Annotated in this window: 42 protein-coding genes and 1 riboswitch; of the genes, 22 read left to right on the top strand and 20 right to left on the bottom strand. The window is 69.6% G+C overall.

The window, feature by feature from the left end; translation table 11 throughout:
- Positions 1–13: 13 nt before the first annotated feature.
- From Q0C12_RS05515 to Q0C12_RS05505, 3 genes are all read right to left on the bottom strand, one after another.
- On the bottom strand, positions 14–676 hold the full coding sequence (locus Q0C12_RS05515) for a BON domain-containing protein (RefSeq protein WP_290887331.1): 663 nt from the start codon (positions 674–676) through the stop codon (positions 14–16).
- Between the two features lie 282 nt (positions 677–958).
- Positions 959–1,834 (bottom strand): hypothetical protein, encoded by an 876-nt coding sequence (locus tag Q0C12_RS05510; protein WP_290887328.1) that lies wholly within the window; start codon positions 1,832–1,834, stop codon positions 959–961.
- A 14-nt stretch (positions 1,835–1,848) separates the two neighbouring features.
- A complete protein-coding gene (locus Q0C12_RS05505) occupies positions 1,849–3,429 on the bottom strand; it encodes an MASE1 domain-containing protein (RefSeq protein ID WP_290887325.1) in 1,581 nt (526 codons plus the stop codon).
- Between the two features lie 161 nt (positions 3,430–3,590).
- Between Q0C12_RS05505 and Q0C12_RS05500 the strand changes: the two genes are divergently transcribed.
- The 19 genes from Q0C12_RS05500 to Q0C12_RS05410 all read left to right on the top strand — a co-directional run bounded on the left by Q0C12_RS05500 (position 3,591) and on the right by Q0C12_RS05410 (position 28,993).
- Entirely contained in the window at positions 3,591–4,106 is a 516-nt protein-coding gene (locus Q0C12_RS05500) for a c-type cytochrome (protein WP_290887322.1), read from the top strand.
- 79 nt (positions 4,107–4,185) lie between these two features.
- Positions 4,186–5,946 carry an ExeM/NucH family extracellular endonuclease gene (locus Q0C12_RS05495; protein ID WP_290887319.1) on the top strand — a complete coding sequence of 587 codons (1,761 nt, stop codon included), beginning with the start codon at positions 4,186–4,188 and terminating at the stop codon, positions 5,944–5,946.
- Between the two features lie 17 nt (positions 5,947–5,963).
- Positions 5,964–6,635 carry an alpha/beta fold hydrolase gene (locus Q0C12_RS05490; RefSeq protein WP_290887315.1) on the top strand — a complete coding sequence of 224 codons (672 nt, stop codon included), beginning with the start codon at positions 5,964–5,966 and terminating at the stop codon, positions 6,633–6,635.
- Positions 6,628–7,734, top strand: a complete 1,107-nt coding sequence (gene zapE, locus Q0C12_RS05485; RefSeq protein ID WP_290887311.1) for a cell division protein ZapE — start codon at positions 6,628–6,630, stop codon at positions 7,732–7,734. The genes Q0C12_RS05490 and zapE overlap by 8 nt, the downstream gene beginning before the upstream one ends.
- Positions 7,731–9,089, top strand: a complete 1,359-nt coding sequence (locus tag Q0C12_RS05480; RefSeq protein ID WP_290887308.1) for a hypothetical protein — start codon at positions 7,731–7,733, stop codon at positions 9,087–9,089. Before zapE ends, Q0C12_RS05480 begins: the two co-directional genes overlap by 4 nt.
- 66 nt (positions 9,090–9,155) lie before the next feature.
- A complete protein-coding gene (locus Q0C12_RS05475) occupies positions 9,156–10,457 on the top strand; it encodes an amidohydrolase (RefSeq protein WP_290887306.1) in 1,302 nt (433 codons plus the stop codon).
- Positions 10,458–10,546: 89 nt separating this feature from the next.
- Positions 10,547–11,248 carry a hypothetical protein gene (locus Q0C12_RS05470; protein WP_290887303.1) on the top strand — a complete coding sequence of 234 codons (702 nt, stop codon included), beginning with the start codon at positions 10,547–10,549 and terminating at the stop codon, positions 11,246–11,248.
- 34 nt (positions 11,249–11,282) lie between these two features.
- Positions 11,283–11,564: riboswitch (cobalamin riboswitch) on the top strand.
- 221 nt (positions 11,565–11,785) lie between these two features.
- Positions 11,786–14,185, top strand: a complete 2,400-nt coding sequence (locus Q0C12_RS05465; protein WP_290887301.1) for a ribonucleoside-diphosphate reductase subunit alpha — start codon at positions 11,786–11,788, stop codon at positions 14,183–14,185.
- A 485-nt stretch (positions 14,186–14,670) separates the two neighbouring features.
- Positions 14,671–15,726 (top strand): ribonucleotide-diphosphate reductase subunit beta, encoded by a 1,056-nt coding sequence (locus Q0C12_RS05460; protein WP_290887298.1) that lies wholly within the window; start codon positions 14,671–14,673, stop codon positions 15,724–15,726.
- A gap of 65 nt (positions 15,727–15,791) precedes the next feature.
- Positions 15,792–16,619: an NADPH-dependent 7-cyano-7-deazaguanine reductase QueF gene (gene queF / locus Q0C12_RS05455; RefSeq protein ID WP_290887294.1), complete on the top strand. Its 828-nt coding sequence runs from the start codon at positions 15,792–15,794 to the stop codon at positions 16,617–16,619.
- Positions 16,620–16,648: 29 nt separating this feature from the next.
- Positions 16,649–17,140 carry a hypothetical protein gene (locus Q0C12_RS05450; RefSeq protein WP_290887291.1) on the top strand — a complete coding sequence of 164 codons (492 nt, stop codon included), beginning with the start codon at positions 16,649–16,651 and terminating at the stop codon, positions 17,138–17,140.
- Between the two features lie 41 nt (positions 17,141–17,181).
- Positions 17,182–17,550 carry a YkgJ family cysteine cluster protein gene (locus tag Q0C12_RS05445; RefSeq protein ID WP_290887289.1) on the top strand — a complete coding sequence of 123 codons (369 nt, stop codon included), beginning with the start codon at positions 17,182–17,184 and terminating at the stop codon, positions 17,548–17,550.
- A gap of 146 nt (positions 17,551–17,696) precedes the next feature.
- The gene (locus tag Q0C12_RS05440) at positions 17,697–19,922 is read left to right on the top strand and encodes an NADP-dependent isocitrate dehydrogenase (RefSeq protein WP_290887285.1); all 2,226 of its coding nucleotides are present in this window, start codon (positions 17,697–17,699) and stop codon (positions 19,920–19,922) included.
- A gap of 284 nt (positions 19,923–20,206) precedes the next feature.
- Positions 20,207–22,405, top strand: coding sequence for a catalase/peroxidase HPI (katG, locus tag Q0C12_RS05435; protein WP_290887282.1), 2,199 nt, complete (start codon positions 20,207–20,209; stop codon positions 22,403–22,405).
- 149 nt (positions 22,406–22,554) lie between these two features.
- Complete coding sequence (locus Q0C12_RS05430) at positions 22,555–23,508, top strand: methyltransferase (RefSeq protein WP_290887278.1); 954 nt, start codon at positions 22,555–22,557, stop codon at positions 23,506–23,508.
- A 180-nt stretch (positions 23,509–23,688) separates the two neighbouring features.
- The gene (locus Q0C12_RS05425; protein WP_290887275.1) at positions 23,689–24,099 is read left to right on the top strand and encodes a GntR family transcriptional regulator; all 411 of its coding nucleotides are present in this window, start codon (positions 23,689–23,691) and stop codon (positions 24,097–24,099) included.
- A 15-nt stretch (positions 24,100–24,114) separates the two neighbouring features.
- Positions 24,115–25,020 carry an ATP-binding cassette domain-containing protein gene (locus Q0C12_RS05420; protein ID WP_290887272.1) on the top strand — a complete coding sequence of 302 codons (906 nt, stop codon included), beginning with the start codon at positions 24,115–24,117 and terminating at the stop codon, positions 25,018–25,020.
- A 14-nt stretch (positions 25,021–25,034) separates the two neighbouring features.
- Entirely contained in the window at positions 25,035–26,849 is a 1,815-nt protein-coding gene (locus Q0C12_RS05415; RefSeq protein WP_290887270.1) for a hypothetical protein, read from the top strand.
- 98 nt (positions 26,850–26,947) lie between these two features.
- Positions 26,948–28,993, top strand: a complete 2,046-nt coding sequence (locus tag Q0C12_RS05410) for a prolyl oligopeptidase family serine peptidase (protein WP_290887268.1) — start codon at positions 26,948–26,950, stop codon at positions 28,991–28,993.
- An 84-nt stretch (positions 28,994–29,077) separates the two neighbouring features.
- On the opposite strand, the gene Q0C12_RS05405 is transcribed toward Q0C12_RS05410, so the two are convergent.
- The 10 genes from Q0C12_RS05405 to Q0C12_RS05360 all read right to left on the bottom strand — a co-directional run bounded on the left by Q0C12_RS05405 (position 29,078) and on the right by Q0C12_RS05360 (position 37,768).
- Positions 29,078–30,358, bottom strand: coding sequence for an amidohydrolase family protein (locus tag Q0C12_RS05405; RefSeq protein ID WP_290887266.1), 1,281 nt, complete (start codon positions 30,356–30,358; stop codon positions 29,078–29,080).
- A gap of 83 nt (positions 30,359–30,441) precedes the next feature.
- The gene (locus Q0C12_RS05400; RefSeq protein WP_290887264.1) at positions 30,442–30,801 is read right to left on the bottom strand and encodes a DUF6404 family protein; all 360 of its coding nucleotides are present in this window, start codon (positions 30,799–30,801) and stop codon (positions 30,442–30,444) included.
- A complete protein-coding gene (locus Q0C12_RS05395) occupies positions 30,798–31,259 on the bottom strand; it encodes a DUF4262 domain-containing protein (RefSeq protein ID WP_290887261.1) in 462 nt (153 codons plus the stop codon). Before Q0C12_RS05395 ends, Q0C12_RS05400 begins: the two co-directional genes overlap by 4 nt.
- Positions 31,256–32,149, bottom strand: a complete 894-nt coding sequence (locus Q0C12_RS05390) for a GNAT family N-acetyltransferase (RefSeq protein ID WP_290887257.1) — start codon at positions 32,147–32,149, stop codon at positions 31,256–31,258. The genes Q0C12_RS05395 and Q0C12_RS05390 overlap by 4 nt, the downstream gene beginning before the upstream one ends.
- A gap of 383 nt (positions 32,150–32,532) precedes the next feature.
- Complete coding sequence (locus tag Q0C12_RS05385; RefSeq protein WP_290887254.1) at positions 32,533–32,970, bottom strand: hypothetical protein; 438 nt, start codon at positions 32,968–32,970, stop codon at positions 32,533–32,535.
- Positions 32,971–33,568: 598 nt separating this feature from the next.
- On the bottom strand, positions 33,569–33,922 hold the full coding sequence (locus Q0C12_RS05380; protein WP_290887251.1) for a hypothetical protein: 354 nt from the start codon (positions 33,920–33,922) through the stop codon (positions 33,569–33,571).
- 494 nt (positions 33,923–34,416) lie between these two features.
- Positions 34,417–34,818, bottom strand: coding sequence for a hypothetical protein (locus Q0C12_RS05375; protein WP_290887248.1), 402 nt, complete (start codon positions 34,816–34,818; stop codon positions 34,417–34,419).
- A gap of 382 nt (positions 34,819–35,200) precedes the next feature.
- Positions 35,201–35,737 carry a hypothetical protein gene (locus Q0C12_RS05370; protein WP_290887246.1) on the bottom strand — a complete coding sequence of 179 codons (537 nt, stop codon included), beginning with the start codon at positions 35,735–35,737 and terminating at the stop codon, positions 35,201–35,203.
- 59 nt (positions 35,738–35,796) lie between these two features.
- The gene (locus tag Q0C12_RS05365) at positions 35,797–36,000 is read right to left on the bottom strand and encodes a hypothetical protein (protein WP_290887242.1); all 204 of its coding nucleotides are present in this window, start codon (positions 35,998–36,000) and stop codon (positions 35,797–35,799) included.
- Positions 35,987–37,768 (bottom strand): ABC transporter ATP-binding protein, encoded by a 1,782-nt coding sequence (locus Q0C12_RS05360; protein WP_290887239.1) that lies wholly within the window; start codon positions 37,766–37,768, stop codon positions 35,987–35,989. Before Q0C12_RS05360 ends, Q0C12_RS05365 begins: the two co-directional genes overlap by 14 nt.
- A 63-nt stretch (positions 37,769–37,831) precedes the next feature.
- Between Q0C12_RS05360 and Q0C12_RS05355 the strand changes: the two genes are divergently transcribed.
- Together Q0C12_RS05355 and Q0C12_RS05350 are read left to right on the top strand one after the other, a co-directional pair.
- On the top strand, positions 37,832–38,377 hold the full coding sequence (locus Q0C12_RS05355) for a pseudouridine synthase (protein ID WP_290887236.1): 546 nt from the start codon (positions 37,832–37,834) through the stop codon (positions 38,375–38,377).
- A gap of 14 nt (positions 38,378–38,391) precedes the next feature.
- Entirely contained in the window at positions 38,392–39,147 is a 756-nt protein-coding gene (locus Q0C12_RS05350; RefSeq protein ID WP_290887233.1) for a class I SAM-dependent methyltransferase, read from the top strand.
- 93 nt (positions 39,148–39,240) lie between these two features.
- Here the strand turns inward: Q0C12_RS05350 and Q0C12_RS05345 are convergent, their stop codons facing one another.
- The 3 genes from Q0C12_RS05345 to Q0C12_RS05335 all read right to left on the bottom strand — a co-directional run bounded on the left by Q0C12_RS05345 (position 39,241) and on the right by Q0C12_RS05335 (position 43,396).
- Positions 39,241–39,660, bottom strand: a complete 420-nt coding sequence (locus Q0C12_RS05345) for a hypothetical protein (RefSeq protein WP_290887230.1) — start codon at positions 39,658–39,660, stop codon at positions 39,241–39,243.
- A 91-nt stretch (positions 39,661–39,751) separates the two neighbouring features.
- Positions 39,752–42,253 (bottom strand): ATP-dependent helicase HrpB, encoded by a 2,502-nt coding sequence (hrpB, locus tag Q0C12_RS05340; RefSeq protein ID WP_290887228.1) that lies wholly within the window; start codon positions 42,251–42,253, stop codon positions 39,752–39,754.
- A gap of 9 nt (positions 42,254–42,262) precedes the next feature.
- On the bottom strand, positions 42,263–43,396 hold the full coding sequence (locus Q0C12_RS05335; protein ID WP_290887225.1) for a serine hydrolase domain-containing protein: 1,134 nt from the start codon (positions 43,394–43,396) through the stop codon (positions 42,263–42,265).
- 77 nt (positions 43,397–43,473) lie between these two features.
- Between Q0C12_RS05335 and Q0C12_RS05330 the strand changes: the two genes are divergently transcribed.
- Complete coding sequence (locus tag Q0C12_RS05330) at positions 43,474–44,274, top strand: TatD family hydrolase (protein ID WP_290887222.1); 801 nt, start codon at positions 43,474–43,476, stop codon at positions 44,272–44,274.
- On the opposite strand, the gene Q0C12_RS05325 is transcribed toward Q0C12_RS05330, so the two are convergent.
- The 4 genes from Q0C12_RS05325 to Q0C12_RS05310 form a co-directional block, all read right to left on the bottom strand.
- Positions 44,271–44,762 carry a hypothetical protein gene (locus Q0C12_RS05325; protein WP_290887219.1) on the bottom strand — a complete coding sequence of 164 codons (492 nt, stop codon included), beginning with the start codon at positions 44,760–44,762 and terminating at the stop codon, positions 44,271–44,273. The two genes, Q0C12_RS05330 and Q0C12_RS05325, sit on opposite strands and share 4 nt — an antisense overlap.
- A 24-nt stretch (positions 44,763–44,786) precedes the next feature.
- Positions 44,787–46,085, bottom strand: a complete 1,299-nt coding sequence (locus tag Q0C12_RS05320; RefSeq protein WP_290887216.1) for a hypothetical protein — start codon at positions 46,083–46,085, stop codon at positions 44,787–44,789.
- Complete coding sequence (locus Q0C12_RS05315) at positions 46,082–46,636, bottom strand: hypothetical protein (protein WP_290887215.1); 555 nt, start codon at positions 46,634–46,636, stop codon at positions 46,082–46,084. The genes Q0C12_RS05320 and Q0C12_RS05315 overlap by 4 nt, the downstream gene beginning before the upstream one ends.
- Before the next feature lie 8 nt (positions 46,637–46,644).
- A partial coding sequence (locus Q0C12_RS05310) for an OmpA family protein (protein WP_290887212.1) occupies positions 46,645–47,520 on the bottom strand: 876 nt, incomplete at its 5' end.

Raw genomic sequence — 47,520 nt, 5'->3', positions numbered from 1 at the left:
CTTCAGGCGGTTCTTACTGCTTGACCAGCAGCTGGTCGGCGATCACGTTCTTCACGCCCTTGGTGCCGGCGGCCAGCTTGATGGCCATGTCGCGGGCGGCGGCCGACTCGGCCGTGCCGGTCAGCGTGACCACGTTGGCCTTGGTGTCGACGTTGATCTGGGTGCCCTTCACCGCGGTGTCGGCCAGCAGCTGCGCCTTCACCTTGCTGGTGATCCAGGCGTCGTCGACGCCGTCGCCGGCTTCATCCAGGGCCTCGCGCACTTCGCCCGAGGCGGTGGCGGTGTTGGCATCCTGGCGCATCTCGGTGCCTTCGCCGGCAACCACCAGCTGGTTGTCGACCAGGATCACGCCCTCGGCTTCACCGGCGATCTTGCCGGCGGCGAGCTTGGCCTCGAGGCTGTCGGCGCCACCGGTCAGCTTGACGGTGCCGCGCATCGTGTCGACGTTGATGTCGAAGCCCTTCGTGCGCTCGTCGGCCAGCAGGCGGGACTTCACCGAGGCGGTGATGGTGGCATCGTCGATGGTCTGGCCGACGCTGCGCTCCGTGGCGGCGTCATTGGCCGGGGCCGCGGTGGCACCGTCCGGCATGGCGTCGTTCGGCTGCTGGGCGCAGGCGGACGCGCCCAGCGAGAGGGCGATGGTGGTGGCGAGCAGGGAAGATTTGATGGCGTTCATGGGCTTTGGCTCCTGTTTGAACGGGTCGCTGCGGGGGCAGCGTTCGGCCTTGGGCCTCGTCGCGGGCTAGGGGGAAGCAGCACGTCCCGGACGTGGGGCGAGGTTGGCCCCCGCTTTCACAACCGCGGATGAAGCGCTTGTTTGAAAAGCGTTATCCGGTTTTGGCCGCGTCGCCCCAATGCCGCGCCAGCAAAGGCTTTCCGCTTGGCTGAATCGTTTCCAGCCGTGTGGCACCGACACCCGTGGTGTCCGGACTGATGTCGTCGGAACGACAGGCGAGGCCTACCTGCGCCACATCGCCGGGTCGAAGGCCAAGGGCACGGCGCGCATGCCCTCGGGCACGTTCTCGTCCAGCGTCGCCCGGCAATTCTCCTGCGTGGCCTGGACCGAAGCCTCGATCACGGCGCGCTGGAAGGCGGCCTGGCCTTCGTCGCTGTTGGCATTGGGATCGACGTGGATGACCTGGTCGCTGCATCCGCCCGTGTTCCTCACCTCGATCGCCGGCACCAGTTGTGCCATGGCGTGCTGGCTGAAGCGTTCGAAGTTCTCGCCCGGCATCTCGCGGATGGACGTGGTGATGCGCCCCTTGTAGAGATACAGGCCGCGATAGAACAGGAAAGCGCGCGAATGATGGGGCCGGCCATCGATCGAAAGCCTGACATCCATCAGCCGACCGGTGTCGGCGTCGGCGTCGGCGGCGTACTCGAGCAGGAACCCTTGGATCCAGGACTCCGATTCAGCGGCGTCGACTTCGACTTCGCCTTCGCCTTCAGGCTCGAGCGAGCCATCCGTGGCCACCTGCCGCAGGTCGAAGTCGCGGATCGGGTCGAACGCGAGGTCGGTGTAGCGGCCCTTGGCCGCCTGCCCCTCGATCTCGCGCGTCACCCCGGCCATGCCTTGCTCCAGCAATGCGTCCTGGTCGACGCGTCCCGCCGGATACACGAACAGGTCGAGCCGCACGCCCATGAACTCGGGATGCTGGTAGCGGATGCCCACGCCCGCCGCCGGGTTGCCGGGGTAATCCTGCATCGCGACGAGCGCCAGGTCGCCAACGCGCTCCGGTGCCAGGACGAGGCTGCGCTCAATGAAGGGGCGCGCGGGCGCCGCCGGGGCATCGGACGCCATCGCGGCTGGCGACAGCATCGCGAGCAAGAGCATCAAGGTCGTCATTCTCATCCCGCGTCGAAGGTCACGCGGTGGCGCTGGCCGTGCACCAGCGGCTCGAGCTGGTAGCGGCCCTTTTCGGCCAGGACGCGATCGAAGATCGCCGGCAGCGGCTGCAGCGACGGCAGTGCGCGGGCGTAGGGCGAGAACTCGATGTCGAGGTCCAGCGACACCGCCTGTCCGCCGCCCTCGCGCGGCTTGACCGCCAGGTCCAGCGCGAAGCGGCGCACCGTGTCGAGCCGCACCGCCTCGCGCACCGCGGCCTGGCAGATGCGGTAGGCGGCGGTTCGGGCATCGTCGTCGAGCTGGTCCACCGGCCCGGTGAAGCGCGGCTCGAACACGATGTTGCCGTCCTCCAGCATCTCGCGCAGCGGCCCGTTGTCGATCGCGTGGCGCAGTCCGTGGCTGTCGAGCATAGGCGGCCGCAGCTGGCGCAGCGCGCGCCGCAGGCTGTCCTGGATCTCGCGCACCTGCTCGCGCAGCGACTCCAGGAAACGCGTGCCCTGCTCGTCGCGCACGTCGCGGAAGGCCAGGCTGATGCGCGTACCCAGCGCGTGGATGGCGTGGCCGAGCTCGTAGTCGAGCTCGCTGGCCAGTTCGCGCTGGCCCTGTTCCTCGATGCGCACCAGGCGCTGGGTGACGTGGCGCAACTCCTCGGCCAGCGCACCCAGCTCGTCGTTCTTGGTGGCCAGCTCCTTGTGCCGCTGCGCCAGCACCTCGTGGCTGTGCCGCAGCGCGGTGCTGGCCCCGCCGAGCACGAGGGCTCCGGCGCCCACCACGGCGAGCACCAACTGCAGCATCGTGACGCTGACCGACAGCAGGCCGCCCTGCACCAGCGCCTGGATCACCACGCCCAGCACCAGCGTGCCCAGCGCCGCGCCTTCCCAGCCGTGGCGGAAACCGAGGAAGAACAGCGGCGCGAACGCCAGCAGCAGCACGTACATCGCCAGGTCGTCGAAGGCCTGCAGCAGCAGGAAGAGGCCCAGCGCACCCACCAGCACCACGGCCATGTCGCGCCAGAACGGCTGGCGCCGCGGCGACATCCGGCCGTGCGCGATCGCCACCAGCACCGGCGCCAGCACCAGCTGGCCGATCATGTCGCCGTACATGAAGGTGAACATGCTGGCGATGCTGTCCACGGCGCTCATCGGCACCGTCACCAGGAACAGCCACAGCAGCGGCGACACGCCCGCCGCACCGACCAGGCCGGCGAGCAGGAAGCCCAGCATGCGGGTCGGCGTGTCCAGGGCCTGGCCCGCCTGCGGCCCGCGCGCCACGAAGACCACCGAGGCGTAGATCACCCACGGCGCGATGCAGACGCCGACGAAGGTCATCGAGAACAGCGGATAGCCCATCACCATCGACTTGGTGGCCTGGGCGGCGATCTCGGACGCGGCCAGCCAACCCCAGCGCCGCGTCGGCACCAGCCACAGCAGCGCCAGGCGCAGGCCGGCGGGCAGGAACCAGAGCTGGGCCGACAGCTGCTCCAGCCCCAGCCACACCAGCATCGAGGCCAAGGCAATCCCGGCCCAGGCGGCGTTCCGTCCCGGTGGCGTGTCCTGCAGCAATCTGAGCGGATGCAACGCCATCCCTTTCGCCTGTTCCCCTCGGGCCGTCCCGCCCGGGGCCAGCATGCTACCGAAGAGCCGCGTGAAGGAAGCCCTGGCCGGGCGCCTTCCGCGCATGGCGCCGGGCCGATATAATCGCCGCCTTCACCTCCACGGGCCGCGGCCCGCCGTCAGGTACGACTGTGCGCAACCACGATCTGGTATTCCTCAAGAACTTCGCGATGGTCATCGCCGTCCTGGTGGGCATCACGCTCGCCCTGATCGGCCTGGGCATCTACGTCAACAGCCAGCTCGAGCCCGAACCGAACCCGGTCGCCGAGCGCGCCACCGAGCAGCGCATCCGCCCGGTCGGCGGCGTGTACGCCGGCTCCACCGGCGCGGCTGCGCAAGCCGCGGCCGCCGCGGCCGCGGCGGCCGCCTCGGCCGGCCAGGTGGCCTACGATGGCACCCTCGACGGCAAGGTGATCTACGACGCCCTCTGCGGCGCCTGCCACACCTCGGGCGCCGGCGGCGCGCCGAAGCTGGAGCGCGCAGCCTGGACCGCCCGCATCGCCCAGGGCATGGACACCATGAACAAGCACGCCATCGAAGGCTTCCAGGGCAGCGCGGGCATCATGCCGGCCAAGGGCGGCAACCCCAACCTCACGGACGAGCAGGTCATCGCCACCGTGCAGTGGATGGTCGACAACCTCAAGTAAGCTTGGGCCCCGCCCTCCCGCCAGCGCCGCCTCCGGGCGGCGTTGTCGTTTCTGGCGTCCGCACCCCCTGGAGTCCCCGATGCGCCTGCCCCTGTTGACCGTCCTTTGCGTGCTGGCCGCCGGCTGCCAGACCCCGGGCCAGCCCGAACCCGCCGCCCGCTCGGCCGTGGTCGCCATCGGCGCCGTGCAGGGGCCGACCGACCGTAGCCCGCTTGCGGGCCAGCGGGTGACGGTGGAGGGCGTGGTGGTCGGCGATTTCGGCAAGGGATTCGGCGGCGTGTTCATCCAGTCGCGCGTGGAAGACGGTGACCCGCTGACGGCCGAAGGCCTGTTCCTGGTGCAGGGCGGCCAGCCGGCGGTGGCGCTGTCGGTGGGCGACCACGTGCGCGCCACCGGCACGGTGAAGGAGCTCGGGCCGGACGGCGCCAGCCTCACCGCGCTGGTCGAGGTCGAGGCGACGGTGCTGGCGCGCGGCGTCACGATGGCGCCGACGCGGGTGGCCACCGCGCCGGTGCCGCACGGCTGGGAAGCCTTCGAGGGCATGCTGCTGCAGATCGATGCGCCGATGACGGTGACCGGCAACGACGGCCTCATGCGCTTCGGCGAGCTGGTCGTGAGCTTCGACGGGCGCCGCTTCGCGCCCACCGAGCGCGCGGCGCCGGGCCCCGAGGCCGATGCGCTGGCGCAGCAGAACTTCGACGTGATGCTGCGGCTCGACGACGGCCTGTCGGCCCAGAACCCGGGCGAGCCCTGGTTCCTGCGCGAGCCGCTGTCGGACGAACGCCCGCTGCGCACCGGCAGCGTGATCGCCGGCGCCACCGGCGTGCTCGACCAGCGCTTCGGCAGCCATCGCCTGCAGCTGGTCGCGCCGTTGGGCGACATCACGCAAGCCCCGCGGCCGGCGGCACCGACCGTGCCGGGCGATCGCCGCATCGTCGGGCTGAACGTGCTCAACCTCTTCAACGGCGACGGCCGCGGCGGCGGCTTCCCGACCGAGCGTGGCGCCGCCCGCGCCGCCGACCACGCCCGCCAGCAGGCCAAGCTGGTGGCCACGGTGCAGGCGCTGGACCCGGACCTGGTGGCGCTGATGGAGCTGGAGAACGATGGCTTCGGGCCGGACTCGGCGGTGGCGCAGTTCGTCGCCGCGCTCAACGCCGCCGGGCCGCATGCCGACTGGCGCGTCGTGGATGCGGGCGAAGGCCCGGGCGAAGGCAGCATCCGCGTCGGGCTGGTTTACCGGGCCACGCGGTTCCGGACGGTCGGCGCGCCGGCGACCCTGCTCGAGCCGCCGTTCAACCGGGCCAGCCGCGCGCCGCTGGCGCAGGCCTTCCAGGCCGAGAACGGGCCGGTGTTCGTCGTCGTGGCCAACCACTTCAAGTCCAAGGGCGGCTGCCGCTCGGAGGCGCCCGCCGGCGACGCCGACCAGGGCGACGGCCAGGCCTGCTTCAACGCCACCCGGGTGGCTTCGTCCGAGGCATTGCACGCGTGGCTGGCCACCGACCCCACCGGCACCCGGCCGACCGGCCAGCTGGTGATCGGCGACCTCAACGCCCATGCCCAGGAAGACCCGCTGCGCGCGCTATACGCCCGAGGCTGGCGCGATGCCTTCGAGGTCGCGGGCGTCGACGCACCCTATTCCTACGTCTGGGCCGGCCTGTCGGCCCGCCTCGACCACGCCCTGGTGGACGCCGGCCTGGCCGCCCGCCTGCGGGGCGCCGCCGAGTGGCACAACAGCGCCGACGAGTCCGAGCGCTTCGGCTACGCCCTGGACGACGACGAAGACCCCTGGCGGGCCTCGGACCACGATCCGGTGCTGCTGGGCCTCGACCTGGCCCGCTAAGGGCTATCATCGCCGCCATGGACGACATCCCGGCCTTCCCAAGCGAATCCGGCCCGCTGCACCTGACCGGCCCCGCCGGCCGGCTGGAAGTGATGGTGGACCTGCCCGAACCCGGGCAGGAGCGCGCCGGCGTGGCCGTGGTCTGCCACCCGAACCCGCCGGACGGCGGCACCCTGCACAACAAGGTGGTCACCATGACCGCCCGCGCGCTGAGCGAGCTCGGCATCGCTGCCGTGCGCTTCAACTTCCGCGGCGTGGGCCAGTCCGAGGGCAGCTTCGACGAAGGCCGCGGCGAGATCCTCGACCTGCTCGCCGTCACCGACTGGGTCCGCAAGGCGCGCCCCGACGACGCGCTGTGGCTGGCCGGCTTCTCGTTCGGCAGCTGGGTCGCGCTGCAGGGCGCGCGCCAGCTGCCGGTGAAGCAGATGATCTCGATCGCGCCGCCGGTCGGGCTGCGCGCCTTCGACGGCGTGATGCCGCCGGCCTGTCCGTGGCTGGTGGTGATGCCCGAGGCCGACGACATCGTCGATCCGCAGAAGGTCTACGACTGGATCGATGCGCTGAAGGAAAAGCCGACCCTGGTGCGCATGCCCGACACCGGCCACTTCTTCCACCGGCGGCTGATGGACCTGCGCGGCGCGATCAAGAACGGCGTGCGCAAGAACCTGCCGCCGCCGCGCCATGGCTGAAGCGGCGGCGCAGCGCCCGTCCGCCGCCTACGCCGCCGGTATCCACGCCGGGCGCTGGCAGCCCGACGAAGCCCAGGGCCAGGCCCTGGTCGAACTCGACCGCATCCACCGCCAGCTGCGCGCGCGCCAGCGCCACCCGCGCTGGAAGCAATGGCTCTGGAAACTTCGCCCGCCCGCGCCGGTGCAGGGCCTGTACCTGTGGGGCGGCGTCGGCCGCGGCAAGACCTTCCTCAACGACCTGCTGTTCGAGCACCTGGGCGAGCTGCCGCGCCGGCGCTGGCACTTCCACCGCTTCATGGTCGAGGTGAACGCGCGCGTGCAGGCGCTGCCGGCCGACACCGCCGACACCGTGGCGGTGGTCGCCGATGGCCTGGCCGATGAATTGAAGCTGCTGGTGCTCGACGAGTTCATCGTCACCGACATCGCCGACGCGATGATCCTGGGCCGCCTGCTCGAGCGTCTGTTCGCGCGCGGCGTGGTGCTGGTGACCACCTCGAACACGGCGCCGAAGCACCTGTACAAGGACGGCCTGCAGCGCGCGCGCTTCCTGCCCGCGATCGCCCTGATCGAAGCGCACTGCACGGTGGTGCACCTCGACAGCAAGCAGGACTACCGGCTGCGCCAGCTCACCCGCGCGCAGACCTACCTGACGCCGCTCGACGCCGCCGCCGAGCGCGGTATGGCCGAGCACTTCGCGCGGCTGGCCGCCGACTGCCCCGGCGAGGACGGCCCGCTGGTGGTGAACGGGCGCGCGATCGAAGCGCGCGCGCTGGCCGAGGGCATCGCCTGGTTCGATTTCGCCGCGCTGTGCGAGGGGCCGCGCGCCGCCGCCGACTACATCGAGATCGCGCGCAGCTTCCACACCGTGCTGGTGTCGGGCGTGCCGGTCTTCGACCTGGCACATGACAACGCCGCGCGCCGCTTCGTGCACCTGGTGGACGAGCTCTACGACCGCAACGTGAACCTGCTGCTCAGCGCCGCGGCCGAGCCGATGTGGCTCTACGGTGGCGACAAGCTGCGCCAGGAGTTCGAGCGCACCGCCTCGCGCCTGGTGGAGATGCGCAGCGCCGAATACCTCGCCCGCGAGCACCGCCCGTGAGGCGGCTGGCGCCCTGGGCGGCGGCGGCGCTTGGCGCGGCGCTGGTGCTGTGGGTGTTCTGGCCCGGCTACATGAGCTGGGACTCGGCCTACCAGTGGTGGCAGGCGCGCAACAACCAGTTCGACAGCGTGCATCCGCCGCTGCTGGCCATGATCTGGCAGCTCAGCGACCGCGTCGTCGAAGGGCCGGGCGGGATGCTGGCGCTGCAGGTGTTGCTGCTGTGGTCGGCGCTGGCGCTGTTCGCCTCCGCGCTGCGGCTGCCGGCCGCGGGGCGCGCCTTCGTCGTGCTGTTCCTGGGCCTGTGGCCGCCGCTGCTGGCGATGCAGCCGCACATATGGAAGGACCTGTGGACGCTCGCCGGCTTCACCTGGGCGCTGGCGCTGCTGGCGCAGGACCTGCGTGCGCCGCACCGCGGCTGGCGCGCGGGCGCGGTGCTGGCGCTGGTGTTCGCCTGCGCCTTCCGCCACAACGCCATCACCGGCGCGCTGCCGCTGCTGGCCTGGATCGGCTGGCGCGAAGTGGCGGGCTACGCACCGGCCTGGACGGCGCGGCGTCGCGTGCTGCCGACCGGCGTGATCGCGCTGGTGCTGGCCGTGGCCGTGTTCGTGCTGGCCGCGCTGCCGGCCCAGGATGGCCGCGTGCGCCACACCGAGCGGGTGTGGTCGGTGGTGACGCTGTGGGACGCCGCCGCGGTGTCGCTGGCCGAAGGCCGGCTGGTGTATCCGCCGGAGCTGGTGGACCCGACGCTGACGCTGGACGAACTGCGCCAGCACTTCACCGACTACTCGAACACGACGATCTACGTGACCGGCAAGCTGCGGCACAGCTTCGACGCGCCGTATTCGCCCGAACAGCGTGCGGCGATCGACGCGCTGGTGCTGGCGCTGCCGCGCGACCACACGGCGGCTTACCTGGCGCACCGCGCGCGCCTCGCGCAGCTGCTGTTCGGCTGGGACCGCGCCGCGCTGCCCGATGGCCAGGTGATGATGGCGGGCCTGCATGCCTACGGCGACAACCCGCCGGTGGCGCCGCAGGCGCATCCCCAGCATGCGCGCGTGCTGGCGACGCTGCAGGCGTTGATTGATTCGCCCTTCTTCGCCGGGTGGATCTACCTGCTGGCCTGCGTGGGCGTGGCTCTGGCCGGCGCAATGCGCGCGAACCGCTCGCCGGGCGCGGGGCTGGCGGCGACGGTCGCGCTGTCCTCGCTGGCCTACGCCCTGCCGCTGGCGCTGGCCTCCGGCAGCGCCGAGTTCCGCTACCTGGCCTGGCCCGTGCTGGCCACCCTCGCCAGCGCCCTGCTCCTGGTAGGAGGGACTTCAGTCCCGAAGCTCTTCGGCCAGAAGCTTCGGGACTGAAGTCCCTCCTACCGTTCCCTGGACCAGGGTTTGTTAGCATCGGGCGCAACCATCCAGGGGAAGACCATGCACCGACTGCTGCTCGTCACCGCCCTCGCCGCCGCGCTCTGCGGTCCCGCTGCCGCGCAGGCGCCCGATGTCGAGGCACTGGCCGCCACCGTGGACGCCAAGGTGCAGGCCTGGCGCCGCGACATCCACCAGCATCCCGAGCTGGGCAACCGCGAGGTGCGCACCGCGAAGCTGGCGGCCGACCACCTGCGCGCGCTCGGCTTCGAGGACATCCGCACCGGCGTCGCCACCACCGGCGTCACCGCCGTGCTGCGCGGCGGCAAGCCCGGCCCGCGCATCGCCCTGCGCGCCGACATGGACGCGCTGCCGGTCACCGAACGCAGCGGCCTGCCCTTCGAGTCGAAGGTGACCACGCAGTTCAACGGCCAGACCACCGGCGTGATGCACGCCTGCGGCCATGACGCCCACGTCGGCATCCTGATGGGCGTGGCCGAGGCGCTGGCCTCGATGAAGGCCGAGCTGCCGGGCGAGGTGCTCTTCATCTTCCAGCCGGCCGAGGAAGGCCCGCCGGACGGCGAGGAAGGCGGCGCCGAGGAAATGCTGCGCCAGGGCGTGTTCGAGCGCTTCAAGCCCGAGGCGGTGTTCGGCCTGCACGTGTTCAGCACGCTCAACGCCGGGCAGGTCGGCTACCGCAGCGGCCCGCTGATGGCGGCGTCTGACCGCTTCAACATCGTGGTGAAGGGCCGGCAGACGCACGGCTCGCGGCCCTGGGGCGGCGTGGACCCGATCGTGGCCGCGGCCGACATCATCGGCACGGCGCAGACCATCGTCAGCCGGCGCCAGAACATCTCGAAGCTGCCGGTCGTGGTGTCGTTCGGCGCGATCCACGGCGGCATCCGATTCAACATCATCCCCGACGAAGTGGAATTGGTCGGCACCATCCGCACCTTCGACGAAGGCATGCGGACGCAGGTGTTCGCCGACCTGAAGAACGTGGCGGAAAGCGTGGCCAGGGCGCACGGCGCCACCGCGATCGCGCAGGTGCCCGACACCAAGGGCAACCCGGTCACGGTCAACCACCCGGCGCTGACTGCGCGCGTGGTGCCGAGCCTGGAGACCGCGGTCGGCCGCGACAACGTGGTCGAGATGGACTTGGTGATGGGGGCCGAGGACTTCTCGCTGTTCGCACGGCAGGTGCCCGGCTTCTTCTTCTTCGTCGGCGCCACGCCCAGGGGCCAGGATCCGATCAAGGCCCCGTCGAACCACTCGCCCGAGTTCTTCCTCGACGAAGAGGCGCTGAAGGTGGGCACCCGCGCGATGCTGCAGGTCTCCCTCGACTACCTCCACACCGTCGACTGAAGTCCCTCCTACAAGGGCATGGTCCAGACGTAACCCCGTTATGGCGGCCGGGCCGTTGCATGGCATTGAGCCCCTCCGGAGACCCGGCCATGCCCCGCCATTCGCTGATCCGCCACGCCCTCGCCCCGCTGTTGGTCGCCGCCGGCCTTGCCCACGCCGCACCGCCCACCGTGTACCCGGAGATCGATCCGGCGACCGCGACCTACCGCCTGGCCGTCGTCGAGCTCGAAGCACAGGGCGCACTGCCGCAGTTCGCCGAGTGCAGTTCGCCCGACGTGCTGTGCATGGATCCGCCGCCGACCTGGTTCCGCGCGCGCGTGCTCGACACCCTGCACGGGCCGTCGCTACCGCCACGCATCCATGGCGCGACCACCAGCCACTACGGCCTGATGCAGATGGCCTCACCGCAGTACGGCAAGGCGCGGCTGATGCTTCTGATGTCGGACGGCGACCGGCACGTGATGCCGCGCTACGCCAACGGCTTCCTCGCCGAGGATCGCAGCGGCTTCCTGCACCTCGTCCTGGTGGACGCGCGGCCGGTGTGGTGGCTGCCCTGCGGCGCGATGGACCTGAAGGAACCGATCCACGACGCCGCGCTGGCGCGCGCCTCACGCACGCCGCTGGAGGACTACCAGCGGTTCTTCGCCAGCGAGCACGGCGCCGCCTACGTCGTTCGCGGCCGCCATGCCTATCCGCGCCATTCCATTCCCATGGCGAAACTGGCGGCCTGGCTGGCGCGGCAGCGGGACCTGCCGGCGAACCTGCAGTGCCGGCCGCTGGCTGCGCACTGACACCACATATTGCGTTGACCTGGCCGTCGGCACCCGATATGTTGTGGCCGTCGGTCCCGACCGCGGCAACGCGCAAGGGTTAATAGGGAAGCCGGTGTGACTCCGGCGCTGCCCCGCAGCGGTATGTGGAAACGAACGCCGTTTTTGGCACTGGGCTTGGGCCTGGGAAGCGACGGCTAGTAGGCGGGAGCAGGAGCTAGTGAAGAGGAACTAGGAACTAGTAGGGCGGCATCACCACTAGTTCCTAGTTCCTCTTCACTAGCTCCTGCTCTCACGTCCACGAGCCCGAAGACCTGCCGACAGCCGCGCGAAGCACACCGCGCGGTGACCGGCCCAGAGGTCTCCGGGGGGAGGCGGCGCCGGTGTCGTGGCGCCGCGTCTCGGTCCCTGCGACACCCGCATTCCATCCTCCGTTCTGACTTCGCATGCCCGCGGGGGCATGGCCGCGACGACGCCGTTGCGCGTCGCCGTCGCCCGTCTCCGCGCGCCGCCCCCGAGGGAGGGACGGCGACCGTGCGCCACGCACCGGAGAACACCATGAACACCGAAACCCTGGCCGCGCCCGCCGACGCCGCCGCGCCGCAGTTCGCCCTCACCCCGCCCGCCACCGCGCTGGGCATGACCGTCACCAAGCGCAACGGCCGGCGCGAGCCGGTGGACCTGAACAAGATCGTCCGCGCCGTGGCGCGCCAGTGCGACGACCTGTACGCGATCGATCCGATGCGCGTCGCCACCCGCACCATCTCCGGCCTGTACGACGGCGCCAGCACGCGCGAGCTGGACGAACTGTCGATCCGCACCGCCGCGCTGCTCACCGCCGAAGAGCCCGAGTATGGCCGCCTCGGTGCGCGCCTGCTGGCGGACCTCATCGCCAAGGAGGTCGCGGGCCAGGAGATCCACGCCTTCTCGCAGTCCGTCGCCCGCGGCCACGAGGTCGGGCTGATCAACGACCGGCTGCTGGGTTTCGTCCAGGCCAACGCGCGCAAGCTCAACGACGCGCTCGACGCCACGCTCGACCGCCGCTTCGACTACTTCGGCCTGCGCACGCTGTACGACCGCTACCTGCTGCGGCACCCGACCCAGCGCACCGTCATCGAGACCCCGCAGCAGTTCTTCCTGCGCATCGCCTGCGCGCTGAGCCAGGACGTGCCCGAGGCGCTGGCGCTTTACCGCCGCATGGCGTCGCTGGACTACCTGCCCAGCTCGCCGACGCTGTTCAACGCCGGCACCACGCACGAACAGCTCTCGAGCTGCTTCCTGCTCGACTCCCCCGACGACACGCTGGAATCGATCTACCGCAAGTACGCGGACGTGGCGATGCTGAGCAAGTTCAGCGGCGGCATCGGCGTCTCGTTCACCCGCGTGCGTTCGCGCGGTTCGCTGATCCGCAGCACCAACGGCCACTCCAACGGCATCGTGCCGTGGCTGAAGACGCTGGATTCGTCGGTCGCAGCGGTCAACCAGGGCGGGAAGAGGAAGGGAGCCGCCTGCGTCTACCTCGAGCCCTGGCACGCCGACGTCGAGGAGTTCCTGGAGCTGCGCGACAACACCGGCGACGAGGCGCGGCGAACGCACAACCTCAACCTGGCGAACTGGATCCCGGACCTGTTCATGCGCCGGGTCGAGGCCGACGGCGAGTGGTCGCTGTTCGACCCCAAGGCGGTGCCGCAGTTCACCGACCTGTTCGGCAAGGCCTTCGACGTGGCTTACGAACAGGCCGAGGCGAGCGGCCGCGCGGTCAAGACCGTGCGCGCGCGCGACCTGTACGGGAAGATGATGCGCACCCTGGCCCAGACCGGCAACGGCTGGATGACGTTCAAGGACAAGTGCAACCGCGCCAGCAACCAGACCGCGCGGCCCGGCAACGTGATCCACCTGTCGAACCTGTGCACCGAGATCCTGGAGGTGACGTCGGGCGACGAGACCGCCGTCTGCAACCTCGGCTCGATCAACCTGGGCCAGCACCTGCGGGAGGAAGATGACCGCGTCGACTTCGATTTCGACAAGCTCGCCGAGACCGTGCGCCTGGCCGTGCGCCAGCTCGACCGCGTGATCGACCTGAACTTCTACCCGATCGAGACCGCCCGCCGCGGCAACCTGCGCTGGCGCCCGGTCGGCCTGGGCGTGATGGGCCTGCAGGACGTGTTCTTCCGGCTGCGCCTGCCCTTCGACGCGCCCGAGGCGCGCGCGCTATCGGCGCGCATCGCCGAGGACATCTACTTCCACGCGCTGGACGCGAGCTGCGAACTGGCGCAGGAACGCGGCCGCCACCCGAACTTCGAGGAGACCCGGGCCGCGCATGGCGAACTGCAGTTCGACGCCTGGGGCGTGCAGCCCGGGTCGCCCGAGCGCTGGGACGCCCTGCGCGAGCGCATCCGCGAGCACGGCCTGCGCAACTCCCTGCTGGTGGCGATCGCGCCCACCGCCACCATCGCATCCATCGCCGGCTGCTACGAGTGCATCGAGCCCCAGGTCAGCAACCTGTTCAAGCGCGAGACGCTGTCGGGCGACTTCCTGCAGGTGAACCGGCACCTGGTGCGCGAGCTCAAGCAGCTGGGCCAGTGGACGCCGGAGATGCGCGACCGCGTCAAGCTGGCGGAAGGCTCGGTGCAGGGCATCAGCGAGATCCCCGCCGAACTGCGCGCCGTCTACCGCACCGTCTGGGAAGTGCCGATGCGCTCGCTGATCGACATGGCCGCCGATCGCGGCGCCTTCATCGACCAGAGCCAGTCGCTGAACCTGTTCATGGAGTCCCCGAACATCGGCGCGCTGTCGTCGATGTACATGTATGCCTGGAAACAGGGGATCAAGACCACGTATTACCTGCGCTCCCGGCCGGCCACGCGCATCGCCAAGACCACGGTCAATGGCCCTGACGCGGCGGCGGTGGTTTCTTGCTCGCTCGAGAATCCGGAGTCCTGCGAGGCATGTCAGTGATTTCTTGGGAAATAGTTGAGAGGAACTAGGAACTAGTGGGCGCGGCAGGGAGTCTTGGCGAGGCCGGGGTGGAGCGTAATGCCTTTCTCAGGGTGGTCAGCACTCGACCGACTTCGAAGGCCAATTCGATCACCTGCCTGGTTTCACTGGAGGGCAGCCAGCCTAGCCGGCCGCAGAGGAGCAGCTGGGTGTGGAGCTCACCCAGCGAGCCATGGGCGATTGCCAGAAACTGGGCTTTCTCCCGTCGCGACTCTCTTGTCCAGCCCTCCGCGACGTTGCTCGGGACAGACACGGCAGCACGGGTGATCTGTGACCTGACGCCAAACCGCTCCTCCGGGGGAAGTCGCTTGGAAAGTCGACAGCTCAATTCCGCCAATTGCACCGCTTTTACCCACACAACCGCTTTCCGGTAGTGCATCCAGTTTCTCCGCAGCCACCCCCAATCCTCCCGATCCATGCAGCACCCACCCATCAGGAAATCACCCATGACCGCGTCCGTCCCCCGCTCTTCACTAGATCCCAGTTCCTCTTCACTAGTTCCCAGACTCCTGAACCCAGGATTCGATCTGACGCTGCGCCCCATGCGTTACCCGCAGTTCTTCGAGATGTACCGCGACGCCATCCGCAACACCTGGACCGTCGAGGAAGTGGATTTCTCGCTCGACACCCAGGACCTCAAGACCAAGCTCGGGCCGGCCGAGCGGCACCTGGTCGAGCGGCTGGTGGCGTTCTTCGCCACCGGCGACTCCATCGTCTCGAACAACCTCGTGCTCAACCTCTACCAGCACATCAATGCGCCCGAGGCCAGGATGTACCTGTCGCGGCAGCTCTACGAGGAGGCGCTGCACGTGCAGTTCTACCTCACGCTGCTCGACACCTACCTGCCCGAGCCCGAGGCGCGCGCGAAGGCCTTCGCGGCGATCGAGAACATCCCGTCCATCCGCCGCAAGGCCGAGTTCTGCTTCAAGTGGATGGACAGCGTGCAGGCCCTGCAGCGGCTCGACACCCGCGCTCATCGCCGCCAGTTTTTGATGAACCTGGTTTGTTTTGCCGCCTGCATCGAGGGGCTGTTCTTCTTCGGGGCGTTTGCCTATGTGTACTACCTGCGCTCGCGCGGGCTGCTGCATGGCCTGGCGGGTGGCACGAACTGGGTTTTCCGCGACGAAAGCGGGCACATGGCGTTCGCGTTCGAGGTCATCCGTACGGTGCGCGAGGAGGAGCCAGACCTGTTCGACGACGAGCTCAAGGCGCAGATCGTCACGATGCTGTGCGAGGCCGTGGACGTGGAGTGCCTGTTCGCCGACGACGTGCTGTCGGGCGGCGTGGCGGGGCTGTCGCCGCGCGACATGCGCCAGTACCTGGAGTACTGCGCCGACCAGCGCCTGGCCCAGCTCGGGCTGCCGCGGCACTTCGGGGCCCGCAACCCCTTCCCGTTCATGGAGCTTCAGGACGTGCAGGAGTTGACGAACTTCTTCGAACGCCGGGTATCGGCCTACCAGGTGGGGGTCCAGGGTGAAGTCGCGTTCGACGCCGCCTTCTGACCAACCCCTCGGGGGAGGGACGCCAGCCCCTCCCACAAGGGCGGGGCCGTGAGAGAATGCGCGCCATGACTTCCCCCGAATTGAGCCCGCTGGGCAAGGCCGTCGAGTACGGCAACGACTACGATCCCAGCCTGCTGTTCCCGATCGCGCGCGCGACCCAGCGTGCGGCGCTGGGCCTGGGCGAGGAGTTGCCGTTCGTGGGCGTCGATTTCTGGAACGCCTACGAGCTCAGCTGGCTCGACGGCCGCGGCAAGCCGCGCGTCGCGCTGGCCGAGTTCCGCGTGCAGGCCGCGTCGCCCAACATCATCGAGTCCAAGAGCTTCAAGCTCTACCTCGGCAGCTACGCGCAGGCGCGCTTCTCCGACACCGATGCGCTGCGCGCGCAGCTGGTGCGCGACCTGTCCGAGGCCTCGGGTGCGCCGGTCAGCGTCGTGCTGACGCCGGCGTCCACCAACAACACCGCGCTGATCGAAACCCTGGAAGGCGACCTGATCGACGACCTGCCGATCGAGATCAGCCACTACGGCCCGCCGCGCCCCGATTTCCTCAGCTCCGATCCGGCGCTCAAGGCCGACGAGATCCTGGTTTCGCACCTGCTCAAGTCGAACTGCCCGGTCACCGGCCAGCCCGACTGGGCCAGCGTGCAGATCCGCTACGCCGGCCCGCGCATCGCCCGCGACGGACTGCTGCGCTACCTGGTGTCGTTCCGCAACCACAGCGATTTCCACGAGCAGTGCGTCGAGCGCATCTTCATGGACCTGATGCAGCACTGCGCGCCGACCCGCCTGGCCGTGTACGCGCGCTACACGCGCCGCGGCGGCCTCGACATCAACCCGTTCCGCGCCACGCCCGGCCTGCCGCTGCCTGGCAATCCGCGCACCGCACGCCAGTAACCCGCCGACCCTCGCCCCCGGGAGCCGCCATGCGCCACGCCCAGTTCGCCGCCGTCCTGTTCGCCTCGCTGGCCCTGGCCGCCTGTAGCGGCGATGAGCCGGCCGCCCCCACCGATGCGCAGATCACGGCGGCCACCGACGCCGCCACCGAGGCGGCCGAGGCGCCCGCGGCGCTGCCGCCGCTGCCCACCGGCGATTTCCGCATCACCTCGGTCAACCTGGGCAAGGCCGTGGATGAAGAAGGCCAGGTCGGCGAACCGCTGACGACCTTCGCGCCCGGCGACAAGATCCACGCGGCCGTGATCGCGGTCGGCAGCAGCGACGGGCTGACGCTGTCCGCGCGCTGGCTGGCCGCCGACGGCACCGAAGTCGCCAAGGCCGGCCAGAGCCTCAGCCCGGAAACCCCCACCGTCATCACTTTCTCGATCAACCAGCCCGAACCCTGGCCGGTTGGCGCCTACCAGGTGGAGATCGCCATCAACGACCGGGTCGTCGAAACCCGCACCTTCGAGGTGCGCTGAGCCGCGCCGGCCCACCCGGCGCGCGTCCGCGCGACGCGCCCATGCCCCATCCCTGCCTGTCCTGCGGCGCCTGCTGCGCCACCTTCCGGGTGGCCTTCCACTGGGCCGAAGCCCAGCCCGACAACCCCGACGGGCCGCCCGCCGAGCTGGTGGTGCCGCTGCGCCGCCATGAGCTGGCCATGCGCGGCACCGAATCCGCGCCCACCCGCTGCGTCGCGCTCGCCGGCACGGTCGGCGTGGACGGCCACTGCAGCATCTACGCCCTGCGCCCCTCGCCCTGCCGCGCGCTTACGCCGGCCTGGGAAGACGGCCAGCCCAGCCCGCAGTGCGACAAGGCGCGGGTGGCGCACGGGCTCGAGCCGCTGACGCCGGCGACCTGGGCCACGCCCCCGGACGCCACCGCCGCCTGAGGCACGCGGCCCGATACCCGGGCACGTCCACACCCAGTAACCCGTACCCGGACGTATGTGCGACGGTGCGTGGCGCCTCGCGGCTTTCGCCGCCGGGGCGGAGCGGCGACAATCGCCGGCTAGCCCGAATACGAGACCGCGCGACCATGGCCGACACGCCCAAGATCCTCTACACGCTCACCGACGAAGCCCCGTTCCTGGCCACGCAGTCGCTGCTGCCGATCGTGCAGGCCTTCGCGGGCGCCGCCGGCATCGCGGTCGAAACGCGCGACATCTCGCTCTCGGGCCGCATCCTGGCGCAGTTCCCCGAGCGCCTGCGCGACGACCAGCGCATCGGCGACCACCTCGCCGAACTCGGCCAGCTGGCCACCACGCCGGAAGCCAACATCATCAAGCTGCCCAACATCAGCGCCTCGCTGCCGCAGCTCAAGGCCGCCATCAAGGAACTGCAGGCACAGGGCTACGACCTGCCCGACTACCCGGAAGAGCCGCGCACCGACGCCGAGAGGGACGTGAAGGCGCGCTACGGCAAGGCCATGGGCAGCGCCGTGAACCCGGTGCTGCGCGAGGGCAACTCCGACCGTCGCGCGCCCAAGGCCGTGAAGGAAAACGTCCGCAAGCACCCGCACCGCATGGGCAAGTGGTCCAGCGACTCGAAGTCGCACGTGGCGCACATGGCCGGCGATGACTTCTTCGGCAGCGAGAAGTCCGCGACCCTGGCCACGGCCGGCAGCCTGAAGATTGCCTTCGTCGGCGCCGACGGCAGCGAGCGCGTGCTCAAGGAAAGCGTCAAGGTGAAGGAGGGCGAGATCGTCGACGCCTCGGTGATGCGCCGTGCCGCGCTGGCTCGCTTCGCCGCCGAGCAGATCGCCGACGCCAAGGCCACCGGCGTGCTGTTCTCGCTGCACCTCAAGGCCACGATGATGAAGGTCTCGGACCCGATCATGTTCGGCGTCTTCGTCACCGAGTTCTACAAGGATGCGCTGGCCAAGCACGCGAAGGTGCTCGGCGAGGCCGGCTTCGACCCCAACAACGGCATCGGCGACCTGTACGCGCGCCTGGGCCAGCTGCCCGAGGCCACGCAGGCCGCGATCAAGGCCGACATCGACGCCGTGTACGCGAACGCCCCGGGCCTGGCGATGGTGAACTCCGACAAGGGCATCACCAACCTGCACGTGCCCAGCGACGTGATCGTGGACGCCTCGATGCCGGCGATGATCCGCGACTCGGGCCGCATGTGGAACGCCAAGGGCGAGCTGCAGGACACCAAGGCCGTGATCCCGGACCGCTGCTACGCCGGCATCTACCAGGCCGTGATCGACGACTGCCGGGCGAACGGCGCGTTTGATCCGGCCACGATGGGCAGCGTGCCCAATGTCGGCCTGATGGCGCAAAAGGCCGAGGAGTACGGCTCGCACGACAAGACCTTCCAGCTCGACGCCGCCGGCACCGTGCGCGTCACCGACGCCAGCGGCGCGGTGGTGTTCGAGCACGCGGTGCAGGCCGGCGACATCTGGCGCATGTGCCAGACCAAGGACGCGCCGGTGCAGGACTGGGTGAAGCTGGCGGTGGACCGCTCGCGGCTGAGCAACACGCCGGCCATCTTCTGGCTCGACGCCGCGCGCGCGCACGACGCCCAGCTGATCGCCAAGGTCGAGCGCTACCTCAAGGACTTCGACACCAAGGGCCTGGACATCCGCATCCTGCCGCCGGTGGAGGCGATGAAGGTGTCGCTGCAGCGCATCCGCGCCGGCCAGGACACCATCTCGGTCACCGGCAACGTGCTGCGCGACTACCTCACCGACCTGTTCCCGATCATGGAGCTGGGCACCAGCGCCAAGATGCTGTCGATCGTGCCGCTGATGGCCGGCGGCGGCCTGTTCGAGACCGGCGCCGGCGGTTCGGCGCCCAAGCACGTGCAGCAGTTCGTGCAGGAGAACTACCTGCGCTGGGATTCGCTGGGTGAGTTCCTGGCGCTGGCCGCTTCGCTCGAGCACATCAGCGAGCGCTGGCTCAATTCCTCGGCGCCGGTGCTGGCGAAGACGCTGGACCTGGCCAACGGCCGCATCCTCGACGAGGACCGCGGTCCCTCGCGCAAGGTCGGCGGCCTCGACAACCGCGGCAGCCACTTCTACCTCGCGCTGTACTGGGCCCAGGCCCTGGCCGCGCAGGACGAGGACAAGGCGCTGAAGGCGAAGTTCGCGCCGCTGGCCAGGCTGCTGTCGGAGCAGGAGTCCACCATCGTCGATGAACTGCTGGCGGTGCAGGGCCAGCCGGTCGACATCGGCGGCTACTACCGCCCCGACATGAAGAAGACGACCGCGGCGATGCGCCCCAGCAACACCTTCAACATCGCCCTCTCCACGCTCTAACCCGCACCCCCTGTAACTCACGACACCCTTGTGGGAGGGACTTCAGTCCCGATGCTCTTCTCCGGAAAGCATCGGGACTGAAGTCCCTCCCACATTTTTTGGGGCGGTCCTGGCGGCTTCCCGGGACTTTGATAGGCGGCGCCTATCGCAGGCATCCGAAACATTCATTTTCACGCGCGACGATGCGGGCGTACGGTGTGAAGCCCGGACCCGTCCGGCGCCCGCGCGGGCGCCCCGCACTCCGAATCCTCTGTTCGTTCGCTGCAAGACCCAAGGAGCCCACCATGACTACCGAACTCAAGTGCCCGTTCTCTTCCGGCAGTGCGCCGGTCCACACCCAGGCCGGTGGCCCGTCCAACGGCGATTGGTGGCCGAACGCGCTCAACCTCAAGATCCTGCACCAGCACGACAAGAAGTCGAACCCGATGGGCGAGGCGTTCAACTACGCCGAGGCCTTCAAGACCCTCGACCTCGACGCCGTGGTGCGTGACCTCACCGCGCTGATGACCGACTCGCAGGAGTGGTGGCCGGCTGACTACGGCCACTACGGCCCGTTCTTCGTGCGCATGACCTGGCACGCCGCCGGCACCTACCGCGTGCAGGACGGCCGCGGCGGCGGCGGCACCGGCGCCCAGCGCTTCGCCCCGCTCAACTCCTGGCCCGACAACGGCAACCTCGACAAGGCCCGCCGACTGCTGTGGCCGATCAAGCAGAAGTACGGCAACAAGCTCAGCTGGGCCGACCTGCTGATCCTGGCCGGCAACGTGGCCATGGACTCGATGGGCTTCAAGACCTTCGGCTTCGGCGGCGGCCGCGCCGACATCTGGGAGCCGGAAGGCGACATCAACTGGGGCACCGAGACCGACTGGCTCGGCGACAACCGCTACAGCGGCGACCGCGAGCTCGCCAACCCGCTCGCCGCGGTGCAGATGGGCCTGATCTACGTGAACCCGCAGGGCCCGAACGGCAAGCCGGACCCGCTGGCCTCGGCCCGCGACATCCGCGACACCTTCGCGCGCATGGCGATGAACGACTACGAGACCGTGGCGCTGGTCGCCGGCGGCCACACCTTCGGCAAGGCGCACGGCGCCGGTGATGCCGCCAACGTCGGCGTCGAGCCGGAGGGCGCGGACATCGCCGAGCAGGGCTTTGGCTGGATCAACAAGCACGGCACCGGCAAGGGCGACGACACCATCACCAGCGGCATCGAGGGTTCCTGGACCCCGACCCCGACGAAGTGGGACATGACCTACTTCGAGAACCTGTTCGGCAACGAGTGGGAGCTGACCAAGAGCCCGGCCGGCGCCTACCAGTGGCACCCGAAGGTGCAGACCGACAAGAACGTGGCCCCCGCGGCGCACGATCCGTCGAAGAAGGTCACCATCATGATGACCACCGCCGACCTGGCGCTGCGCTTCGACCCGGCCTACGAGAAGATCTCGCGTCACTTCCTGGCCAACCCGCAGGAGTTCCACGACGCCTACGCCCGCGCCTGGTTCAAGCTGACCCACCGCGACATGGGCCCGAAGGCGCGCTACCTCGGCAAGCTGGTGCCGAACGAAGACCTGATCTGGCAGGACCCGGTGCCGGCCGTCGACCACCCGCTGGTGGATGACAAGGACGTGGCCGCGCTCAAGGCCAAGGTGCTGGCCTCGGGCCTGTCGAACGCCGAGCTGGTGCGCGTGGCCTGGGCCTCGGCGTCGAGCTTCCGCGGCTCCGATTTCCGCGGCGGCGCCAACGGTGCCCGCATCCGCCTCGAGCCGCAGCGCAACTGGGAAGCGAACAACCCGGCCGAGCTGGGCAAGGTGCTGGGCGTGCTGGAAGGCATCAAGAAGGACTTCGACGCGTCCGCTTCGGGCGGCAAGAAGGTGTCGCTGGCCGACCTGATCGTCATCGCCGGCAATGCCGCGGTGGAAGCGGCGGCCAAGAAGGGCGGCCATGACGTCTCGGTCCCGTTCGCGCCGGGCCGCACCGACGCCTCGCAGGAGCAGACCGAGGTCGATTCCTTCGCCTGGCTCGAGCCGAAGGCCGATGGCTTCCGCAACTTCGCCACCAAGGAGACCGCCGCCGACGGCGCCGAGTGGCTGCTGGACAAGGCCAACCTGCTGACGCTCACCGCGCCCGAGATGACCGTGCTGGTCGGCGGCCTGCGTGCGCTGGACGCCAATTACGGCGGTGCCAAGCACGGCGTGTTCACCGCGCGCCCGGGCACCCTGAGCAACGACTTCTTTGTCAACCTGCTCGACATGTCCACCAAGTGGGCGCGTTCGGCCGGCGACAAGAACGTGCTCGAGGGCCGCGACCGCAAGACTGGCCAGGTGAAGTGGACCGGCACCGTGGTCGACCTGGTGTTCGGCTCGAACTCGCAGCTGCGCTCGCTGTGCGAGGTGTACGCCGCGGGTGACGCGGAGAAGAAGTTCGTCAACGACTTCGTCGCCGCCTGGACCAAGGTGATGAACCTGGACCGCTTCGACCTGCAGTAAGCCCGTCCGGTCCGCTCCTCCGGACCTGCGCCCCGCGTTCGGCCCCACGGCCGCCGCGGGGCGCTTTCTTTTCGTCCCTCCTACATGGCGTTAACAGGCTTGCGTGCTAGTGTCGGCGGCTGTTTCCACACACCCCCGGAGCCACCCGCATGCGCACGAAACTCGCCCCGCTCGCCCTCGCCCTGTCCGCCGTGCTGCTGGCGGGCTGCGGCGCGTCCAACGATGAAGCCGCGCCGGCCGACGCCACCTACGGCGATACCGCCGCCGCCGATGCGGCGCCCGCCGAGACCGCCCCCGCCGTCGACGACGCCGACGCCCGCGACCGCGAGGCCGACCCGATGGCCGCCATCCTGGCCGGCGACTGGCGCGACCCGGCCAACGCCGCCCGCGACCAGTACCGCCACCCGCGCGAAACCCTCGAGTTCTTCGGCGTCGGCCCCAGCCAGACCGTGATCGAGATCAGCCCGGGCGCCGGCTGGTACACCGAGATCCTGGCCCCGCTGGCGCAGGGCAAGGGCCGCTACATCGGCGTGCTCAACGACCCGGCCAAGGCCGGCAGCGAGCGGGCGACCGAGTACTACACCAATGCCAACACCAAGTTCCGCGAGAAGCTGGCGGCGCGCGCCGACGTCTACGTCAACGCCAGCGTGATCGAAGTCGACCCGAAGGCGCCGGTGTTCGGCGAGCCGGGCTCGGCCGACGTGGTGCTGACCTTCCGCAACGTGCACAACTGGGTCGGCGCCGGCACCGAGGCGGCGATGTTCAAGGGCTTCTACGACGTGCTGGCCCCGGGCGGCGTGCTGGGCGTGGTCGAGCACCGCGCGGCCGCGGGCAAGACGCTGGAGGAAGTGGTCGAGAGCGGCTACCTGCCCGAGGACTACGTGATCGGCCTCGCCACCGCCGCCGGCTTCGTGCTGGACGAAAAGAGCGAGATCAACGCCAACCCCGCCGACACCAAGGACCACCCGAACGGCGTCTGGACCCTGCCCCCGGGCAACCGCCACGACGAGGCCGACAAGGCCAAGTACGCCGCCATCGGCGAGAGCGACCGCATGACCCTGCGCTTCGTGAAGCCCCAGGCCGAGGCGGCCCCGGCCCAGTAAGCCGCCGCCCCTGCTTCACCGCTCCCTGTAGGAGGGACTTCAGTCCCGAAGCTTTTCGGCGAAAAGCTTCGGGACTGAAGTCCCTCCTACATTTTTTCGGCACCCGTGACTTCCGGGGGCTTGACCGGGTCGGATCGCTGTCTTTACTGTACTAGCACACACAGTACAGCGAGGACGCCCATGGCCCGCACCCAGGCCCTGATGATCGAGATCGCCACCGGCGACGCCCGCCCGATCAGTAAGCAGATCGTCGACGGCGTGCGCATGAAGGTGGCCACCGGCGACCTGGCGCGCGGCATGCAGCTGCCCAGCGTGCGCGGCCTGGCCCAGCAGCTGGGCATCAACCCCAACACCGTCGCCAAGGCCTACGCCGAACTCACCGCAGAGGGCTGGCTGGAGTCGCGCCAGGGCCTGGGCCTGTTCGTGGCCGCGCCGCGCCAGCGGCTCAGCCAGGCCGAGCGAGACAAGCGCTTCGACGACGCCGTGACCCGCTTCGTCCACGACGTGGTGGCCCTGGACCTGCCGGCCGATGAAGTGCTCGAACGCCTCGGCGCCGAGCTGCAGGCCTGCGCCCCGCGCAAGACCGCCTGAGCCACGGAGCCCCCCATGACCGACTTCGTGATCGAAACCCGCGCGCTCAGCAAACGCTACGGCGGCAAGTTCGCGCTGCGCCACCTGGACCTGCAGGTGCCGCGCGGCCACATCCACGCCATCGTCGGCGCCAACGGCGCCGGCAAGTCCACCCTGTTCCGCATCCTGCTCGGCTTCCTCGCGCCCAGCGCTGGCGAAGCGCGCATCCTCGGCCGCGACAGCCAGCGCCTCACGCCCGACGACCGCGGCCGCATCGGCTTCGTCAACGAAGAGCACACCCTGCCGGCCTGGATGCGCGTGCACGAAGTGACCGCCGCCCAGCGCCGCCTGTACGCGCGCTGGAAGCAGCCGCTGTTCGAGGAAGTGCTGGGCCACTACCACGTCCTGCCGACGCAGAAGATCAGCGAACTCTCGCGCGGCGAGCGCGCCGGCCTGAACCTGGCGCTGGCGCTGGCCCAGGGCCCCGAGCTGCTGGTGCTCGACGAACCCACGCTGGGCCTGGACGTGGTCGCCAAGCGCGCCTTCCTCGAAGCGCTGATGACCAGCAACACCGGCGACGACTGCACCGTCATCTACTGCTCGCACCAGATGGACGAGATCGAGCGCGTGGCCGACAACCTGGTCATCCTCGAGCAAGGCGAGCTGCGCACCATGTCCGCGCCCGAGGACTTCGTCGCGCGCGTCACCTACTGGGTCGCCGACATCCCGTTCAAGGGTCCGGAACCGCGCACCGTGCCGGGCCTGCTGCAGGTGCAGCGCATCGACGGCCTGCACCACTACCTGGTGCTCGACCAGGGCGAGGGTTTCGCCGAGTTCCTGCGCGCCCACGGCGCCCGCTCGATCAACGCCATGCCCGTCGGCCTCGACCGCGCGGTCAATGGCTTCCTGGCCAAGAACCACGCTGCGCCCGCCGCCGCCTGACCGGACCCGACCCGATGAAAGACTTGTTCAACGCCGAACTGCGCCGCTTCCTGCCGTGGGCGCTGGTTTACGCCGCCGCGCACCAGGCGATCCTGCTGTTCCTGACCCGCGTGGCCGACCTGGCGCAGCAGCCCGACGAGGTCTACCTCGCGTTCGCGGCGGTGTACGCGCTCAGCGGCCTGCTGCTGGGCCTGTACCAGATGGGCGGCTACCGGCGTCCGAATGCGTGGCTGAACCTGCTGCACCGCCCGCTGGTGCCGTGGCGCATCGCGCTGGCGCTGCTCGGCGCAGGCGCGGCGCTGCTGGCGCTGGCGGTGCTGCTGCCGCTGCTGGCCACCGCCGCGTGGCAGGACGCCATGACGCCGCGCGTGCTCGACCTGCGCCACTGGCTGCTTTGCGGCGCGGCGCTGCTGCTCACGCTGGCGGGCTATGCCACCGGTGCGGCGGCGATCCTGCTGCCGCGGCGCGCGGCGCTGGCGCCGCTGGCGTTCCTGCTGCTGCTGCCTGCGGCATACGCGACGGGCATGGGCGCGCTGCTGCTGCAGGCGCTGGTGCTGGCCTGGCTGCTGGCGCTGGTGCTGGCCGCGTTCAAGCCCGACGTCGAGCGCCTGCCCGGCGGCGCCGGTGCCTGGCTGCTGGCCGTGCCGATGCAGGTGATGATGTGGCTGCTGCTGGTGCTCGCGGGCTTCGGCGCCGAGCTGCTGTGGATCGCGCAGGGCACGCACCCGAACAACCTGGCCAGCGCCCCGGCCGGCAGCGCCAAGCAGGCCGACAACGCCGAGGGCCCCGACCTGATCGTCGCCGGCCTGGCCCACAGCGCGCATCCCGATGCGCCGCTGTGGCGCGAGCAGGCCGCGATTTCCGAAATCGCCACCTTCGGCGTGGGCATTCCGGTGTCGCCTGCCTGGCACGAGCTCACCAACCGCGCGCCGATGGAGTTCGACGACGAGCAGCGGCGCATCCGCTGGGTCTTCAGCCACGACCTGGGCAAGTTCGTCGGCTATGGGCTGGCGGATCGCCAGCGCGTGGGCGAACTGGGTGCGGACGGCGACGCCCGCTTCCCGACGCCGCCGCTGCCGGTCGAGGGTGGCCTGCTGGCGGGCCGCGACACGCTGCACCAGTTCGACGCGGAGACGCAGCGCGTGCTGCCTCGCATCCAGCTGCCGGAAGGCGAGTTCATCGCCACCGTGCGCTACGACGGCGAACGCCTGGCGGTGATGAGCCAGCGCGCGCTGTACTTCCACGATGCGCGCGCAATGCGGCAGGGCCAAGGCCTGCTCGCGGGCGGACTGCGGGTACCGCTGCCCGGCCCCACCGGCAACCTGCAGCGCGTGGACGTGATGGAGCTGCTGGACGGCTACCTGGTGTCGTTCACCCTGACGCGCCTGCGCCACAACGGCAAGGGCGATTCCTTCCAGCAGTTGCTGAAGGTGGACGAGGCGGGCGTGGTCACCGACGTGGCGCGGCGCGAACTCAGCACGGGCTACGGGCCGTTGTTCACCTGGCAGAGCTGGTGGCTGTCGCCGGCGATCAAGACGTCGCTGGAGGCGGTGCGGCCGGTGCTGTCGGCGCCGCAGGCGCAGGCGATGCTGGCGCCGCCGCCGCGGCCGATGGTTGTCAACGGCGTGGCGCTGGGCCTGCTGCTGGTGTCGCTGGCGGCGGGCGCGTGGCGGGTGCGGCGCACGTCGCTGTCGCCGCGCGCGAAGTTGGCCTGGTGCCTGGCCTGCGCGGTCGTGGGCCTGCCCGCGCTGATGGCGCTGTGGCGGCTGGCACCGCTGCGTGAGGACGTCACGCTGCCGGTGGCGGGCACGGAGGGTCTGGCGTCGTGATCGCGGTGCTGCGAATCGCGTTGCTCGTGTCGGGCGTCGCAACCATGACCGCGCCGTTGGCTGGGGGACCGCGGGGGGCGACGTCGCCATCGGCCCCGGTGCTGGCGGCTGCGCCGACCATGCCGCTGGCGATGGCCACGGTGGGCAGCATTGCTTCGAACGGCGGCAAGGCTTCCGCGTCCAGCACGGCTTCTTCCGACGCTGCGGCCCTGCGCCGAGCCATCGCCGCGGAACGCGCGCGACCGGCACCGCCGAAGCTGCCGCGGGCCGCGTTCCTGTCGCAGCCGCGCGAGCACGGCTTCGCGCTGGCGCCCGATGGCCGGCAGGTCGCGTGGCTCGGCGAGCATGGCGGCCGGCGCGGGGTGTGGCTCCAGGCGCTGCCGGACGGCCAGCCGCGACTGCGGCTGGCGCGCACCGATGCCAACGAGCTGGTCTGGTCGCGCGATGGGCGCTGGCTGTTCCTGCCGGGTTCGCGCCAGTTGGCGGTGCTTGCGGCGGATGGCCAGGGCGGCGATGGCGAACTGTCGACGCTGGGCGGGCTGGGCCGTCGCGTATTCGTTGGCCCCGATCCGGCGATCGGTGATGCGGCGCTGGTGGTGGAACGGCCGGCGCGCAATGCCGCCGATGCACCGCGCTGGCGCCTGCTGCGCGTGCAGCCCGGCGGGCGCGAAACGCCGCTGCACGAGGATTCGCTTCCGATCGTGGATGCGGCGATCGACGACACGGGCAAGCTCGCCTGGCTGATGCGCGCCGAAGGCGAGGCGCACGTGCTGTATCGCCTGGCCTCGCCCGGGCGTGCCGTGCTGACCTGCGCCGTGCCGCGGCGCTGCCGACTGTTGGGCACTTCGTCCGGAGGTGGCCAGTGGCTGATAGGCAACGTCGACGCCGATCTCTCCGGCCTGCTGCACGTGGCCGCCGACGGCGCCGTGACGCGCGTGCACCAGGATCCGCGCGGCGAAGCCGACCTCAACCACGTAGCGCTCGATCCGGCGGACGGCGAGCCGCGCTTCCTCGGCTACGACAGCACGGTGCCGCAGCTGCTGGCGCGTTCACCGGAGGACGACAGGCGGCTTGCGGCCGTGCGGGGCGCGTTGACCGGCGCCTCGCTGCGCGTGCAGGTCGGCGGCGAGCGCTGGCTGATGATCGAACGTGGCGACCGGCTGCGCGGCGAGCGCGCGTGGCTGGCCTCGGCCGACGGGGCGCTGCAGCCGCTGCGGCAGGAGGCCGGCTTCGTCTTCGGCGGCCATCCGCAGGAACGACCCGATGAAGCGGTGATGTCGCGCAAGTGGCCGATCCAGTGGACCGCCTCCGATGGGCGGCGACTGCATGGCTTCTTGACCCTGCCGCTGGGCGTGGACGTAGCGCGTGCGCCGTTGGTCGTCAGCGTGCACGGCGGACCCTTCAGCCTGGTGCGTCCGGATTTCAGCAATGACGCGCAGCTGCTCGCCAACCGCGGCTACGCGGTGTTCCAGCCGAACTTCCGCGGCTCGACCGGCATGGGGCTGGACTACGTGCTGGCGTCGCGCGGCGATTTCGGCAACGGGCGCGTGCAGAAGGACATCGTCGAAGGCACGCGCTGGCTGCTGGCGAACGGCGTCGGCGACGCGGAGCGCGTGGCGATCGTCGGCGCCTCGTTTGGTGGCTACTCGGCGCTGCTGGGCGTGACCTTCGAGCCGTCGCTGTTCAAGGCGGCGGTAGCGGGCGTGCCGCCGGCGGACTTCGGCCGCGTGGTGCACGAGTACCAGGGCGCGGGGCAGGAAATGCACCCGGGCATCCCGATGGCGGCGTCGATGCGCGCGCTGGGCGTGGACCCCGATGACGCGGCGCAGATGCAGCGACTGGCCGCGCAGTCCCCGAGCGCGAACGCCGCCGCGCTGACCCGCCCGGTGCTGGTGCTCGCCGGTGGCCAGGACGAGCGCGTGCCGATCCGCGGCGTCACCCACTACGTCGCGCGCCTGCGCACGCTGGGCAAGGACGCCACCTTCTTCGTCGACACCGACGCCGGCCACGCCATCGCCGACGAGAAGACCCGCGAGGCCTACTACTTCCTGATGGAACGCCTGCTGCACGAAACCATCGGCGGCGCCGAGCCCGAGCCCGCCAGCCCCGCGCTGCAGGCCCACCTCACCCGCCACCTCCGCTGAGCCACGCGGCCTGTAGGAGGGACTTCAGTCCCGAAGCTTTTCTCCGGAAAGCTTCGGGACTGAAGTCCTTCCTACCGGGAGCGGTCAGCGGGTGTCTTTGACGACTTCGCCGCCCTGGATGACGACGGGGATGGCTTCGAGCAGGGTCACGTCCTTCGTGGGATCGCCCGACACAGCCACCAGGTCGGCCCAGCGGCCCACCTCCGCCACGCCGACGTCGCTGCGGCCCAGCGCTTCGGCCGAATTCACGGTGGCCGAGCGGATCGCCTCCAGCGGCGTCATGCCGTAGCGCACCATCACCGCGAACTGCTTGCCGTTGTCGCCGTGGCGGTGCACGCCGGCGTCGGTGCCGTACACCATCTTCGCGCCGGCGGCGTGGGCGCGGCGGAAGTTCTCGCGCTGCAGGTCGGCGATTTCGCGGTCCTTGCGCAGGTTGTCCTCGAGCACGCCGTTCTTCTTGCCCTCGGCCTGGGTGTAGTCGGTGTTGTAGATGTCCATGGACAGCCAGGCACCGTGCTTGATCGCCAGCGCGATGCCCTCGTCGTCGATCAGGCTGGCATGCTCGATGGTGTCCACGCCGGCGCGGATGGCGGCCTTGATGCCGCTGCTGCCGTGCGCGTGCGCGGCGACCTTCAGGCCCCACTGGTGCGCCTCCTCGACCACGGCGCGCATCTCGGCCTCGCTCAGCTGCTGCTGGCCCGGCTCGGTGTTGCGCGAGAACACGCCGCCGGTGGCGCAGACCTTGATCACCTGCGCACCGTACTTGCGGATCTCGCGCACGCGCTTGCGCGCCTCTTCCGGGCTGTCGGCGTTGTAGGGGTTCTTCGAATCGAACGAGGGCGGGAAGTAGGTGCTGTCGCAGTGCCCGCCGGTGGCGCCGAAGCTGTAGCCGCCGCTGACCACGCGCGGGCCGCGCACCTTGCCCTCGTCCACGGCCTGGCGCAGGCCGACGTCGTTCCAGGCATCGGCGCCGACGTTTCGCACGGTGGTGAAGCCGGCGTCCAGCGTTTCGCCCGCGTGCTTCACCGTCAGCATCGACCAGAAGCGGTCGGTGAACTGCAGGCCGGTGTAGCCGCCGTAGCTGGGGTCGGAGTCGAGGTGCACGTGCATGTCGATCAGGCCGGGCAGCAGGCTCAGGCCGGCGAGGTCGATGCGGCGCGCGTCGGCGACGGGCTCGCCGGGGCCGCGGGTGATGCGGGCGATCTTGCCGTCGCGCACCAGGATCTCGGGGTTTTCGATCCACTGGCCGGTGCGCACGTCGAGCAGGCGCGCGGCGGAGATCAGCACGGTGTCGGCAGCGGCCGGCAGCGCGGCCAGGGCCAGCGCGGCGGCGAGCAGGGTCTTCGTGAAGGGACGCAGGGTCATGGCGGGGCCTCGGGCGGGATGGGCCGAGTGTAGCCAATCCCCGCGTGGCCGGCCGGCTAGCGGGAAACCTCCGAAGTGGCGGCTCAGGGGAGGCCGCTGTACTCGGCCCAGGCAGGCAGCCCGTGCTTCCGGGCCAGGTGGCGATACACCGCCGCCATCACGCCGCCGAAGATCGCTCCGGCGGCCAGCGCCGACAGCACCGCCGCCGACAGCGGAAAGCCCTTGTGCGACCAGAAGCCCAGCCACATCAGCAACCCCCAGCCGACCGTGAAGAACGCGCCCATGCCCAACGCCATCGGCAGGAAGGGCGCGAACAGCGGCGGCGGCACCTCCAGGCCCATCTTCCAGAGCAGGCGCCAGGCCGGCGGCGCAGCGGTGCCGCGGCTGATGCCGAGGGCGTCGGTGTGGCGGTACATCCGCTCGATTTTTTCTTGGTGGTTCATGGGTTCACCGGGGGCTTGGAAAGTAAGGGTTGGCGTTGGCGCAGGGTTTCGGTGGCTTTTGGATCCCAGGGCCAGACACCCGAGGTGCTGGGCCAGATCAACTGCAGCGCCTCGAAGTCCGGCCCGTCGTGCAGCCAGCACGCCGAGCGCATGTACTCCTCGCGGTGTTCCCGCGAGACGGGCCCGAACTGTACCGAAAAGCCCTGCAGGAAACCGAGGTAATCCACCCCCGGCACGAAGGCTTCCCCGGCACGAACCCGCCTGTTGTACTCGTTGATCATCCAATGGCACAGCTTCGACTCCAGCCCGATGACGATCAACTCTGGCGCACCGGCCGAGCGGGCGATGCCGATCGAGTAGGAGAAGGGCGGCTCCTCCCGGTCCGGATCGAACACGGAGGTGACGCTGCAGCCATGCGCCTCGATATGGGCGAGGATGTTCTTCTCGTACTGATTCATGGCGGCGAGGTCCGGGCTCGCTCGAGTTCCAGGCGAAGGTCGCCGCCCGGGTCCACGCCCCGCGGCTGCCAGCCCCGGGAAAGGTAGAAGCGTTCTGCGCGGGTACCGGCGCCGGTAGTCAGCCAAAGGCGCTCGTGCCCCAACGACCACAACCAATCGACCGCCTGCGCGTGCAGCGCCTGGCCCCAGCCGCGGCCTTCGTGGTCCGGGTCGACGAACAGGGCCCACACGTTGCCCGTCCGATAGGCCGAGGCGAACGCCACGACGTCGTCGCCGTCCACCGCGAGCCAGGTCTTCCCGAGCGCATCCATGGCCGCGATGCAATCGGCATCGGTGACGCGGCCGGCATCGGACAAGCGGTTCTCGCGCACGGCCCGGCGGATCCGCTGCATGTCGGCCACGTCGGCCGGCCGCGCCTCCCGGACATACCGTTCGCGCTTGTTGCCGGTGAACGCATCGAATACCCGGCGGTGGGCGCGGTAGGACCAGTCGTCCTCGCGCGTGTAGTAGCCGGCAACCCAATCCTGCAGGTTGTCCAGCATCGCGTCCTGGGCTTCCTTCGAATCGTACTTGTGGGGCTCCCACGGGCGGCGGCGGTTGTTGGCCAGGCAAGCCGACAGCCCCGGGTTGAGGAAGATCAGTTCGGTGCAGTGCGCGGACGCCGCCTGCACCAGCTCGCCGTAGCAACCCTCGATGACCCAGGTGTCGTTGGCCTGGATGAAGTTCGCCAGCGCTTCGGCGACGGCCTCGGTCGTACGCGGCACCGCCACCTGGCCCGGCTCCCAGACGATGGTGTCGAGGTCCAGGTGGGGCAGCCCGTGCTGCGCGCCCAGCCGTCGGGCCAGGGTGCTTTTGCCGGAACCGGAGTTGCCGAACAGGAGGATTCTCAAGGGCGGCCTCAGCGGCGCCTGGCGTGCTGCAGCCCCACGCACAGCAGGCAGGTGATCAGCAGCACGTTAGGCCTTGAACGAGCGCCAAACTGTGAGCGCGCCGGCCACCAAAGAGAAGAGACCAAGCCAAAGTTGCCAAACGCTTTTTACGTCTATGCCTGGATGTGATGTCTTAAAGTCACACAGGCCCGAAGCATAGTGGAAACTGCCGCCTGCATCGAGGCAGGAATCAGAGGCAACTAGCAGCGCTGCGAGCTGCCCAAGGCATGCTCCTGCCAGTGCCAGCAAGAAAAATCCGGACCACCGCGTTGCGTGCTTCATGAGGCCTAACGCCCTAGTTAAGCCGCGCCGAAGGCGTCGGCTTGAATGATTTGTTAGGCGGGCTACCCGCCAAGCTTGTAGCGCTGCTTCTTTGAAAAGTTGTTGAGTAGCGGGATGTCGCCAGTAGCATAGTCGAGCTGCCGTGTGCGAGAGCACACATGGAGAAATTGAGGCAGCTCCGAGGGGGAGTAGATCAGAAGGGCAGTTCCTGGCAGAGGAATGACGCCGTCACCCATGAAGTAAACTGAATCTGACGCAGTCGTCTCAACGACCTGACCAACCTCAATCTCGCCCTTCCAGACCTGCAGAACACTCACTTTGGCAATGGGCGCCTCGCCGCTATTGGAAACTTCAAGAACGTACGCCGAGAATACAAATGAGGACTGATCGAACGCCGCTCGAACCTGCGCTCGCTGGCCTCCCTCCGGCCAGCAGGTGGTTGCACTGGCGGAATTCGACGCCAGGAATATTGCCGCGACGAGGATCAGTAATTTCAGCATGCCCGCCTAACGCCTTAGTTAAGCCGCGCCGAAGGCGTCGGCTTGAATGATTAGTTAGGCAAGCCAGTAGAGAGAGGTCGCCTAGAAAGTGCAAATAGATGTAGAAGCACAAGCAAAGCTAAGAATGAAACAAGCTCTAGCCCAAGACCGAAACCAACATAATCAGCATCAGTCCTCAACATGTACTGCGGAACAAAGCTGAAGTCATGAACAAAAACGTTCGCTAGGTTGTCACGGGAACCAATGATGTCTAGCTCAATGCGATAGTTCGGCCAAAGGTGAAAAGCATAGGCTACGGAACCGTAAGCAAAGGAGAATGGCTGTGGAATCATAGTCGCGATGGCCAACGCAATTCCGAGCCTCGGCTGAAAAAACCAAAGAGCCCCAGCTGCAACTGTGACTAGGGCAGCCAGCGATGCGGGGACCGCCAAGTCTTGCTCCCACCCCCCAGGCATAGCCCATATCCAGAGGTTTGCCGCAAAACATGCCCACACGCCGCCCAATAAGAAAAGCAGGGCAAATAACTTGTGGGGAATACGGTTTGCCATATCCGCCTAACGCCTGAGTTAAGCCGCGCCGAAGGCGTCGGCTTGAATGATTAGTTAGGCTGCAGCCCCGTGAGGCTGGCAACCAGGGTGGACGCAGAATGCATTGAAAGCGGCCGCGTAATCAACGGATTGGCGAGCTCGTGAATTGCCTGTGCTGCTGGATCGTCAGGGTCGGCACTGATGCCATCCCGGAGCTCCACCGCATCCGCCCAATCCTCAACATCGGCGCTTGAGATCTCCCCCGAAAGATAGCGCTGGAGCACTGTGACTACATGTTCGGGCCCGAGCGTAACCAACAGTTCGTCGCAGTCCCACGGAAGTGCGGACAGCTCTCCCAGAATCGCCGGAAGTGGGCGGCGAAGCTCAAGGAGGTCAACAAGCAGTGTTGTTCGACGATCTTTCACTGCAGCCTAACGCCTAAGTTAAGCCGCGCCGAAGGCGTCGGCTTGAATGAATAGTTAGCCACTAGTGCCAGTGGTACTTTGAACCCTTATGCCACTTTTCCCAGACACCAAACCGTCGAATGAAGTACACCCATACAGCGTACGAAAGCAGCATTGAAAAGAAAATGAGCGTGTAGTCTAACCAGTCGTCCGGAAAGTGCGCTGAGCTGTAGATAATTTGGTACTTTCTGCCAAGTCCGACTGCCGCGGCGCCACACATAAGAATGGCGAAACAGATTGCTCCGCCAAGGAACCGAGTTCGCAGTGAAAGAAACTGGCCTGTCCCACAATTGGAGCAAGTGATTTGAGGCGCGTCTTGCCAAGGCGGCGGGAGGTAGTCAGTCAGACCGACTGCGATCGATTCGCGACAGGCCAGGCAATTCACTGAATGGCTTCGCATGATTTGTGTGGCTAACGCCTTAGTTAAGCCGCGCCGAAGGCGTCGGCTTGAATGATCAGTTAGGTGGCGATGCCACGGCCTGCGAGCAACCGGGATTCGGAAGCGCACCGGAGTCCTTGGGTACCGGCGTTACAACCCAATGCTGCTCAAGTTGTGCAACGACCCGATGGGAGAATTCGACGCCTGCGCTACCATCTCTGCCATGAGCGAACCCTACAGCAATGTCGTAAGTATTGAGGCCCAGGTTGCCGGCACCGAGACTATGACCGTCGCTTCCGATCACACCGACGTTCACCAAAGTTCCGCTTGGGCGGTCGAGGGCGTCAAGTTGCTGCAGCTCTTTCTCTGAGGCTTCGCCACGGTCGACGTAGCGCATGTTCTCTTCAAGCGCAATTGATCGCAATGTTCGCTTGAAGAGTTCCAAGCCGCCATCATCCTCGACGCAAACCTGAACCATCAAAAAAGGATGCTGGCCAAGAGAACAGGAAGAGAGCACTAAGGAAAGCAAGCAGTAGGTAGCAACAAACCTTAGAGTTGCTTTCCCTCGAACATTCATGAGCCACCTAACTTCCTATTGGACCTCAATTGCGAGGCATAACCGGAATCTTTCTCCCGCACCCACACCACGGTCAAGTCCAAAAGTTCTCACATTCAATGATTTCCCAATCCTACGCCTCCAGCATCCCCTCCCTGGATCTGCGTTTACACCGGAGATCCAACGCCTAATTGGATATTGGAGCAGTCATGCGCCGTAGCGCACCCCTTCCGGCTTGCTCAGCCACTCGCGCCAGCCCCCGTTTGCAGCCACCACCGCGCCAAGCCTGCCGTTCGCGCAGTGGCTACCAGATCAGTCCATGGCCATCGCGGATGGCGTCATCGAGTTGGGCCGCCAACGGCTGGAACTCGTAGAGGAAGGGTTCGCAGGCATAGACGTCCAGGTCTTCCCAGGACTTGCCTTGCGCCTTGCACCAACCAACGAAGGCGGTGAGCACGGTGTCCACCGTCACCGAATGCGCTCGGGCCGCAAGCGCCGGCAGCTGGCCCGAGGTCACCGCGAAGCGCTCGTTGTGCCCGTCCAGCTTCAGGATGTTGGCCGGATGGTCCGGCGCATACCAAGCCTGGAACAGCGCCCCCGCATCCGTTACCAGATCCGCGCTGCCGTTGAGGATCCAGTGGTACAGGTCCGGGTTGCGATGGTTCACGCCCCAGGAGGTATGCATGGCCGGCGGCGCAGACGGCCACCAGGCTGGCAGCGCGTCAGTCGCGATGCCTTCCGGCGGCACACCGTCCAGGTAAGCGTGCACCGCGCCCGGGTGCTCATGCAGCCAGGCGATGTGTTCGTCCGGCGCCGCACAGGTCAGGAATCCGAAAGCCATTCAGCGCACCCCTCATGAGTTTGTCAGGCTCCGGAATGTGCCAGCCCTCGCCGGGCCATTCAATCGGCGGCCAGGGCGCGCCAGGCCAGGTAGCCCAATCCCCCCACCAGCAGCCAGAACACGAGGCCGCACAGGATCGACCACTTGCCGTCGGGATCGATGCCCGGCTTGAACTGGCGCGCGATCAGGAAGCCGGGGCCCTTGATCAGGATCTCGACGACGACTTCCAGCACGACATGGCCGACGATCTCACCCAACGGCATGTTGGCCGCCCACGGCTTCGCCGGTCTGCAGCCGCCACAGCGCCGCATACGCCCCACCGCGCGCGACCAGCTCGTCGTGCGTGCCGGATTCCACGATTCGCCCCGCCTCCAGCACATGGATCGCATCGGCATGCCGCACGGTGCTCAGCCGGTGCGCCACCACCAGGGTGGTGCGCCCGCGGGCAGCGGTGGCCAGCGAATGCTGGATGGCCGCCTCGGTCTCGTTGTCCACTGCGGAGGTGGCTTCGTCCAGCACCAGCACCTTGGGATCGCGGTACAGCGCGCGCGCCAGGGCGATGCGCTGGCGCTGGCCGCCGGAGAGCTGGCTGCCGCGTTGGCCCACGGGGCTGTCGTAGCCCAGCGGCAAGGCGGCGATGAAGTCGTGCGCCTCGGCGGCGCGGGCCGCGGCTTCGATGCGGGCCCGGTCCGCGCTGCGCTCGCCGTAGGCGATGTTCTCGGCGACGGTGCCGTCGGTGAGGAAGGGCTCCTGCGCGACGTAGCCAATCGCGCGGCGCAGGGCCGCCGGGTCCAGGCCGGCGACATCGGCGCCGTCGAGCAGGATGCGGCCACGCGCGGGGTCGATGAAGCGAAGCAGCAGCTTCAGCAGCGTGCTCTTGCCGCCGCCGGTGCCGCCGACCAGGGCCACGGTGGCGCCCGCGGGCACCGCCAGGTCCACGGCGTGCACGGCGGGCCGGCCGTCGTAATCATGCCCCACGGCCTCGAAGCGGAGCTCGCCGCCACCTTCGGCCGGCAACGCAGCGGTGCCGCGCACGGGCACCGGCGTGTCCAGCAGGTCCATCACGCGGTTCACCGACGCCATCGCGCGCTGGTACAGGTCGGTCATGTCGGCCAGGCGCGTCAGCGGCCACAGCAGGCGCTGGGTCAGGTACACCAGCGCGGAGTAGCTGCCCACGCCGAGCTCGCCGCGCAGCGTGAGCATGCCGCCGTACAGCAGCGTCGCCACGAAGCCCGCCAGGATCGCCATGCGGATCACCGGCGTGATCGCGGCCGAGAACCGGATCGCCTCGGCGTTGCGGGCGCGGAAACCGTCCGACGCCTCGCGCAGGTGCGCCGCCTCGAACGCCTCGGCGGTATAGGCCTGGATGGTGGCCATGCCGGCCAGGTTGTTGTCCAGGCGCGCCGACACCGTGGCCGCGGCCTCGCGGGCGGCGGCGTAGCGCGGGGCCAGGCGCTTCTGGAACCAGAAGGCGCCGACCAGGATCAGCGGGATCGGCAGCATCGCCAGCGCCGCCAGGTCGGCGGTGAGCACGAAGAACACCGCGCCCACCAGCAGCGACGACACCACCACCTGGATCAGGTCGTTGGCCCCCGTGTTGAGGAAGCGCTCGATCTGGTTCACGTCCTCGTTCATCAGCGCCATCAGCCGGCCGCTGCGCTCGCGCTCGATGGTGGCCGGCGGCAGCTTCTGCACGTGGCCGTAGGCGGCCTGCCGCAGCGCGTGCTGCAGGTCCTGGGCCAGCCCGCGCCACTTCAGCGCATACAGGTACTCGAACAGCGATTCGGCCACCCACACCACCACCGTCAGCGCCACCAGGGCGTACAGCTGGTGCAGGGGGTCGGGCAGGCCGAAGCCGGCCATGAACGAGTCCTCCTGGTTCACCACCACGTCCACCGCCACGCCGATCAGCAGCTCCGGCAGGACGTCGAAGATCTTGTTCAACACCGAATAGACGGTCGCCAGGACAGCATTTCGGCGCTGGGGCCGGGCAAAGCCGGCCAGCCGGCGCAGGGGGTGGGTCGCGGCCATGCGATCTCCGGGATTCAGGGGCGGGGGCAAGCGCACAGTGTCCCACGGAGCTACACTGGACCGATGCTCATTGCCTTCAACAAGCCCTACGGCGTGCTCTGCCAGTTCACCGATAAAACGGTGCCGCCGCGGCCGACGCTGGCCGGGTTCTCGCTGCCGCCCGACGTCTACGCCGCCGGCCGCCTGGACCAGGACTCCGAGGGCCTGCTGCTGCTCTCCGACGACGGCCCGCTGATCGCCCGCATCAGCTCGCCCAAGTTCCACTGGCCCAAGACCTACCTGGTGCAGGTGGAAGGCGTGGCCGGCGACGAACACCTGGCCCAGCTGCGCAGCGGCGTCACCCTGGCCGACGGCGTCACGCGGCCGGCCAAGGCGCAGGTGCTGATCGGCGCGCCCGACTGGCTCTGGCCGCGCCATCCGCCGGTGCGCGCGCGCAAGACCGTGCCCGACAGCTGGATCGAGCTCACCATCACCGAGGGCCGCAACCGCCAGGTGCGGCGCATGGTGGCCGCGGTCGGCCTGCCCTGCCTGCGCCTGCTGCGCATCGCGGTCGGGCCGCATCGGCTCGAGGGCCTGCCGCCCGGCCAGTGGCGGGAACTCACCCAGTAATCCAGGAGCGCGGCATGGCCTTCCAGGACCACTTCTCCGGACACGCCACCGACTACGCCCGCGCCCGTCCCACCTATCCGCCTGGCCTCTTCGGCTGGCTGTCCGATCAGTGCCGGCACCACGACCTGGCCTGGGACGTGGGCTGCGGCAACGGCCAGGCCAGCCTGGCCTTGGTGCACCATTTCCAGCGCGTGCATGCCAGCGACCCCAGCGAAGCACAAATCGCGGCGGCACCGTCCGACCCGCGCATCACCTGGCGGGTGGAATCAGCCGAGCACAGCGCGCTGCGCAACCACAGCGTCGACCTGGTCACCGCCGCGCAGGCCTACCACTGGTTCAACCAGGAGCGCTTCTGCGCCGAAGCGCAGCGGGTGCTTCGCCCGGGCGGCGTGATCGCGGTCTGGTGCTACGGCCGCACGCGGGTGGACCGCGGCGTGGACGATGTCTTCGATGACCTGTACGAACGCCGCCTGGGCCCTTACTGGCCCCCCGAGCGGCGGCACGTGGACGACGGCTACCGGCACCTGCCCTTCCCGTTCGAGCCCATCAGCGATGCGCCGCGGTTCGAGATGACGGTGGCGTGGGACCTGGGGCAGTACCTGGACTATCTGCGCACGTGGTCGAGCAGCCAGCGCTGCCTGAAGGAAACCGGGCGCGATGCGGTGTCGGAATTCGGCTCGAAGTTCGCGTCGGCCTGGGGTGATCCGGCGCGGCGGCGCGAGGTGCGCTGGCCGATTTCGCTGAAGGCCGGCCGCACCGCCGACGAGTGATCGCAGTGTTGTGGGAGGAACTGTAGGAGGGACTTCAGTCCCGAAGCTTCCCGCCGAAAAGCTTCGGGACTGAAGTCCCTCCTACATCGAGCCTTACTTCTTGGCGGCGGCTTTCTTGGCCGGGGCCTTCTTGGCCGCGGCCTTCTTGGCGGGCGCCTTCTTCGCCGCGGCCTTCTTGGCCGGCGCGGTGGCCTTCTTCGCGGCGACCTGCTTGCTCGCCTTCTTCGCGGCGGGCTTGGCGGCCGCGGCTTTCTTCTTCTTGTTGACCATGTAGACCGCGGCGCCCACGGCCGCCAGGGTCGCGGCGGTGACGGCGGCCCCGACCGGGTGCTTGCGCACGGTCTTGACCGCGGCCGCGCCGCCCTTCTTCACCGCGGCCAGGCCCGCGCCGGCGCCGACCAGGGCGCTGGCCTTGCCGGCGAGGTCGGAATTCTTCCAGGCTTTCTTGGCCATCGCGCTGCCGTCGTTCAACTTGGCCAGCGCGGTCGAAACGATCTTGTTCGTCTTGCTCATGGCATGTCTCCGTGGGGTGGGCGCGGGAAGCGCGAGTGCGTCGTTAGCGTACCGCTATTCGTATGAACGGCGCATCGCGCGTTCGAAGGCCTCAGGTGCCGCGGGGTTTGGCGCGGTGGGTGGCGGTGGCGGTCCAGGGATCATCGGGCCAGGGGTGGCGCGGGTAGCGGCCCTTCATTTCCTTGCGCACTTCCGGGTAGGTGTTGGCCCAGAAGCTGCGCAGGTCCTGGGTCACCTGCAGCGGTTTGCCGCCGGGCGAGAGCAGGTGCAGGGTCAGCGGCACCCGGCCCTCGGCCACGCGCGGGGTGTCGGCCAGGCCGAACAGCTCCTGCAGCTTCACCGCCAGCACCGGTGGCCGGCCGTGTTCGTAGGTGATGCCGCGCTCCATGCCCGAGGGCACCGTGATGCGGCGCGGGGCCAGGGTGTCGAGCTTCTGCCGCAGCGACCAGTCCAGCGTGGAGCGCAGGGCCTCGCCCAGGGCCTCCTCGTCGAGCGCGTCGAGCCGGGTCTTGCCGGCGAAGGCGGGCTTGAGCCACTGCTCGCGGGTGGCCAGCAGGGCCTCGTCGGACAGGTCGGGCAGGCCCAGCTCGGGCAGCCACTCGCGCAGGCAGCGCACGCGCTCGCGCCACTGGGTGAGGCCTTCGGTCCACGGCAGCGCGTCCAGGCCGAGCTCGCCAACGGCATCGCTGAGCGCCTGCGCGGCCAGCGCCGGGTCGGGGCGGCCGGCGGGCTTGGATTCGAGGGTGATGCGGTCGAAGCGGCGCTCGCGCCGGGCGACCAGGGCGCGGGCGTCAGGGTCCCAGCGCACCACGTCGCCTTCGAAGAAGCGTTCGGGGAAGTCGCGCTGCAGGCGCGCTTCGTCCACCGGGGCGCCGCGCAGCACCAGCGAGTCCTTGGCCTCGAAGCGAAGCTCGCTGGCCACGATCCAGGGTTCGCCGAACAGGGCGCTGTCGTCGAAGATCCGCGCCATGCGGCCGTTCGCCAGCTGGTAGCGGCGCGGTTCGCCCGGGTGCTGGCGGGCGATGCGGTCGGGGAAGGCGTGCGCGAGCAGGTCGCCGAGCAGGTGGGCCGGCGCGTCGTCGGGCGGCGCGGCATCCACGCGCAGGCGGCGGCGCCACTGTTTGGCGGCGCTGTCGATGGCGGCCAGGGCGCCGCGGTTGGCGTCGGGACCCACGCGGCCTTTGCGGAACGCGGCGAGGGCCTGCCAGCGGCTGGCGATGTCGTCGCGTCGTCCCCGCAGGGGATCGCGGGCCTCCACCAGCGCCGCTAGATCGCAGGCCAAGGCCTTCTCCGCGGCATCGCGCGGTGCCTTCAGCATCGCGGCCAGGCGCGGGTGCGTGCCCAGCGCCATCAGCTCGCGGCCGACCGCGGTGATGCGCTGCCCGTCATCGAGCGCGCCCAGTCGCTGCAGCAGCTCGCGCGCGGCGGCCAGCGGGCCGGGCGGGGGCGCGTCCACGAAGCGCAGGTCGGCGGCGCCCCAGGCGGCGAGTTCGAGCGCGAGGCCGGCCAGTTCGACCTGGGCGATCTCGGGCGTGCGCATCGGCTCGAGCCGCTGCGATTGCGGCCACAGCCGATATGCCCAGCCCTCTGCGACGCGGCCCGCGCGGCCTGCGCGCTGGTCGGCCGAGGCCTGCGAGATGGTGACGGTGTCGAGCCGCGAGAAACCGGAGTTCGGCTCGTAGCGCGGCTCGCGGGCCAGGCCGGCGTCGATCACTACGCGCACGCCCGGCAAGGTGACCGAGCTTTCGGCGACGTTGGTGGCGAGGACGATGCGGCGGCGGCCCGCGGGGTCTTCGGCGAGGGCGGCGGATTGGGCTTCGAGGGGGAGGTCGCCATGCAGCGGCAGCACGGCCGGATCATCCGGCATCGCGGCCTCGGCCAGCAGTCGCGCGGCGTCGCCAATCTCCCGCTGCCCCGGCAGGAACACCAGCAAGTCTCCAGGATGCTTCGCCACCGCCTCCACCACGCAGCGCTTCAGCTGCGCCATCAGCGGTTCATCCCGCCGCGCCGGGAAATGCGACACCGCCACCGGGAAACTGCGGCCGGCGCTGGTCAGCCGCGGCGCATCGAGGAAGCGGGCGAGCTTCTCGCCGTCCAGCGTCGCCGACATCACGAGGATGCGCAGGTCCTCGCGCAGCTGCGACTGCACGTCCAGCGCCAACGCCAGGCCCAGGTCGCCGGCGAGGTGGCGTTCGTGGAATTCGTCGAACACGATCGCGGCCACGCCCTCGAGCGTGGGATCGTCCTGGATCATGCGGGTGAGGATGCCTTCGGTCACCACTTCCACGCGCGTGCGCGCGCTGACCTTGGCTTCGAAGCGGATGCGGTAGCCCACGGTCTCGCCGGGCACCTCGCCCAGCTGGCGCGCCATGAAGCCGGCGGCGGCGCGCGCGGCCACGCGGCGCGGTTCCAGCATCAGGAGGCGGCCGTCACCGCGCCACGGGGCCGACAGCAGGGCCAGCGGCACCTGCGTGGTCTTGCCAGCACCAGGCGGGGCCTCGAGCACCAGGCGCGGGTGCGCCTCAAGGCTGGCCAACAGCTGCGGCAGCAGCCCGGCGATCGGGAAGTCGGGGCGGGTGGCGGCGGGTTTCACCGCGCTAGGCTAGAGAGCGCGACGCCTCGCGTCGAGCGTTGGACGGCGTCCCTGCGGGCGCACGGTGCGCTTCACCGACTGGGTGTAGCGCTGGAAGTCGAGCTGCTGCAGTGCCAGCAGCTCGATCGCGGTCAGGTCTTCACGCATCGCCGAGCCATTGCCGCGCACCAGCAGCACGCCGTTGCTGCCGTTGCGCCAGTCCACCCAGGGCGTGAAGCCGAAGGCGCCGGGGCTGGAGACGCGCAGCGTGTTGCCGCGCGCGTCCTTGGCTTCCACCCACTGGCCGATGCCGTAGCCGTAGCCCCGGCCACCGACGGGCGAGAAATAGACCGGGAGGCCTGCGGCGCGATCGATCGCCATTGCGGCGATGGTGTCGTCGCGCAGGTAGACCTGGTGGCCGTGGCGTCCGGCCGCCAGTGCCATGTCCACCACCCGGCCATAGTCATCCAGCGTCGAGCGCGCGCCGCCGGCGATTCGCGGGTTCGGGGTGGGGACATAGCCCGGCAGCAGACTGGCCGTGCTCCAGTCGGTGCCGCTCAGTCCCAGGGGCGCCACCACTTCGGCGATGAACAGCGCGTCCCAGCCCTCGCCGGTCGCGCGCTCGGCCATCGCGCCGGCCACCTGCATCGAATTGCCGCCATAGGCAAAGCCGGTACCCGGCGCGTACACCAGGGGCGTGCCGAGGATCTGCCGTGCGCAGTCCTGCAGCGTGGTCAGCCGGTTCGAGAGGCAGGGCGCGTCGTCCACGTCCATGCCGGCGGTGTGGGAGAACAGCTGGGCCAGCGTGATGGCCCGGGTCGGCGCCGGCGCGTCCGGGAAGTAGTCGCCCACGCGGCTGTCCCAGGCCAGCACGCCGCGTTCGACCAGCCTTCCCAGCACCAGCGCCGACAGCCACTTGCTGGCCGAGGCGATGGCCACGCGCTCGTCGCCGCGGTAGCCGCCGAAGCTTTCCTGCATCAGCACCTGGCCCTCGCGGGCGAGCCGCAGCGAGGCACCGTCGAGGGCGTAGTCGCCCACCAGCGCCTGCACCGCCAGCCGCACCGGCTGCAGGTCGTACGTGGGCCGCGCCGCGCCCGTGCCCGGCAGGCACAGGGCACCCAGGCCAAGGGTGAGCGTGAAGGCAAGCCAGCCGGATCGGGTCATGCCCGCCAGAACGCGGCCCGCGGCCCGCGGTTGACGCCCGGCGGCTAGAATTGCGGCCTCGCGAACAGGATCCGTTCATGGAATTGATCGACATCGGCGCCAACCTGGGCCACGAAAGCTTCGACGCCGACCTGGACGCCGTGCTGCAGCGGGCGGTGCTGGCCGGGGTGACGCGGCTGGTGGTCACCGGCGCCAGCCGCGCCGGGGCGGTGCGGGCGCTGGAACTGGCCAAGGCGCACCCGGGCCTGCTCTGGGCCACCGCCGGCATCCACCCGCACCACGCCACCGAGTGCACGGCCGAGGGCATCGCCGAGCTGCGGGCGCTCCAGGCCGAGCCCGAAGTCGTGGCCGCCGGCGAGTGCGGCCTCGATTACCACCGTGATTTCTCGCCGCGCCCGGCGCAGCGCAGCGCCTTCGAGCGCCAGCTGGAACTGGCCGCGGAAACCAAACTGCCCCTGTTCCTGCACCAGCGCGACGCCCACGGCGACTTCATGGCGATCATGAAGGCCTTCGAGGGCCAGCTCGGCCCGGTGGTGGTGCACTGCTTCACCGGCACCCGCGCTGAGTGCTTCGACTACCTCGACCAGGACTGGCACATCGGCATCACCGGCTGGCTGTGCGACGAACGCCGGGGCCAGCACCTGCGCGAGTTCGTGAAGGACATCCCGGCCGACCGCCTGATGGTCGAGACCGACGCGCCCTACCTGCTGCCGCGCACCGTGAAGCCGATGCCCAGCCACCGCCGCAACGAGCCGATGTACCTGGCCCACATCATCGAGGAGCTGGCCCGCGACCGCGGCGAGGACGTGGCCGTGGCCGCCGCGGCCACCACGGCCACCGCCGCGTCCTTCTTCGGCCTGCCGGCCGCGCGCCGCTAGCCCTCGGCCGGGAAGCAGCGGTCCGGCGGATAGACCTTGTTGGCGACACGGGTGTAGACGCGCTCGCCGATGTTGAGCGTGTGGCTCATCTCCATCCGCTGCACCTTGGGCTTGCGGTCCAGGCACACCTGGCGCGTCGGACGCAGTCGCATCGAAACCACGTTGCCGGTGACGAAGGCATAGCCGTCGGCATCGCGGCGCACCTTGCGCTCGAGCTCGACGGCGGCCTTGGCGAACAGCTTGCAGCCCTCGAAGCGGATGTCCACCACTTCGCGCACGAAGATCGACTTGCGGCGGCTGATCTCGATCGGCTCGTCGCTGAGGCCGGCGTTGAGCTCGGCCAGGATCTCGTCGCGCATCGCGGTGCCGATGGCTTGGACGGCGCGGCAGTCGAGCGGCGGCGGCGGATCCTGGGCTTCGACGGCGGGCGGCAGCAGGGCCAGCAGGCCAACCGTGGCGGCCGACAGCAGGAAAGGCAGGGTCTTCATGCGGCGTCTCCTTGGTGCGGGGGGTCAGTCTTCGCCAACCGGCAGCCCGTGGCGGCGGCCGAAGTCGAGGGCCTGGTCGCGCATGCGCTGGTCGAGCTCCTTCATGCGCTCGCGGTGGAACTTGCGGCAGTCGCTGCCGGCGCGGCCCGCGGGGCAGGCGTCCAGCGCCTCCCGGATCGCGGTGGCCTGGGCGACGACGTCGGGCACCTGGTTACCGATCGCCATCGCCTCTTCCAGGCCTTGGGCGGTGAAGGCGGTGACGATGCGGTACAGCGAGGTATCGCGCTCCATGCGCGCCGGTGCCAGCTCGATCAGGTCGATCACCAGGTCGCCGCCGTCGATGTCGCCGCCTTCCCAGCGCGTACGGTGAACGGTGCGGTTGGCGCGGATGCGGAAGTCCTTCATCACGCCCACGCCGGCGCCCAGGAAGGGCATCTGCGTGGCGATCGGGCTGGGGTTGCGGCCCACCCACATCTGCATGAAGCCGTCCTCGCCTTTGCCGCGGAGGCCCTGCACGTTGCCGCCCGGGCCTTCGCCCAGGGTTTGCGGCACGCGCGGGAGGGTGTCGAGGAAGCGGCGGTGCAGGTTCATGTCGCGGAACCAGGCGAAGGCCGAGCCGAGGTCCTCGCCCAGCATCAGGCAGGCGTCGCCGATGTCGGCGTGCTTGCCGCAGGCCAGGGTGTCGCCGTCGGCCTGGCGCAGCACGAAGTGCAGTTCGCCGTTGGCGAAGGTGCCCGGCGGGATCAGGTCGCCGAGATCCGTGGCCAGGAACAGCTGGCTGTTGTCGGCGCTGTTGACGTAGTAGTTGAGGCGGTCGAGCCCGCGCGAGGAGTCGACCAGCTGCAGGATGCGGAGGTCGAACCGGTAGCGGCCCAGCTCGGATTCGGGGTTGGGCGGGAACGCGCTGTTGGCGCTGAACAGCTGCTCGATCCGGCGCCGGCGCTCGGCCAGCCGCTCCTGCTCGGCGACGTTGATGATCTCCTCGCCGTGCGCGATCCAGGCCTCGTCGGTGCCGCTTTCCACCACCGGGATGGACGGCAGCTCGAACGGGTCGTGCATCGGCGGCAGCGGCACGTACATTTCCCCGACCAGGTCGCGCGCTGCCTCACTGCCGGACTCGACGATCGGGATGGCCGGCGCGAACGGATCCACCGGCGTCGGCGCGGTCACTTCGCCCGCCGCCCGCGCCGCGTCGCTGCCCGACTCCACCACCTCGATCGGCGGCGGTCGCAGCCCAGGCAGCGGCATCACGCCCGAGGCCGCCAGCACGCCGCCGGCAATCACCACCGCCACGCCCACGGCCACCCAGCCGCGCGCGTTCACGGCAGGCCCCGTTCGGCGACGCGCCGGGCAATGGCTTCCAGCTCGCTGCTGGCCTGGAGGAACTTGTTGGGCTTGGCGTCGTCCACGTTGAAGTAGCGCAGCTCCACCACGCGATCGGCGAGCGCGAAGCTGACGTTGAACTCCATGCGGTGCGAGGCCAGCGGATCGGGCTGGCGGAAGTGCACCGCCGAGGCGCCGAGGCCTTCCGGCCGAGACAGGCCGAAGCGGCGCACGCCGGTTTCGCGGGCCATGCGGTTGACCGTCGCCACTGCGCTGGCGGCATCGCGCGCGGGAGAAACCATGAGCACCAGCTCGTCGGAGAAACGGTCGTCGCCGATGCTGTAAATCCGACTGCAGCGGCGGTCGTCCTCCGGCACCACGCTGCTGGCGCGACGGGCGATGCCGGCGGCACGATCGGCGCCGATCACGGCGGCGATGTCTTCCACCGGGAACAGCGCGTCGCACCAAGCCGACGGCTCCGCGGCCTGCGCCGACATCGCGGCGGCAGCGAGCAGGCCGGCGGCCAACCGGGCCACGCCGCGGCGGGACACGGCCGGCCTCACTGCTTCACCAGCTCGACGCGGCGGTTGAGCGCACGGCCGGCCTCGCTGTCGTTCGGCGCCACGGGCTCGGCTTCGCCGGCGCCGCGGGCCTTGAGCCGGCGATCGGCGACGCCGTGGTCGATCACCAGCGCGGCGCGCACGGCCAGTGCGCGCGATTCGCTCAGGCGCAGGTTCACCGAGGCATCGCCGACGCCATCGGTGTGGCCGACGATCTCGAGCTTGAGCGACGGGTCGCGGCGCATCAGTTCGGCCACCTCGGCCAGCGCCGCGCGCGATTCGGCCTTCAGCGTGGCCTTGCCGGTGTCGAAATAGATGCCGTCCAGGCGCACCTTGCCGCCTTCGGCCAGCTCGGCCGCCAGCGCGTCGGCGTTCACGCCGACCTGGCCGGTCTGCATCGCCGCGCCCTCGACCACGGTGACCCAGGTGCGCTGCTTGTTCACCATCACCGCGACGCTGACCTGGCGGCTGCCGACCACGCCCTCGGCGGCGACGTAGCGGAAGTCGCCGCCGACGCCGATGTTCATACCGGCCACGTTGTTCCAGTTGGCCTCGCGGTTGCCGGTGCCGCCGCAGGCATCGCGGCCGGCGCACTGGTGCACGATGCGCAGGCCGCGGCCGCGCAGCGCCTGTTCGTAGTTGCGGGCGATCTCCAGCGTGGAGCGGCCCGAGGGATTGTTGTACAGCGTGCGGGTGACGCGGCCCTCGACGGTGCGCGCCCGCAGGTCGCCGTTGCTCTCCTTGCCGACCACGAAGTCGTAGGCGTCGAAGGCCAGCGTGTCGTCCTCACGCACGGTCGAGCCGGCGTAGGGATCGACCCGGAACGCCGCGCCCGGCGCGGGCTGGCCGGCAGCCCCGGCGGGCGCGGCCACGGC

Source organism: Arenimonas sp. (genome assembly GCF_022842045.1).
GTDB lineage: Bacteria > Pseudomonadota > Gammaproteobacteria > Xanthomonadales > Xanthomonadaceae > Arenimonas.
Note: the sequence above shows the minus strand (reverse complement) of the source record. Positions and strands in the feature narration are given on the sequence as shown.

What these genes read in the sequence shown, in the direction of transcription:
- Q0C12_RS05515 (WP_290887331.1), bottom strand. Translation starts at nt 676, where the DNA reads ATGAACGCCATCAAATCTTCCCTGCTCGCCACCACCATCGCCCTCTCG.
- Q0C12_RS05510 (WP_290887328.1), bottom strand. Translation starts at nt 1,834, where the DNA reads ATGCTCTTGCTCGCGATGCTGTCGCCAGCCGCGATGGCGTCCGATGCC.
- Q0C12_RS05505 (WP_290887325.1), bottom strand. Translation starts at nt 3,429, where the DNA reads ATGGCGTTGCATCCGCTCAGATTGCTGCAGGACACGCCACCGGGACGG.
- Q0C12_RS05495 (WP_290887319.1), top strand. Translation starts at nt 4,186, where the DNA reads ATGCGCCTGCCCCTGTTGACCGTCCTTTGCGTGCTGGCCGCCGGCTGC.
- Q0C12_RS05490 (WP_290887315.1), top strand. Translation starts at nt 5,964, where the DNA reads ATGGACGACATCCCGGCCTTCCCAAGCGAATCCGGCCCGCTGCACCTG.
- zapE (WP_290887311.1), top strand. Translation starts at nt 6,628, where the DNA reads ATGGCTGAAGCGGCGGCGCAGCGCCCGTCCGCCGCCTACGCCGCCGGT.
- Q0C12_RS05475 (WP_290887306.1), top strand. Translation starts at nt 9,156, where the DNA reads ATGCACCGACTGCTGCTCGTCACCGCCCTCGCCGCCGCGCTCTGCGGT.
- Q0C12_RS05470 (WP_290887303.1), top strand. Translation starts at nt 10,547, where the DNA reads ATGCCCCGCCATTCGCTGATCCGCCACGCCCTCGCCCCGCTGTTGGTC.
- Q0C12_RS05465 (WP_290887301.1), top strand. Translation starts at nt 11,786, where the DNA reads ATGAACACCGAAACCCTGGCCGCGCCCGCCGACGCCGCCGCGCCGCAG.
- Q0C12_RS05460 (WP_290887298.1), top strand. Translation starts at nt 14,671, where the DNA reads ATGACCGCGTCCGTCCCCCGCTCTTCACTAGATCCCAGTTCCTCTTCA.
- queF (WP_290887294.1), top strand. Translation starts at nt 15,792, where the DNA reads ATGACTTCCCCCGAATTGAGCCCGCTGGGCAAGGCCGTCGAGTACGGC.
- Q0C12_RS05450 (WP_290887291.1), top strand. Translation starts at nt 16,649, where the DNA reads ATGCGCCACGCCCAGTTCGCCGCCGTCCTGTTCGCCTCGCTGGCCCTG.
- Q0C12_RS05445 (WP_290887289.1), top strand. Translation starts at nt 17,182, where the DNA reads ATGCCCCATCCCTGCCTGTCCTGCGGCGCCTGCTGCGCCACCTTCCGG.
- Q0C12_RS05440 (WP_290887285.1), top strand. Translation starts at nt 17,697, where the DNA reads ATGGCCGACACGCCCAAGATCCTCTACACGCTCACCGACGAAGCCCCG.
- katG (WP_290887282.1), top strand. Translation starts at nt 20,207, where the DNA reads ATGACTACCGAACTCAAGTGCCCGTTCTCTTCCGGCAGTGCGCCGGTC.
- Q0C12_RS05430 (WP_290887278.1), top strand. Translation starts at nt 22,555, where the DNA reads ATGCGCACGAAACTCGCCCCGCTCGCCCTCGCCCTGTCCGCCGTGCTG.
- Q0C12_RS05425 (WP_290887275.1), top strand. Translation starts at nt 23,689, where the DNA reads ATGGCCCGCACCCAGGCCCTGATGATCGAGATCGCCACCGGCGACGCC.
- Q0C12_RS05420 (WP_290887272.1), top strand. Translation starts at nt 24,115, where the DNA reads ATGACCGACTTCGTGATCGAAACCCGCGCGCTCAGCAAACGCTACGGC.
- Q0C12_RS05415 (WP_290887270.1), top strand. Translation starts at nt 25,035, where the DNA reads ATGAAAGACTTGTTCAACGCCGAACTGCGCCGCTTCCTGCCGTGGGCG.
- Q0C12_RS05405 (WP_290887266.1), bottom strand. Translation starts at nt 30,358, where the DNA reads ATGACCCTGCGTCCCTTCACGAAGACCCTGCTCGCCGCCGCGCTGGCC.
- Q0C12_RS05400 (WP_290887264.1), bottom strand. Translation starts at nt 30,801, where the DNA reads ATGAACCACCAAGAAAAAATCGAGCGGATGTACCGCCACACCGACGCC.
- Q0C12_RS05395 (WP_290887261.1), bottom strand. Translation starts at nt 31,259, where the DNA reads ATGAATCAGTACGAGAAGAACATCCTCGCCCATATCGAGGCGCATGGC.
- Q0C12_RS05385 (WP_290887254.1), bottom strand. Translation starts at nt 32,970, where the DNA reads ATGCTGAAATTACTGATCCTCGTCGCGGCAATATTCCTGGCGTCGAAT.
- Q0C12_RS05375 (WP_290887248.1), bottom strand. Translation starts at nt 34,818, where the DNA reads ATGGTTCAGGTTTGCGTCGAGGATGATGGCGGCTTGGAACTCTTCAAG.
- Q0C12_RS05370 (WP_290887246.1), bottom strand. Translation starts at nt 35,737, where the DNA reads ATGGCTTTCGGATTCCTGACCTGTGCGGCGCCGGACGAACACATCGCC.
- Q0C12_RS05365 (WP_290887242.1), bottom strand. Translation starts at nt 36,000, where the DNA reads ATGCCGTTGGGTGAGATCGTCGGCCATGTCGTGCTGGAAGTCGTCGTC.
- Q0C12_RS05360 (WP_290887239.1), bottom strand. Translation starts at nt 37,768, where the DNA reads ATGGCCGCGACCCACCCCCTGCGCCGGCTGGCCGGCTTTGCCCGGCCC.
- Q0C12_RS05355 (WP_290887236.1), top strand. Translation starts at nt 37,832, where the DNA reads ATGCTCATTGCCTTCAACAAGCCCTACGGCGTGCTCTGCCAGTTCACC.
- Q0C12_RS05350 (WP_290887233.1), top strand. Translation starts at nt 38,392, where the DNA reads ATGGCCTTCCAGGACCACTTCTCCGGACACGCCACCGACTACGCCCGC.
- Q0C12_RS05345 (WP_290887230.1), bottom strand. Translation starts at nt 39,660, where the DNA reads ATGAGCAAGACGAACAAGATCGTTTCGACCGCGCTGGCCAAGTTGAAC.
- Q0C12_RS05335 (WP_290887225.1), bottom strand. Translation starts at nt 43,396, where the DNA reads ATGACCCGATCCGGCTGGCTTGCCTTCACGCTCACCCTTGGCCTGGGT.
- Q0C12_RS05330 (WP_290887222.1), top strand. Translation starts at nt 43,474, where the DNA reads ATGGAATTGATCGACATCGGCGCCAACCTGGGCCACGAAAGCTTCGAC.
- Q0C12_RS05325 (WP_290887219.1), bottom strand. Translation starts at nt 44,762, where the DNA reads ATGAAGACCCTGCCTTTCCTGCTGTCGGCCGCCACGGTTGGCCTGCTG.